The 57,671-nt window shown below is 65.0% G+C and carries 47 protein-coding genes, 2 tRNA genes and 3 rRNA genes (2 of these 52 cut by a window edge); 17 read left to right on the top strand and 35 right to left on the bottom strand.

The genetic code is table 11. The features are described from left to right. The 11 genes from cheZ to AzCIB_RS15775 all read right to left on the bottom strand — a co-directional run. A protein-coding gene (gene cheZ, locus AzCIB_RS15725) for a protein phosphatase CheZ (RefSeq protein WP_050416760.1) crosses the window boundary here: on the bottom strand, positions 1 to 426 show its beginning. It extends 447 nt beyond the left edge of the window; only the first 426 of its 873 coding nucleotides appear in the window; its start codon is at positions 424 to 426; the stop codon falls past the left edge of the window. Positions 427 to 460: 34 nt separating this feature from the next. Next, positions 461 to 862 (bottom strand): chemotaxis response regulator CheY, encoded by a 402-nt coding sequence (cheY, locus tag AzCIB_RS15730; protein WP_018991156.1) that lies wholly within the window; start codon positions 860 to 862, stop codon positions 461 to 463. A gap of 34 nt (positions 863 to 896) precedes the next feature. Then, on the bottom strand, positions 897 to 1,853 hold the full coding sequence (locus tag AzCIB_RS15735) for a chemotaxis protein (RefSeq protein WP_050416761.1): 957 nt from the start codon (positions 1,851 to 1,853) through the stop codon (positions 897 to 899). A 12-nt stretch (positions 1,854 to 1,865) separates the two neighbouring features. Continuing rightward, positions 1,866 to 2,834, bottom strand: coding sequence for a chemotaxis protein (locus AzCIB_RS15740; protein WP_050416762.1), 969 nt, complete (start codon positions 2,832 to 2,834; stop codon positions 1,866 to 1,868). 185 nt (positions 2,835 to 3,019) lie between these two features. Continuing rightward, entirely contained in the window at positions 3,020 to 3,652 is a 633-nt protein-coding gene (locus AzCIB_RS15745; protein WP_050416763.1) for a chemotaxis protein CheB, read from the bottom strand. Beyond that, entirely contained in the window at positions 3,636 to 4,499 is an 864-nt protein-coding gene (locus AzCIB_RS15750; protein WP_050416764.1) for a CheR family methyltransferase, read from the bottom strand. Before AzCIB_RS15750 ends, AzCIB_RS15745 begins: the two co-directional genes overlap by 17 nt. A 178-nt stretch (positions 4,500 to 4,677) precedes the next feature. Beyond that, complete coding sequence (gene motB, locus AzCIB_RS15755; RefSeq protein WP_050416765.1) at positions 4,678 to 5,718, bottom strand: flagellar motor protein MotB; 1,041 nt, start codon at positions 5,716 to 5,718, stop codon at positions 4,678 to 4,680. A 66-nt stretch (positions 5,719 to 5,784) separates the two neighbouring features. Continuing rightward, positions 5,785 to 6,639, bottom strand: a complete 855-nt coding sequence (motA, locus tag AzCIB_RS15760; protein WP_050416766.1) for a flagellar motor stator protein MotA — start codon at positions 6,637 to 6,639, stop codon at positions 5,785 to 5,787. 155 nt (positions 6,640 to 6,794) lie between these two features. Then, the gene (gene flhC / locus AzCIB_RS15765) at positions 6,795 to 7,397 is read right to left on the bottom strand and encodes a flagellar transcriptional regulator FlhC (protein ID WP_050416767.1); all 603 of its coding nucleotides are present in this window, start codon (positions 7,395 to 7,397) and stop codon (positions 6,795 to 6,797) included. Positions 7,398 to 7,506: 109 nt separating this feature from the next. Further along, on the bottom strand, positions 7,507 to 7,821 hold the full coding sequence (gene flhD / locus AzCIB_RS15770) for a flagellar transcriptional regulator FlhD (protein WP_050416768.1): 315 nt from the start codon (positions 7,819 to 7,821) through the stop codon (positions 7,507 to 7,509). A gap of 176 nt (positions 7,822 to 7,997) precedes the next feature. Continuing rightward, positions 7,998 to 10,010: a GGDEF domain-containing response regulator gene (locus AzCIB_RS15775; protein ID WP_353611519.1), complete on the bottom strand. Its 2,013-nt coding sequence runs from the start codon at positions 10,008 to 10,010 to the stop codon at positions 7,998 to 8,000. Positions 10,011 to 10,200: 190 nt separating this feature from the next. On the opposite strand from AzCIB_RS15775, the gene AzCIB_RS15780 reads away from it, so the two are divergent. Next, entirely contained in the window at positions 10,201 to 10,752 is a 552-nt protein-coding gene (locus tag AzCIB_RS15780) for an NUDIX hydrolase (RefSeq protein ID WP_050416770.1), read from the top strand. Positions 10,753 to 10,762: 10 nt separating this feature from the next. Then, positions 10,763 to 12,055 (top strand): guanine deaminase, encoded by a 1,293-nt coding sequence (gene guaD / locus AzCIB_RS15785; RefSeq protein ID WP_050416771.1) that lies wholly within the window; start codon positions 10,763 to 10,765, stop codon positions 12,053 to 12,055. A gap of 129 nt (positions 12,056 to 12,184) precedes the next feature. Here the strand turns inward: guaD and AzCIB_RS15790 are convergent, their stop codons facing one another. The 6 genes from AzCIB_RS15790 to AzCIB_RS15815 form a co-directional block, all read right to left on the bottom strand. Further along, the gene (locus AzCIB_RS15790) at positions 12,185 to 14,173 is read right to left on the bottom strand and encodes an acetoacetate--CoA ligase (protein WP_050416772.1); all 1,989 of its coding nucleotides are present in this window, start codon (positions 14,171 to 14,173) and stop codon (positions 12,185 to 12,187) included. Between the two features lie 19 nt (positions 14,174 to 14,192). Next, positions 14,193 to 14,867: a glutathione S-transferase family protein gene (locus AzCIB_RS15795; RefSeq protein WP_050416773.1), complete on the bottom strand. Its 675-nt coding sequence runs from the start codon at positions 14,865 to 14,867 to the stop codon at positions 14,193 to 14,195. Between the two features lie 17 nt (positions 14,868 to 14,884). Beyond that, the gene (locus AzCIB_RS15800) at positions 14,885 to 16,573 is read right to left on the bottom strand and encodes an AMP-binding protein (protein WP_050416774.1); all 1,689 of its coding nucleotides are present in this window, start codon (positions 16,571 to 16,573) and stop codon (positions 14,885 to 14,887) included. Between the two features lie 230 nt (positions 16,574 to 16,803). Further along, a complete protein-coding gene (locus tag AzCIB_RS15805) occupies positions 16,804 to 18,810 on the bottom strand; it encodes an acetyl/propionyl/methylcrotonyl-CoA carboxylase subunit alpha (RefSeq protein ID WP_050416775.1) in 2,007 nt (668 codons plus the stop codon). Between the two features lie 15 nt (positions 18,811 to 18,825). Then, positions 18,826 to 20,433, bottom strand: coding sequence for a carboxyl transferase domain-containing protein (locus AzCIB_RS15810; RefSeq protein WP_050416776.1), 1,608 nt, complete (start codon positions 20,431 to 20,433; stop codon positions 18,826 to 18,828). Beyond that, entirely contained in the window at positions 20,433 to 21,605 is a 1,173-nt protein-coding gene (locus AzCIB_RS15815) for an isovaleryl-CoA dehydrogenase (protein ID WP_050416777.1), read from the bottom strand. Before AzCIB_RS15815 ends, AzCIB_RS15810 begins: the two co-directional genes overlap by 1 nt. A 164-nt stretch (positions 21,606 to 21,769) precedes the next feature. Here AzCIB_RS15815 and AzCIB_RS15820 point away from each other — a divergent pair, with 164 nt between their 5' ends. Continuing rightward, positions 21,770 to 22,831: an AraC family transcriptional regulator gene (locus tag AzCIB_RS15820; protein WP_050416778.1), complete on the top strand. Its 1,062-nt coding sequence runs from the start codon at positions 21,770 to 21,772 to the stop codon at positions 22,829 to 22,831. On the opposite strand, the gene AzCIB_RS15825 is transcribed toward AzCIB_RS15820, so the two are convergent. Next, complete coding sequence (locus AzCIB_RS15825) at positions 22,799 to 24,154, bottom strand: DUF3422 family protein (RefSeq protein WP_050416779.1); 1,356 nt, start codon at positions 24,152 to 24,154, stop codon at positions 22,799 to 22,801. The two genes, AzCIB_RS15820 and AzCIB_RS15825, sit on opposite strands and share 33 nt — an antisense overlap. 74 nt (positions 24,155 to 24,228) lie before the next feature. Further along, entirely contained in the window at positions 24,229 to 24,417 is a 189-nt protein-coding gene (locus AzCIB_RS15830) for a hypothetical protein (RefSeq protein WP_050416780.1), read from the bottom strand. 199 nt (positions 24,418 to 24,616) lie between these two features. Between AzCIB_RS15830 and gcvA the strand changes: the two genes are divergently transcribed. Next, positions 24,617 to 25,543: a transcriptional regulator GcvA gene (gene gcvA, locus AzCIB_RS15835; RefSeq protein WP_050416781.1), complete on the top strand. Its 927-nt coding sequence runs from the start codon at positions 24,617 to 24,619 to the stop codon at positions 25,541 to 25,543. A gap of 44 nt (positions 25,544 to 25,587) precedes the next feature. On the opposite strand, the gene ocd is transcribed toward gcvA, so the two are convergent. Continuing rightward, positions 25,588 to 26,664 (bottom strand): ornithine cyclodeaminase, encoded by a 1,077-nt coding sequence (gene ocd, locus AzCIB_RS15840; protein WP_050418401.1) that lies wholly within the window; start codon positions 26,662 to 26,664, stop codon positions 25,588 to 25,590. A gap of 136 nt (positions 26,665 to 26,800) precedes the next feature. Between ocd and AzCIB_RS15845 the strand changes: the two genes are divergently transcribed. From AzCIB_RS15845 to hutC, 6 genes are all read left to right on the top strand, one after another. Next, positions 26,801 to 27,232, top strand: a complete 432-nt coding sequence (locus tag AzCIB_RS15845; RefSeq protein WP_050416782.1) for an Lrp/AsnC family transcriptional regulator — start codon at positions 26,801 to 26,803, stop codon at positions 27,230 to 27,232. A gap of 341 nt (positions 27,233 to 27,573) precedes the next feature. Further along, the gene (gene hutI, locus AzCIB_RS15850; protein ID WP_050416783.1) at positions 27,574 to 28,812 is read left to right on the top strand and encodes an imidazolonepropionase; all 1,239 of its coding nucleotides are present in this window, start codon (positions 27,574 to 27,576) and stop codon (positions 28,810 to 28,812) included. Further along, on the top strand, positions 28,802 to 29,755 hold the full coding sequence (hutG, locus tag AzCIB_RS15855) for a formimidoylglutamase (protein WP_050416784.1): 954 nt from the start codon (positions 28,802 to 28,804) through the stop codon (positions 29,753 to 29,755). Before hutI ends, hutG begins: the two co-directional genes overlap by 11 nt. A 10-nt stretch (positions 29,756 to 29,765) precedes the next feature. Further along, the gene (hutU, locus tag AzCIB_RS15860) at positions 29,766 to 31,457 is read left to right on the top strand and encodes a urocanate hydratase (protein WP_050416785.1); all 1,692 of its coding nucleotides are present in this window, start codon (positions 29,766 to 29,768) and stop codon (positions 31,455 to 31,457) included. 10 nt (positions 31,458 to 31,467) lie between these two features. Then, positions 31,468 to 33,054 (top strand): histidine ammonia-lyase, encoded by a 1,587-nt coding sequence (gene hutH, locus AzCIB_RS15865; RefSeq protein WP_198149717.1) that lies wholly within the window; start codon positions 31,468 to 31,470, stop codon positions 33,052 to 33,054. Between the two features lie 87 nt (positions 33,055 to 33,141). After that, positions 33,142 to 33,861, top strand: coding sequence for a histidine utilization transcriptional repressor HutC (gene hutC / locus AzCIB_RS15870; protein WP_157058507.1), 720 nt, complete (start codon positions 33,142 to 33,144; stop codon positions 33,859 to 33,861). Between the two features lie 43 nt (positions 33,862 to 33,904). Here hutC and AzCIB_RS15875 read toward each other — a convergent pair whose 3' ends face one another. Beyond that, positions 33,905 to 34,324 carry a VOC family protein gene (locus tag AzCIB_RS15875; protein ID WP_050416786.1) on the bottom strand — a complete coding sequence of 140 codons (420 nt, stop codon included), beginning with the start codon at positions 34,322 to 34,324 and terminating at the stop codon, positions 33,905 to 33,907. A gap of 406 nt (positions 34,325 to 34,730) precedes the next feature. On the opposite strand from AzCIB_RS15875, the gene AzCIB_RS15880 reads away from it, so the two are divergent. Continuing rightward, a complete protein-coding gene (locus tag AzCIB_RS15880; protein WP_083447038.1) occupies positions 34,731 to 35,681 on the top strand; it encodes a c-type cytochrome domain-containing protein in 951 nt (316 codons plus the stop codon). Positions 35,682 to 35,707: 26 nt separating this feature from the next. Here AzCIB_RS15880 and AzCIB_RS15885 read toward each other — a convergent pair whose 3' ends face one another. From AzCIB_RS15885 to AzCIB_RS15930, 10 genes are all read right to left on the bottom strand, one after another. Continuing rightward, positions 35,708 to 36,292 (bottom strand): plasmid pRiA4b ORF-3 family protein, encoded by a 585-nt coding sequence (locus AzCIB_RS15885; protein WP_050415270.1) that lies wholly within the window; start codon positions 36,290 to 36,292, stop codon positions 35,708 to 35,710. A gap of 2 nt (positions 36,293 to 36,294) precedes the next feature. Then, positions 36,295 to 37,824 (bottom strand): IS66 family transposase, encoded by a 1,530-nt coding sequence (gene tnpC, locus AzCIB_RS15890; protein ID WP_050415269.1) that lies wholly within the window; start codon positions 37,822 to 37,824, stop codon positions 36,295 to 36,297. 63 nt (positions 37,825 to 37,887) lie between these two features. Next, entirely contained in the window at positions 37,888 to 38,235 is a 348-nt protein-coding gene (tnpB, locus tag AzCIB_RS15895; protein WP_050415268.1) for an IS66 family insertion sequence element accessory protein TnpB, read from the bottom strand. Continuing rightward, positions 38,232 to 38,651, bottom strand: coding sequence for an IS66-like element accessory protein TnpA (tnpA, locus tag AzCIB_RS15900; protein WP_083446906.1), 420 nt, complete (start codon positions 38,649 to 38,651; stop codon positions 38,232 to 38,234). The genes tnpB and tnpA overlap by 4 nt, the downstream gene beginning before the upstream one ends. 202 nt (positions 38,652 to 38,853) lie before the next feature. Then, positions 38,854 to 38,967, bottom strand: a 5S ribosomal RNA gene (rrf, locus tag AzCIB_RS15905). A gap of 84 nt (positions 38,968 to 39,051) precedes the next feature. Then, a 23S ribosomal RNA gene (locus tag AzCIB_RS15910) occupies positions 39,052 to 41,935 on the bottom strand. Positions 41,936 to 42,204: 269 nt separating this feature from the next. Next, positions 42,205 to 42,280 (bottom strand) — tRNA-Ala (locus AzCIB_RS15915). 8 nt (positions 42,281 to 42,288) lie between these two features. Continuing rightward, positions 42,289 to 42,365: transfer RNA gene (locus AzCIB_RS15920), tRNA-Ile, on the bottom strand. 72 nt (positions 42,366 to 42,437) lie between these two features. Further along, a 16S ribosomal RNA gene (locus AzCIB_RS15925) occupies positions 42,438 to 43,973 on the bottom strand. The 16S, 23S and 5S rRNA genes sit together here with 2 tRNA genes alongside, the layout of an rRNA operon. Before the next feature lie 450 nt (positions 43,974 to 44,423). Further along, positions 44,424 to 45,890, bottom strand: a complete 1,467-nt coding sequence (locus tag AzCIB_RS15930; RefSeq protein WP_157058508.1) for a cyclic-di-GMP receptor FimW-related protein — start codon at positions 45,888 to 45,890, stop codon at positions 44,424 to 44,426. A 143-nt stretch (positions 45,891 to 46,033) separates the two neighbouring features. On the opposite strand from AzCIB_RS15930, the gene AzCIB_RS15935 reads away from it, so the two are divergent. Further along, positions 46,034 to 46,828, top strand: coding sequence for a thymidylate synthase (locus AzCIB_RS15935; RefSeq protein WP_050416788.1), 795 nt, complete (start codon positions 46,034 to 46,036; stop codon positions 46,826 to 46,828). Beyond that, complete coding sequence (locus AzCIB_RS15940; protein ID WP_050416789.1) at positions 46,825 to 47,325, top strand: dihydrofolate reductase; 501 nt, start codon at positions 46,825 to 46,827, stop codon at positions 47,323 to 47,325. The genes AzCIB_RS15935 and AzCIB_RS15940 overlap by 4 nt, the downstream gene beginning before the upstream one ends. Positions 47,326 to 47,376: 51 nt before the next feature. Here AzCIB_RS15940 and AzCIB_RS15945 read toward each other — a convergent pair whose 3' ends face one another. From AzCIB_RS15945 to apbC, 3 genes are all read right to left on the bottom strand, one after another. Continuing rightward, positions 47,377 to 49,629 (bottom strand): arginine/lysine/ornithine decarboxylase, encoded by a 2,253-nt coding sequence (locus tag AzCIB_RS15945; protein WP_050416790.1) that lies wholly within the window; start codon positions 49,627 to 49,629, stop codon positions 47,377 to 47,379. A gap of 143 nt (positions 49,630 to 49,772) precedes the next feature. Next, complete coding sequence (gene dcd / locus AzCIB_RS15950) at positions 49,773 to 50,339, bottom strand: dCTP deaminase (RefSeq protein WP_050416791.1); 567 nt, start codon at positions 50,337 to 50,339, stop codon at positions 49,773 to 49,775. Positions 50,340 to 50,448: 109 nt separating this feature from the next. Further along, positions 50,449 to 51,540: an iron-sulfur cluster carrier protein ApbC gene (gene apbC, locus AzCIB_RS15955; RefSeq protein WP_050416792.1), complete on the bottom strand. Its 1,092-nt coding sequence runs from the start codon at positions 51,538 to 51,540 to the stop codon at positions 50,449 to 50,451. A 165-nt stretch (positions 51,541 to 51,705) separates the two neighbouring features. Here apbC and AzCIB_RS15960 point away from each other — a divergent pair, with 165 nt between their 5' ends. From AzCIB_RS15960 to AzCIB_RS15975, 4 genes are all read left to right on the top strand, one after another. Then, entirely contained in the window at positions 51,706 to 52,278 is a 573-nt protein-coding gene (locus tag AzCIB_RS15960) for an OmpA family protein (protein ID WP_050416793.1), read from the top strand. A 78-nt stretch (positions 52,279 to 52,356) separates the two neighbouring features. After that, positions 52,357 to 54,507: a methionine--tRNA ligase gene (gene metG / locus AzCIB_RS15965; RefSeq protein WP_050416794.1), complete on the top strand. Its 2,151-nt coding sequence runs from the start codon at positions 52,357 to 52,359 to the stop codon at positions 54,505 to 54,507. Between the two features lie 131 nt (positions 54,508 to 54,638). Continuing rightward, positions 54,639 to 56,330 carry a SulP family inorganic anion transporter gene (locus AzCIB_RS15970; protein ID WP_050416795.1) on the top strand — a complete coding sequence of 564 codons (1,692 nt, stop codon included), beginning with the start codon at positions 54,639 to 54,641 and terminating at the stop codon, positions 56,328 to 56,330. Next, positions 56,323 to 56,613 (top strand): acylphosphatase, encoded by a 291-nt coding sequence (locus AzCIB_RS15975; protein WP_050416796.1) that lies wholly within the window; start codon positions 56,323 to 56,325, stop codon positions 56,611 to 56,613. Before AzCIB_RS15970 ends, AzCIB_RS15975 begins: the two co-directional genes overlap by 8 nt. A 71-nt stretch (positions 56,614 to 56,684) precedes the next feature. Here the strand turns inward: AzCIB_RS15975 and AzCIB_RS15980 are convergent, their stop codons facing one another. Beyond that, positions 56,685 to 57,671, bottom strand: partial view of an MtrB/PioB family decaheme-associated outer membrane protein gene (locus AzCIB_RS15980; RefSeq protein WP_050416797.1) — the 3' end only. The gene runs 1,002 nt beyond the window's last position; 987 of the gene's 1,989 nt are visible here — the last part of the coding sequence; its start codon lies beyond the right edge, outside the window; the stop codon is at positions 56,685 to 56,687.

Consider the following 57,671-nt stretch of genomic DNA (forward strand, 5'->3'; position numbering starts at 1 on the left):
CGCCTGCTCGGTCATCTGCGCGATGTAGGTCAGGCGCTGGCGCGCATCGGGAATCGCCTGCACCGCATCCTCCAAACCGTCGTCGGTGCCCAGCTCGCGCAAGGTGTTGTGCACTTGTCGTGTCATCTGTCCGATTCGCGTGAACACCGCATCGCAGCTATGCTCGGATTGCGCGGCGGTGGCAACGGATGCGCCCGGCGCGGCAGTCTCTTCGGCCACGGAGCCGGCCTCGAAGCCTGCGGCAACGGAATCGAACAGCGCCTGCAGTTCGGCGTCGTCGCCACCGGAATCTCCCGCTGCAGCGGGGGCAGGCGCAGCCCGCGCTGCCACCGGCGCCGGCTGCGCCTGAGTGCTCGCGATGCTGTCGAACAGGGCTTGGAGTTCGTCCGAATCCCCAACCTCGTCCTGTTTCAACTTCTTCGCCATTATCGGCCTCCCTGATCGTCTCTTATCCCGCCCGTCAGGCGGTGGCCTTCTTGCCCATTTTTTCGAAGATCTTTTCCAGCTTTTCGGACATCGTCGCCGCGGTGAAGGGCTTGACGATGTAGCCGCTGGCGCCGGCTTGTGCCGCAGCGATGATGTTTTCCTTCTTCGCCTCGGCGGTGACCATCAGCACCGGAAGGTGCCGCAGATGCGGGGTCTGGCGGATCGTCTGCAGCAGCGTCAGCCCGTCCATGTTGGGCATGTTCCAGTCCGTCACGACGAAGTCGAACGGGGCGCTGTTGAGCTTCTGCAGGGCGACGGCGCCATCCTCGGCCTCGTCGACGTTGGTGAAGCCCAGTTCCTTGAGCAGATTGCGCACGATGCGGCGCATGGTCGAGAAATCGTCGACGACGAGGAATTTCATCTTGGGGTCGGACATTCTTGTATCTCCGTAATCTTGCGCACGACCCGGGTCAGCCTTGATGACCCCGGGTCAGCAGCGGACGCAGGGTGTCTGCGAGCGCATCGGCGTCGAATTTTGCCACGTAGGCATCCACACCGACCCGCTTTCCCATCGCCCGGTTCGCTTCCGACGACAGCGAGGAATGCATCACGACCGGGATGCCGTCGAAGCGGCTGTCGGCCTTGATGTTGCGCGTCAACACATACCCGTCCATTTCGGGCATTTCGGCATCCACGAGGATCAGGTCGAGCTCGTCGCTCACCCGGTGGCCGATCTGCTGCGCGTGGCTGGCCATGCCCTGCAGGCGCGTCCAGGCTTCCAGCCCGTTAACCGCGTGCTTGTGCTTGACCCCCAGCTTGTCCAGCACTTCCGAAATCTTCCGCCGCGCGACGCCCGAGTCGTCGACGTAGAAAACCTCGTAGTCCTCACCGTCGGGGATCGGCGAGATGTTGCCGACCACCGCATCGCCGAAGGTCGTCGCCAGCACGGTCTCGACATCGACGATCGACACCAGCTTGCCGTCGGGCAGCTCGGTGATCGCGGTGATGTAGTTATGCACGTTGCTCGAAATGTTGTCCGGCGCACGCACCTTGTCCCAATCGACGCGGATGATGCGATCGACCCCGGACACCAGGAAGCCGAGCGTGCGCTTGCTGTATTCGGTGACCATCATCGACGCGCCGAGCGGATCGCCGGGCCGCGCAAGGCCGAGGATCTTCGCCAGCGACAGCACCGGGATGACGTTGCCGCGCAGCGAGATCAGGCCCTCGACACCCGCCGGCATGTTGGGCGCGCGCGTGATGAACGGCGCAGCCGACACCTCGCGGACCTTGAACACGTTGATGCCGAAGGTTTCCGTGGTCCCGAGCGAGAACAGCAGGATCTCCATGCGGTTCGAGCCGGCGAGGCTGGTACGGCCATCGACGACGTTGAGCACGCCGTTTTCTTCGGACTGGTAGCTGGACATGACAGGAATTCCTCAGGACGCGCGGGTTTGCTGCTCATCCCGATTGAGCAGGCGGCGCAGCGTCTCGGCGAGACGCTGAGGTTCGAACTTGGGAACATATTCATCGACGCCGACCGACTTGCCGAGCTGCTGGTTCGACATGCCGGACAGCGACGAGTGCATGATCACCGGGATGCCCGCAAAGCGCGGATCGGACTTGATCGACTTGGTGAGGATGTAGCCGTCCATCTCCGGCATCTCGACGTCGGTGAGCACCAGGCTCACCACGTCGCTGACCTTGCGCCCGGTGGTTTCGGCAAACCGTGCCGCCTTCTCCAGTTCTTCCCACGCCATGCGACCGTTGATCGACCCGACATAGGGCACGCCCAGCACGTCGAGCGTGCGTTCGATCTGGCGGCGCGCGACCGAGGAGTCGTCGGCGAAATACACCGTGTGCGCGCTTCCCTCGATCGGTTCGATCCCCTTGAAGAGGTACTGATCGTCCTGGGTCGTCGTTTCCGCCAGCACCTTCTCGACGTCCAGCATCATGACCAGCTTGTTGTCCTTGAGCTCGGTGACCGCGGTGACCAGCCCCCCCATCTTCGCCGTGAGCATGTCCGGGGGCACGCGCATCTGCGCCCAGTCGAGGCGCAGGATGGTATCGACCGCCTCGACGAGGAAACCCTGCGTGTGGCCGTTGTACTCGGTGACGATCATGATGTCGCGCCGGGCGTCGGCGCCGACACCGACATAACGGCCGAGATCGACCACCGGCACCAGCACGCCGCGCAGGCTGACCATGCCTTCCACCGAGGACGGCATCTCCGGTGCAGCGGTGATGGCCGGGGTGCGCATCACCTCGCGCACCTTGAACACGTTGATACCGAAGGTCTCGCGACGTCCGGTGCGCTGATCGACACCGAGCGTGAACAGCAGTATCTCCAGCTTGTTCGTGCCGGCCAAACGCGTGCGGGCCTCGATATTCTTGAACAGTTCGGACATTTCACTCTCCGCGATACGCGGCAATATGATCGGGGCGGCATCCCTGCGCCGTGATTACAATCAAGATAACGTCAGTGACTTGAAATACTTGAGGCGCCGCACCACGGAATTTGCACCGTTTTCCCGTCGGCCCGACATTTTCGCATTATGGTCGTGGTCCGGGTGAACCGCCGCCCGGTTCCCGGCTAGGCATCGCGCGCGCCGCCCGGCACCGCCTGGCGCAACACATGCGGTGCGATGTCATCCAGCGGCACGACCTCGCACGCTGCGCCGATCATCGCCGCCTCGCGCGGCATGCCGTACACGACGCACGAGCCGGCATCCTGGGCAATGGTCCACGCACCCGCACGCCGCATCGCGAGCAAGCCTCGCGCGCCGTCCTTGCCCATACCCGTCAGCAGGACACCCACCGCCGCCGCCCCCGCCAGCTCTGCGGCCGAGCCAAAAAGCACATCGACGGAAGGCCGGTGACGGTTGACGGGATCCGCGCGCGACAGCTCGCACTGGAAACCGCCCGCCGGCACACGCCGGATCAGGAGGTGCGAATGCCCCGGCGCAATGTAGGCCGTGCCCGGCAGCACCGCCTCGCCGTTCTCTGCCTCCTTGACCCGTATCGCGCACAACCCGTCGAGGCGGCGCGCGAACGCGCCGGTGAACATCTCGGGCATGTGCTGGGTGATCAGGATCGGCGGCGAATTCTGCGGCATCCCGAGCAGGACCTGCTTGATCGCCTCGGTGCCCCCCGTCGAGGCGCCGATGAAGATGATGCGGCCACCGGACACATGCCCGGAGGACAGGGGTCTAGTTGCCGTCGGCATCGGTGCGCTGATAGACGGTGCGTCCCGTCGAACGGAACAGGTCGCCCGCGTGCATGAAACTCTCGGAATGGCCGGCGAACAGCGCCCCGTCCTTGCGCAGCAGCGGCCCGAAACGCTTGAGGATGCCGTACTGGGTCGTTTTGTCGAAGTAGATCATGACGTTGCGACAGAAGATCGCATCCAGCGGCCCCTGCACCGGCCACACCGCATCGAGCAGGTTGATGCGCCTGAAGGTCAGCAGGCGCTTCAGCTCCGGCCGCACACGATGCTCGCCCGACGCCAGACCGGCCCCCTGCTCGAAATAGCGCCGCAGCATCTCCGGCGATATGCGCGCCACGCGGTCGTCGCGATACACGCCACGCTCGGCATGCGCGAGGACGCTGGTATCGATGTCGCTGGCGATGATCTGGACAGGCGGGCTGAGCGTATTGAACGCCTCGCACGCCGTGATCGCGAGCGAGTAAGGCTCCTCGCCGGTGGATGCCGCGTTGCACCAGATGCGTAGCGTGCGACGTTCGGCGACGCGCCGCATGCGCTCGGCGAGGATGTCGAAATGGTGCGCCTCGCGGAAGAACGAGGTGAGATTGGTCGTCAGCGAATTGACGAAGGTCTCCCACTCGGTGCGATCGCGCTCGAGGCGGCCGATGTATTGCGCGAAGCTGCGGTCCCCGCATGCGCGCAGCCGCCGCGCCAGCCTGCTGTAGACCATGTCCTGCTTCGCCGGCGACAGGACGATGCCCGCGTGGTCGTAGATGAGCTTACGGATGCGTTCGAAATCGGCCGAAGTCAGCTCGAACTCGCGCTCGCCGGACGCCGACAGCGCCGACGCAGCCGCTGCGGCGGCCATCGCCGCCAGCCCCGGCGCGGAATTCGCCGCGAAATTGAGGCGAGCGGGGACATCCGCCGTCGTGCGCGCAGCAGTTACCGGCGTTGCGGGCTTGCGACCGAAGGGGGAATCACCAGCAGGCATCTTCAGACCACCTTACAGGCCGTGTCCGCACGGCAGCTCATCAAACGAAATCGCATCAGGGTGACTTCACGGGGGGTAGCGGGAGCGGCAAGGGACTGCGGCCCCTCACCGGCGGTGCGGGCGGCTGGTTCCTGCTCTCGATGTTTTCGCGCAGCTCCGTGCCGTCGAGCGGCTCAGACGAGCCGATATCCAGCGCGCCAGCCTGGTTGCGCACGGCCTCCTCAGTCTTCTTGTTCATCACGATGATGCTGATGCGACGGTTCATCGGATGAAACAGGTCGTCCTTGCGCAACGGAACCATGTCCGCGAGCCCTACGACGCGGATCACCTTGCCGGCTTCCAGACCTCCGACGACCAGCTCGCGGCGTGAGGCGTTGGCGCGGTTGCTCGACAGCTCCCAGTTCGAGAAGCCGCGCTCGCCACCGGCGTATCGCGCCGAATCGGTGTGCCCAGAGAGGCTCAGCCGGTTGGAAACGTCGTTGAGCGCACGCCCGATCGCCCGCAGCAGCTCGCGCGTGTACGGCAGCAACTCGTCGCTCGCGGTGTTGAACATGGGGCGGTTCTGCGCATCGACGATCTGGATGCGCAAGCCTTCCGACGTGATGTCGAGCAGGATCTGATTGCGGAAGGGGCGCAGCTTGGGGTCGGCCTCGACGAGGGCCTCGATGCGCCCCTTCAGGTCCTCGAGCCGTGCGCGTTCGCGCGTCGCTTCCACGCCTTCGTCGTCGCCCTCGACGCGGTATACCTCGCGTCCCTTGGCTGCATCGAGGTTGATCGAACGGCGCCCTTCGACTTCGCCGCGCTTGCGTTGGCCGAGGGAACGGGTGAGATCCTCGCCACCGCCCTGGATGATGCTCGAGCTGTCGCCCGCCCCGCTGCCACCCTGCATCGAGACCTTGAGCGGATTCATGAAGTGGTCGGCGATGCCTTCGAGGTCGCCTTGGGCCGTGGAGCCGAGCAGCCACATCAGCAGGAAGAAGGCCATCATCGCCGTGACGAAGTCGGCGTAGGCGATCTTCCAGGCGCCCCCGTGTGCCGCGGCTGCGACCTTGTTGACGCGCTTGACGACGATGGGCTGCTGGCTATCGTCGCTCATGGGCGTCTCGTGGCGCAGCGGCGGTCAGCGTCGAGCATTGGCAAGGCGACGGCGGTCATTGCGGCCTCACCCCTTGCGGGCCTTGATGTCCTGCTCGAGCTCGGCGAAGGTCGGACGCTCGCTCGAGTACAGCGCCTTGCGCCCGAACTCCACGGCGACCTGCGGGGCGTAGCCGTTCATGCTGGCGAGAAGGACCAGCTTGATGCATTCGAACATCTTGCCGCTCTCCTCCACCTGCTGTTCGAGCTGGCTCGCGATCGGCTGCACGAAGCCGTACGAGATCAGGATGCCGAGGAAGGTACCGACCAGCGCACCGCCGATCATCTTGCCGAGCACGGCCGGCGGCTGGCCGACCGAGCCCATCACGTTCACGACGCCCATCACCGCGACGACGATACCGAAGGCCGGCAGCGCGTCGCCTAGCTTGGCCATGACGTGCGGGGCGATATGGGTTTCCTGGTGGTGCGTCTCGATTTCCTTGTCCATCAGGCCTTCGATCTCGAAGGCATTCAGATTGCCGCCGACCATCATGCGCAGATAGTCGGTCAGGAACTCGACCGCATGATGGTGCGCCATGATGGTGGGGTACTTGGTGAAGATCGCGCTCGACTCGGGATTGTCGACATCGTTCTCGATCGACATCAGGCCTTCCTTGCGCACCTTCGCAAGCACCTCGTACAGCAGGCCGAGCAGGTCCAGGTACATGGCCTTGGTGTAGGGCGAACCCTTGAACAGACTCGGAAGGGCCTTCAACGTCGACCTGAACGCCTTGGGGCCGTTGCTGCCGACAAAGCCGCCGATCATCAGGCCGACGATGGCAAGATATTCCATAGGCATCCACAGCGCCATGAGACTGCCATGGACGGCGTACGTGCCGACCGATGCTGCGAGGATGATCAGATAACCAATAATGAGGAACACCGGGAAGCCCCCGTCGATTCGACACGCGCGGCAACGCCACCGCACGCCGGAAGATTTATAGCGATTCTAACGTCACTCGGCGTGCAAACTTGAACCCGGAAATGAAAAGGCCGCCGGCATGTGCGGCGGCCCCTGGCGCGGACGGACGCCGCAGATCAGTCGGCGGTGGCGAGCGCCTTGGTCTTGGCGACGCGCCGCGTGGCCGTGGCGCGCTTGGTGCCCGCCGCCCGCGCGGCCTCGGCGGCGCGCTTGGTCTTGCCGGCGCGCGAGGGCATGTTGCACAGGCCGCACACGAACTCGTGCGTCGGATCGTAGGCGTGCGCGACGAAATGTCCGCCGCAACTCGTGCACGAGGCCATCTGCAGCAGGTCGGCGTCGAAGAAGCGCACCAGCGTCCATGCGCGGGTGAGGCTCAGCGCCGGCTCGATCACTTCGGCCTCGATGTGGTCGAGGTACAGGTGATAGGCCTTCAGGATCGCGTCCAGCCCCTTGAGGCCGGTATGCGCCTGGAAGAAACCGAAGAAGTTCATGAACAGCGACGCATGCACGTTCGGCTGCCAGGTCATGAACCAGTCGGTGGAAAACGGCAGCATTCCCTTGGGGGGCGACATGCCGCGGATTTCCTTGTAGATCTTGAGCAGACGCTCGCGGCTGAGCTTGGTTTCGGCTTCCAGCATCTGCATGCGGGCACCGAGGCGGACCATTTCGGCCGCGCGCTGGATGTCCTCAGCCTCTTCGATGATGCTCTTGTTCTTCATCGTATTCTCCTTGCCGCCCCACCCGGGGGCGCTCCACCGCGATCCTGCAGTGGCCGGCGGCATCCTCTGCCCCTTGCGCCCTGCATCTCCCGCAGCGCCGTGTCGGCGACTATCCCGCCAACCGCTTCACCGGCTTGCCCGCGGCGAGGATCGCCGCATGCAGGCTGGAACTCGTCTCGTCGCGCCCCTTGCCCGCGAGCAGCCCGGCAAGCAGCGCATCGTCGAAGCGGAATACCAGCATCTGGCTGCTGGCCATCTTGACCAGCTTGGCGCTCGAGAGTCCCTCGACCAGATCGGCAACGTCCTTGTCGATACCCAGGCGGAACATCGCGGTTTCCCGGTCGCTGCGCAGCATCTGCTGCGCCAGCATCAGGTACGCGAGGTTCAGTTCCTTGATTTCCGCCTGAAAATCAGGACGTTTCATTTCCGCTCCCTTTCAGGGACAAGCGCCATAAAGTTAAAGTGAATTGTGAGCAATTGCAAGGAAATACGCCGAATGGCATGTTGCACATAAGCCACAGGTAATAACCACAACACAGCCAAAGCTTTGTATCGAAAGAGAAATACCGAAAGCCCGCGGCTCTCCGAGAAAGCCGAACCTCAGTCGGCGGCAGTGACGACGCCATCCGATTCGCCGGTCTTCTGGACCGTCGCGACACGGTTGCGCCCCTTCTGTTTGGCGAGATAGGCGCCCAGGTCGGCCTGTTTCATCAACGCGTCGACGTCGGGCATCCAGTGTTCGCGCATCGCGACGCCGATGCTGGCGCTGATCGCGACGCGCGCGTCGCCGGCCTGCAGCGAAAGACTGTCGAGCGCCTTGCGCAGGCGTTCGGCGCAGCTCAGGGCGTGGGCCAGATCGGTTTCCGGGCAGATCGCAAGGAACTCGTCGCCACCCGTGCGGCACACGACGTCCTGGCCGCGCAGCGCGCCGCGCAGGGCGTCGGCCGCGCTGCGCAGGACTTCGTCGCCGACGTCGTGGCCGTAGGTGTCGTTGATCTGCTTGAAGTTGTCGAGGTCGATGATCATGCACGACAGCGGGCGCCCCCAGCGCTGCGCGGCGGACCATTCCTGCTGGATGCGGTCGATGGCATAGCGGCGGTTGGGGAAGCCGGTCAGTGCGTCGGTGAGGGCGGCTTCGTGCAGGCGGCGGTTCGTGACCGCCAGCTGCGACGCGAAATGGCGGATTTCCTCGTGCTCGCGCTCGACCTCCTGCTGCAGGCGCACCACGCGCTGGCCGGCCTTGAGGCGCGCGGCGAGCACGCGTGGGCGCAAGGGCTTGGCGATGAAGTCGTCGGCCCCGGCCTCGAAGGCCGCGACGAGGTGTTCGTCGTCGCCGCTGTGCGTGAGCAGGATCATGTAGATCGCCTGGCCGATGCGCGTCTGCCGCAACGAACGGACAAGGTCCGGGCCGTCGAGTTCGGGCAGGTTCCAGTCAAGGATCATGATCTGCGGTTGCAGTTCGAGGGCGAACTCCATGCCCGCGCGTCCGTCGCCCGCCTCATGCACTTCGTAATGTGCCTGCTCCAGCACGGCGCGCAGGCCGGCGCGCGTGCGCGGTTCGTCATCGACGATCAGGGCACGCTGGGGGTGAGCGGCCGGCTCGCCCGACGCCGTGTCGGCGGGCCCGGGCGTCGCGGGCATGTGGACCGGATTTCGGTTGCGGGCCTGCGCCGCGGCGGGAGCCCTTGCGGCCGCCACGACCACCGGGCCGGCCTCGGCGAGGTTGGCGAAGTTCGGGGCGCGGGGCTGTTCGAGCTGGAGCATGCCGCCCCATTCCACCCACAGGGCGGCAATGCGCTCGCAATCCGCGACGATGCATTCGCGTTCGATGCCCAGGCGCGCGCCTTCCGCGAACAGCGTCGCGGCAAGGGCGTTCCGCGCTGCGTCGTCGGAAACGCAGATTTCGGCAACGCAGCGCGCGGCGACGAGGACCTGAAGCATCCGGCGCGCCCGCGATCCGTCGGCAAGGTGAGTTTCGTCCGGGTCGTGGGACTGCGCGACGGCATCGATGAAGATTCGCGGCAGCCCCCAGTCTTCCAGCATCGCACCGGTCAGCTCGCGGTGGTTCATCGCGAACTCGGCCTGCTCCAGCTCGAGCAGCGGTGCAGCGCCGGGCCGGCTTGCCGCCTCGAGCACGGCTGCGTATTCGGCCGGATAGAGCGTCGCGAGGGAAAGCTCGCCGACGCTGCCGAGCAGGCCGACGGCGAAGAGTTCGTCCGCCGGCGCGGCGCGGGTGCGCTCGGCGAAGACCTGGGCCGCAAGCGCGCGGGCGAGGGAGACACTCCAGAAACGGTTGTAGTCGAACGCCTGGCAGGCGCCGCGCCGGTAATGCGACAGCAGCGAGAAGCCGAGCACCATGGTCCGCACGGCGGGCAGGCCGAGGACCATGAGCGCCTCGTGCACCGAGGCGACCGGGCGGCGGCTGAAGGCGACGAGACCGTTGGCCGCCTTGATGAGCCGGCCGACGAAGGCCGGGTCGGCGCCGATCACCCGCGCGAGTTCGGCTGTCGACACGTCCTGCTGGCGCGTCAGGCGGATCACCGCGAGCGCGATTCCTTTCGGCGACGGGAGATCGCCGGAAGCGCGGATCTGTTCGAAGCGGGTCGAATCCAACGGGGGAGGCATCGGCGGCGGAAAACGGGGGCTGGATTGTCGCCGCGCTGCAGGCTCGCTGCGGACGGCGTTCGGGTCGGGCGAACTGTACCGTGCCGGGCAGTCGGCTGTCACGAAGGACGATCGGCGAAGCGTCGCGGGGATGTGTTACGGGCTAGAATTTGTCCGAACCAACTGGTCGGCGAACACAATGAAATACTGCTCAGACTGCGGCGCGAACGTCACGCTGCGCATTCCGCCCGGCGACACCTTGCCGCGCCATGTGTGCGCGAGCTGCGGGACGATCCATTACCAGAATCCGAAGATCGTCGTCGGCGCGATTCCCGAATGGGGCGAACGCATTCTGCTGTGCCGACGCGCGATCGAGCCACGCCACGGGTACTGGACGCTGCCGGCGGGGTTCATGGAGAACGCCGAAAGCACGGCCGAGGCGGCCGCACGGGAGACGCTGGAGGAGGCGTGCGCGCGCATCGAGGTGGGCGATCTGTTCACGCTGATCAGCGTGCCGCACATCAACCAGGTACATATCGTGTATCGCGCACGCCTGCTGGACCTGGATTTCGGGCCTGGCGAAGAGTCGCTGGAGGTGGCGCTGTTCGAGGAGAAGGACATCCCCTGGGACGACATCGCCTTCCGCACGATCGCGCTGTCCTTACGGCACTATTTCGAGGACCGGCGCCGCGGCAGCTTCGGCACACACAACGCGAGCATTGCGCTGCCGCCGATGGCAACGATTCCCTGAGGACGGGGCGATGCGCGCGATCCGCGGCGAGATCCTGTACTTCACCGGCGATCCTGCCGGCGGGAGTGCGGACGCGCTGCGGCATTTCGCGGACGGATTGCTGATCGTGCGCGACGGGCGGGTCGCGGAAGCCGGCCCGGCGGATACCCTGCTCGCGAAACTGCCCGCAGATATCCGGATCGATGATCGGCGCGGAAGGCTGATCGTGCCCGGATTCGTCGACACGCACATCCACTTCGCACAGACGGACATCATCGCGAGCTCGGGCGGTCATCTGCTCGAATGGCTCGAACGCCACACTTGGCCGGCCGAACGGCGCTTTGCCGATCCGGACCACGCGGCGGCAGTCGCCGGCTTCTTCTGCGACGAACTGCTGCGGAACGGGACGACGACCGCGGCGGTGTTCCCGACCGTGCATCGCGTCTCGGTCGAGGCGCTGTTCGGGGCGGCGCAGCGGCGACGCATGCGCGTGATCGCCGGCAAGGTGCTGATGGACCGCAACTGCCCGGATTTCCTGCGCGAGACGGCCGAGGACGGCGACGCCGGATCACGGGAACTGATCGCGCAATGGCATGGCCGGGATCGCCTGCTGTATGCGGTGACGCCGCGCTTCGCGGCGACCTCGACGCCGCAGCAGATGCGGCTTGCGGGGCGGCTATTCGCCGAGCATCCAGATCTCTATCTGCAATCCCATCTTGCGGAGAACCGCGCCGAGGTCGCGTGGATCCGCGAGCTGTATCCGGAGGCGCGCAGTTATCTGGACGTCTATGAGCGCTTCGGGCAGCTCGGTCCGCGCAGCGTGTTCGCGCACTGCGTGTGGCTGGACGACACCGATCGCGGACGCATGGCGGCCAACGGCGCGGCGATGAGCTTCTGCCCGACTTCGAACCTGTTCCTCGGCTCGGGCCTGTTCGACCTCGCGCAGGCCGACGCCGCGGGAGTACGCGTCGGTATCGGCACCGACGTGGGCGCGGGGACGAGCTTCTCGATGCTGCAGACGCTCGGCGACGCGTACAAGGTGCTGCAGTTGAACGGGCAGTCGCTGTCGGCCGAGCGGGCCTTCTATCTCGCGACACTCGGGGGGGCGCGCAGCCTGTATCTGGACGAGCAGATCGGCAGTTTCGCGGCGGGGCGCGAGGCGGATTTCGTCGTGCTCGATCCGGCCGCGACGCCGCTGCTGGCACGGCGCAGCGCGGCGTGCGAGACGCTTGCGGAGCGGCTGTTCGTGCTGATGATGCTGGGCGACGACCGGGCCGTCGCCGAGACGTGGGTGATGGGCGAGCGGGCGTGGCGCCGGGCGTAAGCGTTTCGTAGGGCGGATGAGCCGCGCAGCGGCGTTATCCGCCGCATGCGGGGCATCCATCGCATGGAGTGCATCCGTCGCCAGATGCATACGGCGGAAGGCGCTGCGCTTTTCCGCCCTACGACGACATCACGAAGCGAGCTCTCCACGGTCCTTGAAAAGATCGAGGGCCTCCGGATTCGCGAGCGCCTCGATGTTCTTGACCGGCCGGTGATGCACGACGTTGCGTACCGCGAGCTCCACCAGCTTTCCGCTCTTGGTGCGCGGGACGTCGGTGACCTGCACGATCTTCGCCGGCACGTGTCGCGGGGTGGCGTTGTCGCGGATGGCCTGCTTGATGCGCGCGACGAGGACGTCGTCGAGCGCGAGGCCATCGCGCAGGCGCACGAAGAGCACTACGCGCACGTCGGTCGGGTCCTGCGGCGGCCAGTCCTGGCCGATCACGATGGACTCGATGACTTCGGGCAGCTTTTCGACTTGGCGGTAGATCTCGGCGGTGCCGATGCGCACGCCGCCGGGGTTGAGCGTCGCGTCCGAGCGGCCGTGGATGACGAGGCCGCCGTGCGCGGTGATCTCGCAGAAGTCGCCGTGGCACCACACGTTGTCGAAGCGCTCGAAGTAGGCCGCGCGGTATTTCGTGCCGTCCGGGTCGTTCCAGAAGCCGATCGGCATGGACGGGAAGGGCTTGGTGCACACGAGTTCGCCCTTCTCGCCGGCGACCGGGCGGCCTTCGTCGTCCCACACCTCGACGGCCATGCCGAGACCGCGGCACTGGATTTCGCCGCGCCACACCGGCAAGGTGGGGCTGCCGAGGACGAAGCAGGAGACGATGTCGGTGCCGCCGGAGATCGACGCGAGCTGCACATCGGGCTTGATCGACTCGTAGACGAAATCGAAGCCCTGCGGCGCGAGCGGGCTACCGGTCGAGAGCACGGCGCGCAGCGCGGAGAGGTCGTAGGATTCGGCGGGGCGCAGCGCGCTCTTGCCCAGCGTCTCGATATACTTCGCGGAGGTGCCGAAATGGGTGATGCGCTCTGCTTGCGCGTAGTCCCACAGCAGCTTGCCGTCGTCCACGAAGGGGTTGCCGTCGTAGAGCATGAGCGTGGCGCCCGCGGCGAGGCCCGAGACCAGCCAGTTCCACATCATCCAGCCGCAAGTCGTGAAGTAGAACAGGCGGTCGCCTTCGCGGACGTCGGCGTGCAGCGTGTGCTCCTTGAGGTGCTGCAGCAGCGTGCCGCCCGCGCCATGGACGATGCACTTGGGCACGCCGGTGGTGCCGGACGAGTACATCACGTACAGCGGGTGGTTGAACGGCAGGCGCTCGTAGCGCGGCGCAGTCTCGGCCGCATGCGGTGCGAGAAATTCGGCGTAGGCGACGGCGTCGCGGATTCCCGCGAGATCGGGCGCTGCGTCGCCCGCGAGATAGGGAACGACGACGAAGCGCTCGACGCTGGGCAGCTGCGGCGCGAGTTCGGCGAGCTTGCCGCGGATGTCGATTGCCTTGCCGCTGTACCAGTAGCCGTCGCAGGCGATCAGCACCTTGGGCTCGGTCTGGCCGAAGCGATCGAGCACGCCCTGCACGCCGAAATCCGGCGAGGCGGACGTGAAAGTCGCGCCGAGGCTCGCCGCGGCCAGCATCGCAACTAGGGTCTCGGGCAGGTTGGGCATCCAGGCGGCGACGCGGTCGTGCGGGCGCACGCCGGCGGCGCGCAGTGCGGCGGCGAAGCGGGCGACTTCGGCGCGCAGCTCGCTACGCGTCATCGCACGCTTGACCTTGTCCTCGCCCCAGAACACCAGCGCCTGCTCGTTCGCGCTGTCGCGCAGCAGGTTCTCGGCGAAGTTCAGGCGCGCGTCGGGGAACCACGCGGCACCGGGCATGCGCTCGCCGTCGATGAGCGTGCGCGCGCCGCGCTCGCCGATCACGCCGCCGAAGTCCCAGATTTCGCGCCAGAAATCGGTCGAATGGCGCACCGACCAGTCATGCAGCGCGTCGTAGTCGGCGAGCTGCAGGCCCGAGGCGCGGCGGATGCGTTCGGTGAAGGCGGCCATGCCGGTCGCGGCGATCTGTTCGGGACGCGGAGTCCACAGGGGTCGATCGTCGAATTCCTTGTTGGTCATGTTTCGTGTGTCTCCTCGTTCAGAACGGGCCGGTCGCCTGAGCGACCGAGTGCGGCGGCACGCCCTGCGCCATCGCGGCGCGTTGCTGCGCGGCGAGCGCCCGCTGATAGGCTTCGCGTGCCTGCAGGCGCTGCCAATAGGCGAGCACCGCCGGCTTGAAGCGCTCCTTGAGTCCGATATCGTCGGCGAGCATCAGCGCGTAGCCGACCGACACGTCGGCGGCCGTGAAGCGTCCGGCGCACATGAATTCCTGCTGCGCGAGCAGCGGTTCGAGCGTGCGCAGGCGGGACAGGAACCAGCGCGCGTAGTCCTCGGCGACCTGGGGCTGACGCCGCTCGGCCGGCTCGAAGCGGGCGTAGCGCAAGATCAGCGTCTGCGGGAAGGTGAGCGTTGCCTCGCCGAAGTGCAGCCAGTTCAGGTAGGCGCCGAAGTCGGGCTCGTTGGTTTCGACATTCAGCGCGCCCGGCGAGTGTCGCGCGGCGAGGTAGTGGCAGATTGCCGCCGACTCGGTCATGCGCGTGGCGCCGTCGAAGAACGCCGGGATGGTGCCGAGCGCGTTGAGCTCGAGGTAGGGCTGCGCCTCGAGCCGCGGCGGGAATGGCAGCATCTTGAGCTCGTACGGCAGGCCGAGTTCCTCGAGCATCCACAGCGGCCGGAACGAGCGCGCGCTGACGCAGTGGTACAGCGTGATCATGAGCCCCTCCCCGCCGCTCAAGCGGTCCTGGCTTCGGCCAGACCCAGTTCGCGCTTCATCTGCTCGCGGATCTGGAATTTCTGGATCTTGCCGGTGACGGTCATCGGGAAGGTCTCCACGAACTTGATGTAGCGCGGCACCTTGTAGTGCGCGATCTGGCCCTGGCAGAAGTCGCGCACATCGGCTTCGGTGAGCGTCTGGCCTTCGCGCACGATGACCCACGCGCACAGCTCCTCGCCATATTTCTGGTCGGGCACGCCGACGACCTGCACGTCGAGGATCTTGGGATGACGGTAGAGGAATTCCTCGATCTCGCGCGGGTACAGGTTCTCGCCGCCGCGGATGACCATGTCCTTGATGCGACCGACGATGTTGCAGAAGCCTTCGTCGTCGATCGTCGCGAGGTCGCCTGTGTGCATCCAGCCGCCGGCGTCGATCGCTTCGCGGGTCTTGGCCTCGTCTTCCCAATAGCCGAGCATCACCGAGTAGCCGCGCGTGCACAGCTCGCCCGGCGTTCCGCGCGGGACGATGCGGCCTTCGTTGTCGACGATCTTCACTTCGAGATGGGGCTGGACGCGGCCGACGGTCGACACGCGGCGATCGAGCGGATCGTCGGTGCCGCTTTGGAAGCTCACTGGCGAGGTCTCGGTCATGCCGTAGGCGATGGTCACTTCGCGCATGTTCATCTTGTCGATGACGCGCTTCATGACCTCGATCGGGCACGGGCTGCCGGCCATGATGCCGGTCCTGAGGCGCGAGAGGTCGAAGTCGTTGAAGCGCGGGTGGTCGAGCATCGCGATGAACATCGTCGGCACGCCGTAGCTCGCGGTGCAGCGTTCTTCGGCGAGGGTTTCGAGGGTTGCCAGCGGGTCGAAGGCTTCGGCCGGATAGACCATCGTCGCGCCGTGCGTGAGGCAGCCGAGGTTGCCCATGACCATGCCGAAGCAGTGATACAGCGGCACCGGGATGCACAGGCGGTCGCCTTCGACGAGGCGGATCGCTTCGCCGACGAAGAAGCCGTTGTTGAGGATGTTGTGGTGCGACAGCGTCGCGCCCTTGGGCTGACCGGTGGTGCCGGACGTGAACTGGATGTTGATCGCGTCGTCAAACTGCAGTTCGTCACCGAGGGCTTCGAGCGCGTCGAGTTCGTCGCCGGTGGGCGCATGCAGCAGGTCGTCGAAGCTCAGCATCCCGTGGGTCCTGTCGGCGCCCATGCGGATGACGATGTCGAGCGTCGGCAGCTTCGCGGCCTGCAGCTTGCCGGCTTCGGACTGCGCGAGCTCGGGTGCGAGGTCGGCGATCATCTCGAGGTAGTTGCTGCTCTTGAACGCGGGCGACATCACCAGCGCGCGGCAACCGACCTTGTTGAGCGCGTATTCGAGTTCGGCGCGGCGGTAGGCGGGGTTGATGTTGACGAGCACGAGGCCGGCCTTGGCGGTCGCGAACTGGGTCAACGCCCATTCGACGTTGTTCTGCGACCAGATGCCGATGCGCTCGCCGCGCTTGAGGCCCAGGCGCATCAGGCTGCAGGCAAGGGCGTCGACGCGCTGCTTAAGTGCGGCGTAGGTGAGGCGCACGTTCTGGTGGCGCACGACGAGGGCTTCGCGCGCGGCGTGGCGGGTGCAGGCTTCGTCGAAGAAGTGGCCGATGGTCTGGCCGATAAGACGCTTTTCGGAGGCGCCGTGGACGTAGCTCAACTGGGTCATGTGTCTCTCTCCACTCTCTTATTTGAATTCGTGGCGCGGCGACGGGATTTCATCCCGCCCTACGATGGCGGCACGGTCGCTCCCTCCCCTTCAAGGGGAGGGTTGGGGTGGGGATGGGTTAATCAGGCGCCGCAGAAACCCATCCCCCTCCTAACCTCCCCCCTTGAAGGGGGAGGAACAAGGTGCCCGAACGGACCTCGTATAAATGATCGCCGGATTGATACTGCCGATCAGCCCTTCGCCGGCTCGAACTCGACGAGTTCCGCGCCGTCGCCGACCTGGTCGCCGACCGCGAAGCAGAAGGCCTTGAGGGTGCCGGCGGCGGGCGCCGTGATGGTGTGCTCCATCTTCATCGCCTCGAGGATCAGCAGCGGCGCGCCCTTCTCGATCTTGCTGCCGACTTCGGCGAGCAGCGCGATGACCTTGCCGGGCATCGGCGCGAGCAGCCCGCCTTCGGCGCCGCCCCCCTCGCCCGCGTGGTGCAGCGGGTCGACATTGGCGAGCTGCCAGGTACGGCCGTCGAGGAAGACGTGGCGCTTCTCGCCCGCGACGATCACGGTGGCGCCCAGGCGCCGGCCGTCGAACTCGACGCGCAGGCCGCCGCGGTCGTCGAGCTTGCCGCGCGCCTGGGTCGCATGACCATCGACGGCCAGCGTGTAGCGGTCACGTCCGCAGTAGGCGACGGTCACGGCCTTCTGCGTCTCGCCGAAGCGGAAGAGCAGTTCGCGGCTGGCCGTGGCATTGAGCCGCCAGCCATCGCGCGCATGCCACGGCGAACCGGGGTCGTTGCCGCGCTCGGCTTCGTCCTCGGCCCACGCCGCCTCGCGCAGCAGTTCGCCGAGTGCGACGACAAGATAGACTTCGGCCGGCGGCTGCTCGCCCTCGGGGAAGAGGTAGGTCTTTTCACGCTCGATCAAGCCTGTATCGAGGTCGGCATTGGCGAAGGCCGGGCAGTTGGTCAGGCGCGACAGGAACTCGATGTTGTTGGCGACGCCGACGACGCGGTAGTCGGCGAGCGCCTGCAGCATGCGCGCGAGCGCCTGGTCGCGGTTCTCGTCCCACACGATCAGCTTGGCGATCATCGGGTCGTAGAAGGGGCTGATCTCGTCGCCCTCCTCGACACCGGTATCGACGCGCACGTGCAGGCCTTCGGCCGGCGGCGCGAGGTGCACGAGCTTGCCGGTCGAGGGCAGGAAGCCCTTGGCCGGATCTTCGGCGTAGATGCGCGCTTCGAGCGCGTGACCGCGGATCTGCAGCTGCTCCTGCGCGAGCGGCAGCGGTTCGCCCGAAGCGACGCGCAATTGCCATTCGACGAGGTCGAGGCCGGTGATCATCTCCGTGACCGGGTGCTCGACCTGAAGACGGGTGTTCATCTCCATGAAGTAGAACGAGCCGTCCTGGTTGGCGATGAACTCGACGGTGCCGGCGCCGACATAGCCGACCGCCTTTGCGGCTTCGACCGCGGCCTTGCCCATCGCCGCGCGGCGCTCCGGCGTCATGCCGGGCGCGGGCGCTTCTTCCAGCACCTTCTGGTGACGGCGCTGCACCGAGCAGTCGCGCTCGAAGAGGTACACGCAGTTGCCGTGCGTATCGCCGAAGACCTGGATCTCGATGTGGCGCGGGCGGGTGATGTACTTCTCGACCAGCACGTGCTCGTTGCCGAACGACGATGCGGCTTCGCGCTTGCACGAGGCGAGCGCGGCGATGAAGTCCTCGGACTTTTCGACGAGGCGCATGCCCTTGCCGCCGCCACCGGCCGCGGCCTTGATCAGCACCGGATAGCCGATCTGGTCGGCCTGCTCGTGCAGATAGGCCGGCTCCTGGTTGTCGCCGTGATAGCCGGGTGTGAGCGGCACGCGCGCCGCTTCCATCAGCTTCTTCGCCTCAGACTTCGAGCCCATCGCGCGGATCGCCGACACCGGCGGTCCGATGAAGACGATGCCTGCGCGCTCGCAGGCGTCGCAGAAGTCCTCGTTCTCGGACAGGAAGCCGTAGCCGGGGTGGATCGCCTGCGCGCCGGTCTGCTTGGCGGCGGCGATGATGCGGTCGATGACGAGGTAGCTTTCCTTGACGGCCGCGGGGCCGATCAGCACGGCCTCGTCGGCGAGGCGTACGTGGCGGGCATTCGCGTCGGCCTCGGAATACACCGCGACGGTCTTGATGCCCATGCGGCGCGCGGTCTTGATGACCCGACACGCGATCTCGCCTCTATTGGCGATCAGGATCTTTTCGAACATTGTTGTCTCCTCCCCTTACATCCGGAACAGGCCGAACTTCGTCTGCGGGATCGGCGCGTTGAGCGTCGCCGACAGCGACAGGCCGAGCACGCGGCGGCTCTGCGCCGGGTCGATCACGCCGTCGTCCCACATGCGCGCGGTCGCGTAGTAGGGGTGGCCCTGCACTTCATACTGTTCGCGGATCGGCGCCTTGAACGCCTCCTCGTCTTCCTTGCTCCAGGTACCGCCCTTGGCTTCGATGCCGTCCCGACGCACCGTCGAGAGCACGCTCGCGGCCTGCTCGCCGCCCATCACGGAGACGCGTGCGTTCGGCCACATCCACAGGAAGCGCGGGCTGTAGGCACGGCCGCACATGCCATAGTTGCCGGCACCGAAGGAGCCACCGATGATCATCGTGAGCTTGGGCACCTGGGCGGTCGCGACCGCCGTCACCATCTTCGCGCCGTCCTTCGCGATGCCGCCGTTCTCGTACTTGCGGCCGACCATGAAGCCGGTGATGTTCTGCACGAAGAGCAGCGGGATGCCGCGCTGCGCGCACAGTTCGACGAAGTGCGCGCCCTTCTGCGCCGATTCCCCGAACAGGATGCCGTTGTTCGCCACGATGCCGACCGGGTAGCCGTAGAGCTGCGCGAAACCGGTCACGAGCGTCGTGCCGTAGCGCGGCTTGAATTCGTCGAAGCGCGAACCGTCGACGACGCGGGCGATGACTTCGCGCACGTCGTAGGGCTTGCGCGGGTCGGCGGGGATGATGCCGTAGAGCTCTTCGGGGTCGTAGATGGGCTCTTCGCCGGCGCCGACCTTCAGCGACACGGGCTTCTGGCGATTGAGGTTCGACACGATGCGGCGCGCGATGTAGAGCGCGTGGGCGTCGTTCTCGGCGAGGTGGTCGGCGACGCCCGAGATGCGCGTATGCACGTCGCCGCCGCCGAGGTCCTCGGCGCTGACGACTTCGCCGGTCGCGGCCTTCACCAGCGGAGGCCCACCGAGGAAGATCGTGCCCTGGTTCTTGACGATCACCGCCTCGTCGCTCATCGCCGGCACGTAGGCACCGCCCGCCGTGCACGAGCCCATCACGACCGCGATCTGCGGGATGCCCTGCGCGCTCATGTTGGCCTGGTTGAAGAAGATGCGGCCGAAGTGATCGCGATCGGGGAAGACTTCATCTTGCGTCGGCAGGTTCGCGCCGCCGGAGTCGACCAGATATACGCACGGCAGGTTGTTCATCTGCGCGATTTCCTGCGCGCGCAGGTGCTTCTTCACCGTCATCGGGAAGTAGCTGCCGCCCTTCACCGTCGCGTCGTTGGCGACGATCATGCACTCGACGCCCTTCACACGGCCGATGCCGGCGATCACGCCCGCCGAGGGGGCATCGCCGTCATACATGCCGTACGCCGCCATCTGGCCGACTTCGAGGAAGGGTGTGCCGGGATCGAGCAGGTGATTGACGCGATCACGCGGCAGCAGCTTGCCGCGCGCGGTGTGCTTGGCGCGCGCCGACTCGCCGCCGCCGAGGGCGACTTCCGCAGCCTTGTCGCGCAGGTCGCCGACGAGCTTGCGCATCGCCTCGGCGTTGCCGGCGAAGTCCGGGCTGCGCGTGTTGATCGAAGATTTGATGACGCTCATCACAGCGTCTCCGCGAAGAGTTCGCGACCGATCAGCATGCGGCGGATCTCGCTCGTGCCGGCACCGATCTCGTACAGCTTCGCGTCGCGCCACAGGCGGCCGACCGCATATTCGTTGGTGTAGCCGACGCCGCCCAGGGTCTGGATCGACTCCCCGGCCATCCAGGTCGCCTTCTCGGCCGAATACAGGATCGCGCCGGCGGCGTCCTTGCGCAGCGTGCGGGCGTGATCCGCGCGGTCGCACGCCTGGCCGACTGCATAGACATAGGCGCGGGTGGCGCTCCACACCGAGTACATGTCGGCGATCTTGCCCTGCATCAGCTGGAACTCGCCGATCGCCTGGCCGAACTGCTTGCGCTCGTGCAGGTAGGGCACGACCACGTCCATGCACGCCGCCATGATCCCCAGCGGGCCGCCGCACAGCACCGTGCGCTCGTAGTCGAGGCCGCTCATCAGCACCTTCACGCCGTTGCCGACGCCACCGAGCACGTTCTCTTCCGGCACTTCGACGTCGTCGAAGAACAGCGGGAAGGTGTTCGAACCGCGCATGCCCAGCTTGTCGAGGTGGGTGCCGTGGCTGAAGCCCTTCATGCCCTTCTCGACGATGAAGGCGGTGATGCCCTTCGGGCCGGCGTTGGTGTCGGTCTTCGCGTAGACGACCAGCGTGTCGGCATCGCCGCCGTTGGTGATCCACATCTTGGCGCCGTTGAGCACGTAGCGGTCGCCCTTCTTGTCGGCACGCAGCTTCATCGACACGACGTCGGAACCGGCATTCGGCTCGCTCATTGCCAGCGCGCCGACGTGGTCGCCCGAGATCAGCTTGGGCAGGTACTTGTCCTTCTGCGCGGCGTTGCCGTTGCGGCGGATCTGGTTCACGCACAGGTTCGAGTGCGCGCCGTACGACAGCCCCACCGAGGCCGACGCGCGGGAAATCTCTTCCATCGCGATGATGTGCGCGAGGTAACCCATGCCGGTACCGCCGTATTCCTCCTCGACGGTCATCCCGAGCAGGCCCATGTCGCCGAACTTTTTCCACAGGTCGGCGGGGAATTCGTTCTCGCGGTCGATCGCGGCAGCGCGCGGGGCGATCTCGGCCTCGGCGAACTGGCGCACCGCGTCGCGCAGCGCATCGATGGTTTCACCGTGGTGGAAGGTCAGGCTGGGAACGTTCATCCGGGTCTCCTCGTTTCTTCGGTCGTGTTCATATTCGGGGCGTCGACAGATGCAGCTTAGACGTGCATCGGCAAAACGTCGTGGCCGCGTAAGAGTAGGCCTGGAAGAGACGCATCGGGCGCCAACGTGGTTGCAAATCCTGCCAAGCCACCTATGATTGGCCGATGACAACCGTGATCCCTTCCGTCGGCGACCCCACCCACGGCTCCGCCGCGACGCCTATCGCCTTCATCCGCACGATCGTTGCAGCCTACCGCCGTTATGGAATCAATCCTGCCAACGCACTGCGCGAGGCACAGATTCCGCCGGGCTCGCTCGAGAACCCGGATGCGCGCGTCACGGCGGCACAGATGGAAATCATGTCCGCAGTCGCCATGCAGGAGCTCGACGACGAGGCGCTGGGCTGGTTCTCGCGGCGGCTGCCGTGGGGCAGCTACGGCATGTTGTGCCGCGCGTCGATCACCGCGCCCGACCTCGGCGTCGCGCTCAAGCGGTGGTGCCGGCACCACCGCCTGCTCACCGACGACATCCTGCTGCACCCGAGCGAGGGCGGCGGCGTCGCGCACATACGCGTCGAGGTGCGCCGCTACCTCGGCGAGATGCATGAATTCTGCCTCGTCACCCTCCTGCGCTACCTGCTGGGCTACGCGTGCTGGGCGATCGACTCGCGCATCACGCTGCTCGCGGCGCGCTTCCCCTTCCCGCCCCCACCCCATCGCAGCGTGTATCCGCTGCTGTTCCCGGGGCCGATCCACTTCGACGCGGAACAGGCGGCGATCAGCTTCGACGCGCAATATCTGAAGCTGCCGTTGCGGCGTGACGAAGCGGCCCTGAACCAGATGCTGCGGCGCGCGTTGCCGCTGACCGTGCTGCAGTACCGCAGGGACCGCCTGCTGGTGCAACGCGTGCGCCACCTGCTGCGCGAACGGCTCGACGAAGGCGCAACCGCCGATACGCTCGCCGAGCGGTTGCACCTGTCGCCGCGCACGCTGCACCGCCAGCTCGACGAAGAGGGTGCATCGCTGCAGCAACTCAAGGACGAAGCGCGGCGCGAGCGCGCGATCGAGCTGCTGCGACGGACGAGCCGCACGGTCAAGCAGGTCGCGCTGTCGGTCGGCTTCCGTAACGAGAAGAGTTTTGCGCGCGCTTTCCGGCAGTGGACGGGGGAATCGCCGAGCGCCTTCCGCGAACGCTCAGTGGCGCTCGGCGACGGCCAGGCTGCATGAGGGAGCAGACCTCTCACCGACCCGGTGCAGGCGCGCGTGCGTGCGCCGCAGGCCGAACCAGGTCGCGCCGGCGACGAGTGGCAGCGCCAGCCCGATCGCCTGGTCAACAGGCACGTCCACGCCCCAGCCCTTCAGCGCCTTCAACGCATACGCAGCGAGCCCGATGCCGTAGTACGAGATCGCGACCACCGACAGCCCCTCGACCGCCTGCTGCAACCTCAGTTGCAGCCGCGCGCTGCGACTCAGGCTTTCGAGCACGCTCTGGTTCTGCCGCTCCTGCGCGAGATTGACGCGCGTGCGCAGCATGTCGTTGGCGCGGCTCACCTTGTGGGCGAGCGCGTCCTGCCGCGCGGCCACCGACACGCAGCTGTCCATCGCTGGCGCGAGACGCCGCTCCATGAACTCGCCTATCGTCGGCACGCCCTCGACGCGCTGCTCGCGCAGCTCGCCGATGCGCGCCTGCACGATGCGGTAGTAGGCCTGCGCGGCGCTGAAGCGATAACCGGTCGCGTGCGACATCGCACGCATGCGCGCATCCAGCCGCGAGATCTCATGCAGCAGCTGCTCGGCATCGCCGTCGATCTCGAGTTCGCATAGCCGGGTGCCGAAATCGCTGAGATCCTCTTCGATGCCGTCGAGGCGCAGGATGCCCTCGCGCGCGAGCGGCAGCGCGAGCAGCGCCATCATCAGGTAGGTCTCGATTTCGCAGATGCGCTGCACGAGCCGCCCCATCTGCGCCTCGCGCAGCCCGGTGTCGCGCACCAGGTAGCGTGAGAAGCCGTCCGGGCCGACCTGGAAGTCGGTCCAGATCTCGCCCCCGGAGAGCACGCGGCTGCCAACCAGTGGCGGCATCGGAAACAGGCCGTGCAGTCGTTCGTCGGCGAGGTCGAGCGGCTCGCCCTGCTCCGCATGGATATGCGAAGCGACGACGACCGACGCGCCGAGCGATTCGAGCCAGTCCATCGGCACGTGACGCATCGCCGTCTGCGCAAAATCCGCGCCGCCGCGCCCAGGCTCGACAAAGGTGAAGGTGGCGAATTCCGTGTGCCGCTCCCACTTGATGCGGAAGTGGCCGAAGTCGTGGAAAAAGTGCTGCGCGCCGTCCTTGGGGCCGGATACGCCGAAGCGTGCGCACAGGGCCTGCAGCGTCCGCTCATGCCAGTCGCCCCCCCGGCCGCCCCAGCCACCCACGCTCCCCTCCTCGCAATGGATCGCGAGGTGAGAGACGCGCGCCGGCGCGCCGATGACCATGAAGGGCCGGGAGTGGATCTCGCTCGCGAGCGCGAGCCGCTGCGGGTGATTCAGACTGCGGGGAAGATTCATCGCGGGATGCCGCGGCGGGCGCGCTACGCGCCGTCCAGTGCGAAGCCGACGGGCTCCGCGCGCCCGCCAACCGGTCAGTTATAGCCGAGCACGACCACCGCAGCGAGGTCGCGGCGCTCCGCCTCGACCTGGGTGTCGTAGTCCTCGCAGCGCGGATCGACGCGGCGCTTCAACCGGCTCGCGAGCTCGCTACGGATCGTCGCGCCGGCCTCGCCGGTGATGAATCCGAATTCCTTGATGGATGCCTGTTGCTGGGGAATCATTTTGCTGTCTCCGATTCGGGGGTCTTGAAAAGAAGGAAAACAATCGGCTTTCCCGGAGCGGTGCTCCGCCTTCCCTGTGCGCACCTTGGCGTCGTTTATCGTTATTGGGGTGCCGACTGGCCGATGCGAATTCTTGTGCAAGCGCCGGATATGCTCAAACGAAATAAACTACGAAGATCGTGACTCGGAGGAAGTATCCATGCGCCGGCGCATTCCCAGCATCGAGGCGCTCGTTGCGTTCGAAGCGGCCGCACGCCACCTGAGTTTCACGCGCGCGGCCGACGCGCTGTCGCTCACGCAGAGCGCGGTATGCAAGCAGATCGCCTCGCTGGAGGACCATCTCGGCGTGCCGCTGTTCAACCGCATCAAGAAGCGCATCTCGCTGACCGAGGCCGGCGCGATCTACGCGAAGCGCGTCGCCGAGGATCTCGACCGTCTCGAGCGCCATACGATTTCGCTGATGTCGCACCGCGGCGAGCGCAACGTGCTGGAACTGGCGGTGATTCCGACTTTCGGTTCGCGCTGGCTGATTCCGCGGCTCACGCAGTTCCACGCGGCCAATCCCGGGATCACCGTGAATCTGACGACGCGTTCGGATCCCTTCGTCTTCACCGAGACGCCGTTCGATGCCGCCATCCATTTCGGGTCGTCGACGTGGCCCGGCGCCATCTCGCACCCGCTGTTCGGCGAGGAGATGGTGCCGGTGTGCAGCCCCGCGCTGCTACGCGAACACCCCTGCAGCGAACCGCGTGAGCTCGCGCGACTGCCGCTGCTGCATCAGGTGAATCGCCACGCCGCGTGGCAACGCTGGTTCGAGACGGCCGGCGTGAGGGACGTGGATGCGATGAGCGGCCCGCGCTTCGACCTGTTCTCGATGCTCGTGGAAGCCGCCAGTGCGCGTCTGGGCGTGGCGCTCGTGCCGCGCTTCCTCGCGCTCAGCGAACTGGAATCGGGGCAACTGGTCATCCCGTTCGATCTGCCGCTGCGCTCCGCGATGGGCTACCACCTCGTCTATCCCGACCCACCGAGCACGAACCCGGCCCTGCGGCGCTTTACCGACTGGCTGCTGGCCGAGGCGGCGGCCTATCGCGACGACCCGCATCCCACCGCGGAACGGGTGGCGTAGCGGCAGGATACCGGGCCCGCCACGGACGGCGGGCCCGGAGTGACTCAAGCGGCCCGCAGTTCGCGGGCCGCGGCGCGCGGGACCGAGCTGACCGGCACGCTGCCGAACAGGTTCTTCGGATCGGCGAGATCGGGGATCAGCGAGATCTCTTCCTCGACACCCAGCTCGATCGCGAGATCGCGCATGAAGCGCAGCGCTGAGAAGTCCTCCAGCGCGAAGCCGACCGAATCGAACACCGTCACTTCGTCCGCGGCCACACGACCCGGAAGCTTGCCGGCGAGCACGCTCCACAGCTCCGTCACTTCGAAGTCCGCCGGCATCTGCTGCATGTCGCCCTCGACGCGCGATTGCGGCTCGAATTCGCAGAACACGCGCCCCATGCGCAGCACGTCGGCGTGCAGCTCGGTCTTGCCCGGGCAGTCGCCGCCGACGCCGTTGATATGCATGCCCGGCTCGATCATGTCGGGCGTCAGGATCGTCGCATTGGTCTTGTCGGCGGTCACGGTGGTGACGATGTCGCAGCCTTTCACGGCTTCCTTGGTACTGGCGAAGCGCTTCGCGGACAGGCCCATGCGCTCGAGGTTGCGCATCAACTTGTCGGTCGCCGCGGCATCGACGTCGAACAGGTGGAATTCGGTGATGCCCAGCAGGTGATGGAAGGCCAGCGCCTGGAACTCGCTCTGCGCGCCGTTGCCGATCAGTGCCATGCACTTGCTGTCCTGACGGGCCAGCGCGCGGGCGGCGAGCGCGGAAGTTGCGGCGGTGCGCAGCGCGGTGGTCAGGGTCAGCTCGCTGACCAGGGTCGGCGCGCCGGTATCGACATCGGCGAGCACGCCGAAGGCCATCACGGTGCTCAGGCCGAAACGATGGTTCTTCGGATGGCCATTCACGTACTTGAAGGAGTACAGCGAGTCGTCGGAGATCGGCATCAGCTCGATCACGCCGTCGTCGGAATGGTTGGCGACGCGGGCGGTCTTCTCGAAATCATTCCAGCGCAGGAAGTCCGCGCGGATGTAGTCGGCCATGCCTCGCAGGCAGGTCGCGAACCCCTTCTCCGCGACGAGCTCGGCGGCACGCTCGGCGCTCAGGAATCGGGTGGCGATGCGGTTGCTGGTTTTCATGGTGTCGTCCTCGTTGGTGTCCTGCGATTCTGTGAGGACATGATCGACCAGTTCCGTGTCAATCAAAATATCAAGAACTGTGCTATTTTGATAAAACACTGGTTATTTCGATAGACATCGCTGACGAATCGACAAAATGGACACCCTGGACCAGCAACTGATCAGCCTGCTGCGCAACGATGCGCGCATGAGCGTCGCGAACCTCGCGCACAAGTTGAAGGTGTCGCGCGGCACCGTCACCAACCGCATCACCAAGCTCGAGAACGACGGCATTATCGTCGGCTACACGGTCAAGCTCAGGCCCGATTCGCAGCCCAACGAGATCCGCGCGTGGATGAGCATCGTCGTCGCCGGCAACGAGACGCGCTCGGTGATCGCGAGCCTGCTCGGCGAACCGGGCGTCGCCGCCCTGCACGACACCAACGGGCGCTGGGACCTGCTCGCGGAATTGCGCGCGGAGAACCTCACGGAGCTGTCGAACGTACTCGAACGCATCCGGCTGATCCGCAGCATCCAGCACACCGAGACGAGCATCCATCTCGCGAGCTACCGCGGCGAGAGTTCCTGAGCATTGAAACCGGCCCCTGCTCGGGGCCCTCCTTGCGATCCGCGGTCAGTGTCGGGAATTCCCTGCCGCACCGACATTTGTCTATACATGCCACCTTCAACTCTTCAGCCCGCAAGCAACCGCACCGACGGGCGCAAGAACAGCAGCCCCCTCACTTCTCCGCCGAACCGCAAAGTCAGGCCGATCATCGCAGAATGCCGGGAAATGCAGGGATTCCTGACCGACACCAAGAGACTCCCGGACGCCTCGAGAACGCTGTCGGGGGTGGCACAAAAACTCCTTGACGCCTCCGTGTCGCGCCTCTATTGTATAGACAATTACACAAGCACGGAGACGTCGGAGTGCCCACCCCCTACCCCCGCCTGCTCTGGCGGGACGTCACGATCTTCGACGGACAACACGAATTGCCCGCCCCGATGGCGGTACTGGTCGAGAGCGGCCGCATCGCGAAGCTGTGCCGGACCGACGCCCTGACCGCCGCCGACACCGACGGCGCACGCGACATGGGGTATGGCGGCGTGATCACACCGGGCCTCGTCGACTGCCACACCCACCTCGTATTCGGCGGCAACCGTGCCGACGAATTCGCGCTGCGCCTCGAAGGCGCGAGCTACGCCGAGATCGCACAGGCCGGCGGCGGCATCCTCAGCACCGTGCGCGCCACCCGCGCAGCCTCCGAGGACGAACTCATCGCAACGACCCTGCCCCGGCTCGCCGCCTTGATGGCCGACGGCGTCACCACGGTAGAGATCAAATCCGGCTACGGGCTCACGGTCGCAGACGAGCTGAAGATGCTGCGCGTCGCGCGCCGTCTCGGTGAGCGCCTGCCCGTGCGCGTCGTCGCGACACTGCTCGGCGCCCACGCACTCCCCCCCGAATACAGCGACGACAAGGACGGCTACATCCGCCTCGTGTGCGACGAGATGATCCCGGCCGCCGCAGCCGAGGGCCTCGCCGACGCCGTGGACGTGTTCTGCGAAAGCATCGCCTTCAGCCCCGCGCAATGCGAGCGCGTCTTCGACGCCGCCGCGCGCCACGGCCTGCGCGTGAAGGCACATGCCGAGCAACTCTCGAACCTCGGCGGCGCCGCGCTCGCTGCACATCACAGGGCGCTGTCGGCCGATCACATCGAGCACCTGGATGACGGCGGCGTACATGCGATGGCCGAGGCCGGCACCGTCGCAACGCTACTGCCCGGCGCCTACCTGACGTTGCGCGAGACGCAATTGCCGCCGGTCGCAGCCCTGCGCCGCCACGGCGTGCCGATCGCGATCGCGACCGACGCCAACCCCGGCAGCTCACCGCTCTTCATGCCGACGCTGATGCTGAACCTCGCCTGCACGCTGTTCCGCCTGACGCCGCGCGAGGCGCTGGCCGGCATGACGGCAAACGGCGCCCGCGCGCTCGGCCTTGCCGACATCGGGCGCATTGCCGAAGGGTTGCGCGCCGACCTGTGCGTGTGGGACATCGCCCGCCCCACCGAGCTCGCCTATGCAGTACAGCCCGGTCGCTTGCGACAGCGCGTATTCAACGGCGAGATCACGCACGACCGCACACAGGAGGGGCACGATGAACGCTGACCGCAGCACGATGGCAAGCTGGGCCGGCCGCATCGACCCGGAACCCGACAGCCTGCGCTGGCATCAGCTCGTCCGCCCGCTCGACGCCGCCGATACGCCCGGCGTCGCCCTCATCGGCTTCGCCTGCGACGAAGGGGTGCGGCGCAACAAGGGCCGTCCCGGCGCTATCGCCGCGCCGGCGGCAATCCGCAAGGCCTTGGCAAGCCTCGCCTGGCACCGCGCAAGCCCTGCGTACGACGCCGGCAATGTCGCCTGCGACGACGGCGATCTCGACGCCGCTCAGGCACGCCTTGCCGCTAACGTCACCACACTGCTCGCCGCAGGCCACTTCCCGGTCGTCCTCGGCGGCGGCCACGAAGTCGCCTACGGCAGCTGGCAGGGCCTCGCCGCACATCTTGCCGGCACCGCCGAAGACACGCCACGCATCGGCATCATCAATTTCGACGCCCACTTCGACCTGCGCGACCCAGCGCACGCGCACTCGTCCGGCACCCCCTTCGCGCAGATCGCCGACGCCTGCGCCACGCGCGGCTGGCCATTCCGCTACGCCTGTCTCGGCGTGAGCCGCGCCGCCAACACCCGCGCACTATTCCGCCGCGCAGTCGACCTCGACGTGCTGGTGCGCGAAGACCGCGAGATCACGCCCCTGAGCCTCGACCGCATCGGTGAGCACCTCGACGCTTTCGTCGCCGCCTGCGACCACGTCTACCTCACCATCGACCTCGACGTCCTGCCCGCCTGCGAGGCCCCCGGCGTCAGCGCCCCGGCCGCGCGCGGCGTGCCGCTCCTGCTGCTCGAACCGCTCGTCGAGCGCGTGCGTGACAGCGGCAAGCTCAGGCTCGCCGACCTCGCCGAGCTCAACCCCGAATTCGACATCGACCACCGCACCGCCCGCGTCGCCGCGCGCCTGATCCACACCCTGACCCTACCCCCCCACCCGTGAGGAGACCGCGATGACCACCCCCGATCCACGCCACGACCCCAGACGCCACATCGCGGCGCCGACCGGCACGCAACGCACGTGCAAGAGCTGGCTCACCGAAGCCCCGCTGCGCATGCTGATGAACAATCTCGACGCGACCGTCGCCGAGAACCCCGCCGACCTCGTGGTTTATGGCGGCATCGGCCGTGCCGCACGCGACTGGCCGTGCTTCGACAAGATCGTCGAAGTCCTGCGCCGCCTCGAGGACAACCAGACCCTGCTGATCCAGTCCGGCAAGCCCGTCGGCGTGTTCGAGACCCACCGCGACGCCCCGCGCGTGCTGCTCGCGAACTCCAATCTCGTGCCCGCGTGGGCGAACTGGGAGCACTTCAACGAACTCGACCGCAAGGGCCTGATGATGTACGGCCAGATGACCGCGGGCTCGTGGATCTACATCGGCTCGCAGGGCATTGTGCAGGGTACCTACGAAACCTTCGTCGAGGCCGGCCGCCAGCACTACGGCGGCAGCCTCAAGGGCCGCTGGGTGCTCACCGCCGGCCTGGGCGGCATGGGCGGCGCGCAGCCCCTCGCCGCGACGCTGGCCGGCGCGTGCTCGCTGAACATCGAATGCCAGCAGTCGCGCATCGACTTCCGCCTGCGCACCCGCTACCTCGACGAACAGGCCACCGACCTCGACGACGCCCTCGCACGCATCGCGCGCCACACCCAGCGCGGTGCGGCCGTGTCGATCGGCCTGTATGCCAACGCCGCCGACATCCTGCCCGAGCTCGTGCGCCGCGGCGTGCGCCCGGACATGGTCACGGATCAGACCAGCGCGCACGACCCCCTGCACGGCTACCTGCCGATTGGATGGAGCTGGGACGAATACGTCGCGCGCGGCAAGACCGAGCCGGAAGCCGTCGTCGTCGCCGCGAAGCATTCGATGGCGGTGCACGTCCGAGCAATGCTCGCCTTCCAGCAGATGGGCGTCCCAACCTTCGACTATGGCAACAACATCCGCCAGATGGCCCTCGAGGAAGGCGTGGAAAACGCCTTCGACTTCCCCGGCTTCGTCCCCGCCTACATCCGCCCACTGTTCTGCCAGGGCATCGGCCCCTTCCGCTGGGTCGCACTGTCCGGCGATCCGGAGGACATCTACAAAACCGACGCGAAGGTCAAGGAGCTGATCCCGGACAACCCGCACCTGCACCACTGGCTGGACATGGCGCGCGAGCGCATCAGCTTCCAAGGCCTGCCCGCGCGCATCTGCTGGGTCGGCCTGAAAGACCGCGCGCGCCTCGGCCAAGCCTTCAACGAGATGGTCGCCAAGGGCGAGCTCAAGGCCCCCATCGTGATCGGCCGCGACCACCTCGACTCCGGTTCGGTCGCGAGCCCCAATCGCGAGACCGAGAGCATGCTGGACGGCTCGGACGCCGTCTCCGACTGGCCGCTCCTCAACGCCCTGCTCAACACCGCCGGCGGCGCGACCTGGGTGTCGCTGCATCATGGCGGGGGCGTCGGCATGGGCTACTCTCAACATGCGGGCGTCGTGATCGTCGCCGACGGCACGCCTGAAGCGCACGCTCGCCTCGGGCGTGTGCTGCGCAACGACCCAGCCACCGGCGTCATGCGCCATACCGACGCCGGCTACGACATCGCCCGCGACTGCGCCCGCAACAACGGCCTGGATCTGCCGATGCTCGACGCCGTGAAAGGAGCCTGAGGTGACCGAAATGACCTTCGACCCGAGCATCGAACTCACCCTCGTCCCCGGTGAGCTGACCCTCGCCCAGTTGCGCCAGGCGTACGAGCAGCCGATCCGCGTGACATTGCCCGAAGCCGCCTCCGCGGCGATCGAGCGCAGCGTCGCCTGCGTGCGCCGCGTCATCGACGAGGACCGCACCGCCTACGGCATCAACACCGGCTTCGGCCTCCTCGCGCAGACCCGCATCGCGCACGCGGACCTCGAAATCCTGCAGCGCTCGCTGGTGCTGTCGCACGCCTGCGGCGTCGGCGAGGCGCTCGACGACGCGACCGTGCGCCTGATCCTGCTGCTCAAGGTGAACAGCCTCGCGCGCGGCTTCTCCGGCATCCGGCGCAGCGTGATCGACGCCCTGATCGCACTGCTCAATGCCGGCGTGTATCCCGAGATCCCGGCGAAGGGATCGGTCGGCGCCTCCGGCGATCTCGCCCCGCTCGCTCACATGTCGCTGGTGCTCCTCGGCGAAAGCCGCGCGCGCCATCGCGGCCAATGGCTACCGGCGGTCGAGGCACTCGCGGTCGCCGGCCTCGACCCGCTCACGCTCGCCGCCAAGGAAGGCCTCGCGCTCCTCAACGGCACCCAGGTCTCCACCGCCTACGCGCTACGCGGCCTCTTCGACGCCGAAGACCTGTTTGCCGCCTCCACCGTCTGCGGCAGCCTCACCGTCGAGGCCGCGCTCGGCTCGCGCGTGCCCTTCGACACCCGCATCCATGCCGCGCGCGGGCAGCGCGGCCAGATCGACGCAGCCGCGGCCTACCGCCACCTGCTCGAGACCACCAGCGAGATCGCCCAATCGCACGTCGCCTGCGGCAAGGTTCAGGATCCCTACTCGCTGCGCTGCCAGCCACAGGTCATGGGCGCCTGCCTCACGCAGATCCGCCAGGCCGCCGAGGTGCTCGCGGTCGAAGCCAACGCGGTGTCCGACAACCCGCTGGTGTTCGCCGACCAGGACGACATCCTCTCCGGCGGCAACTTCCACGCCGAGCCGGTCGCGATGGCCGCCGACAACCTCGCGCTCGCCATCGCCGAAATCGGCGCGCTCGCCGAGCGGCGCATCTCATTGATGATGGACAAAAACATGTCCCAGCTGCCAGCCTTCCTCGTCGCCAACGGTGGCGTCAATTCCGGCTTCATGATCGCGCAGGTCACCGCCGCTGCGCTCGCCAGCGACAACAAGGCGCTCGCGCATCCGGCCAGCGTCGACAGCTTGCCGACCTCGGCGAACCAGGAAGACCACGTCTCGATGGCGCCCAACGCCGGCCGCCGCCTGTGGGCGATGGCCGACAACGTACGCGGCATCCTCGCCGTCGAATGGCTCGCGGCCTGCCAGGGTCTCGACTTCCGCGACGGACACAAAAGCTCACCGAGGCTCGAGGAAGCCCGCGCCGCTCTGCGCACGCAAGTGTCCTTCTACGACGTCGACCGCTTCTTCGCCCCGGACATCGCCGCGGCGATCGAACTGCTCGCCGCACGCGCCCTGTCCCCCCTGATGCCAACCGGACTCCTGCCGTCGCAGGCCTCAAACTCCATACCGCGGATACCAGGCACCGCCGGGTGAACGGTGCCCCGCCCTCTCATCCATATCGCATGCCAGCTGCACCTTGCCGGTTGTATCATGGCGACATCGCATCAGCCGCAAAAAGGAATGGCCGTGGCCAGCCCCACCCCCCGCTACCGCCAGATCGAAGAATTCCTGCTCGAAAAAATTCGCAGCGGCGCATATCCGATCCATCATCAGATTCCGCCAGAGGAACAGCTCGCCCGCGACTTCCGCGTCAGCCGCATGACCGCCAACAAGGCGATCCGCGATCTCGTGCAAGGCGGCTACCTCGTGCGCCAGCCGGGCCTCGGCACCTTCGTCACCGACCGCAAGGCCGAATCCTCGCTGCACGAAGTCCTCAACATCGCCGCCGAAGTCCGCGGCCGCAACAACACCTACAGCAATACGGTGCTGCGCTGCGAAGCCATCGAGGCCGACGACGAAGTCGCCCTGCGTCTCGGCGTGCGCCTCGGCACGCGCGTCTTCCACACGACGATGGTGCATCGCGAGAACGACATCCCGATCCAGTTCGAGGAGCGCTTCGTCAATCCGAAGTGGGTCCCCGACTACCTCGACACCGATTTCTCGCGCCACACGCCGAACGAAGTCCTCGTTGCCGCCTGCCCGATCTCCGACGTCGAGCACGTGGTCGAAGCCGTCCTCGTAGACGCACAGACGGCTGCCGCGCTCGACACCACGACCACCACCCCCTGCCTGCTGATGATCCGCCGCACCTGGTCCGACGAACACCTCATCAGCTACGCGCGACTCACCCACCCGGGCGACCGCTACAAGCTGCGTTCCACGATGCGCAACCGGCCCTGACGCCGGCTCGCCGGACATCGGCACGCGCGCTGGCGGCGCGTACTCACTCCTCGGGCGTCGCCATCACCATCCACGAAACCCCAAAGCGGTCGGCGAGCATCCCGAAGCGCGGCGACCAGAAGGTCTTCTCGAGCGGCATCTGCACCCTCCCGCCGTCGGCCAGCGCCTCAAACACCCGCTCGACCTCTGCGACGTCGGGCAGACTCACCGTCAGTGCAAACCCCTGGAAACCCGGCTGCCCGGAGCACTGACCATCCGACACCATCACCTGAGTGTCGCCGAAACTCAAGTTCGCGTGCATCACCTTGTCGTCGGATCCCGGCGGCAGGGTACCCGGCGGCGGTGGATCCGGACTTTCTCGAAAGCGCATCAGCATCGTCACCTCAGCGCCGAGCACCGTGCGATAAAACGCAATCGCCTCCTCGCAACGGCCATCGAAGAACAGATACGGCTGAACCTGCATCTCACACCTCCTCGCGGAACGCGACAACGACCGCGCGCCGGCAGCTGCCGCGACAGGCTCCCCACGGCGGCCCTGCGCTCATCGAAGCTGACGCTACGTTGCGTTATATGCACCAGACCCGCTCACTGCAACCTCCAATCTGTGACAGTTCTCACGTCATCGCCTGCGCAAGGTTCCGACACACGGAATCGACCCAGCGAACGATGTGTCAGAGTACGAGAGCCAGGAGAAGACCTGCCGAAAACGAATTCCGAACTCAACCCGCTCACCGGAATCGCCCTCCGTGCGGCATTCATGCCTACGACCGGCGCGAAGCAGGCAGCAAACCAAACCGTTGCGCCCACACGTGCAGCTGAACGCTCGACCCGATATACAGAAAATACCCACCGAACGCACCGAACCCGGCATGACACGATCACAACCCTCGCTTGCGACACGCACAGTGAAGCGCCGCGACAGCATCGGACTCGAACCGCCCCCCTGCCTCGGGCCGCTCGCACGATACCTCCTCGCGCTTGCAGCATCGAATCCCGTCGCGGTCGCAGCGGTCGCCTACGACGACGTGTCCCCCATCCTCCAAGCACACTGCATCATGTGCCATGCCGGCGCTGCCGCCCCACTCGGCCTCCGCCTCGACAGTTACGACGCGCTGATCAAGGGGAGCAGCCGCGGCCCCGTCGTCAAATCCGGAGCCCCTTCCGATAGCGAACTCGTCCGTCGGATACGCGGCACGAGCACGCCACGCATGCCGATGACCGGCCCTCCGTTCCTCACCGACGCCGAGATCGCGACCTTCGAACGATGGATCGCCGACGGTGTTCCCAAAGGCGAAACCCGTTCGAGCGACGGCGGCACGGAAAGCCCCCGCGAACGTCCCGCAGCTGGTGCGCCCGTCACCTACCGGCATGTTGCCCCGATTTTCGCAACCCGCTGCGCGAAGTGCCACGCCGACAAGGGCCAGATGGGCCCGGCGCCGGAAGGCTACGTCCTGACCTCCTATGAATCGACGCTCTCCGCCTCGGACCGCGCTCGCATCATTCCGGGCCAGCCCGGCGCCAGCGAACTCATGCGCCGCATCCGCGGTCACGCCCGCCCGCGTATGCCGTACGACGGCCCGCCCTACCTCGGCGACGACGAGACTCGACTCATCGAAGACTGGATCGCCCAAGGTGCCCGCGACAGCAAAGGCACGGCGGCAAGCCTGCCTGCAGGCGCCCAGTTGCGCCTGCACGGAACACTCCGGCCAGCCTGGCAACTCGACGGGCTTCCGCTTATCGTCCGTTCTGAGACTCGAATCGACAAATCGCCGCGGGCCGGCGACTACATCGAAGTGCGCGGCTACGTGGGTTATGAGTAAGCGTCCGCCCGAGACCGTCTTGACGCTCAGACCTTGATTTTGTGGAGGCGCAGATCGACCGCCGCGATGTCGAAGGCGGCCGGATCGAACGGTGCGCCGTACCATTCGAGCATGTCGTGGTGTTCAGGATGGTCCGGATCGGCCATTGCCGCGACGAAGTCGGCGTAGCCGGGTGCGCCGCCGACATCCTCAGGCGGGGTGGCGTTGGCGCCGCCAAGGCAGAGCGCCGTATCGAAGAGCGAGTCGGGTGGTAGGCGGCGTTCGACCTTGATGCGATGCTCCCAGTCGTCACCGAAGTCGTAGACGTAGCGGAAGGATTTGGCGCCGCCGAGCGCGGTCGCGAGCCGCACGCGTTGTTCGTTGCGAACGGGCTCGAAGTCGTAATCGGGATCGGGGACGCCATAGCGCTCGCCGGTGATCTCGAACTCGTGCAGATGGCAGTCGTGCCAGCCCATCACGGCCTGGATGACCTGATGCAGCTTCGGCAGCGTGATGGTTTCCGGGACCGCCACCCGACGCCAGATGGCCGGCTTGATCCTGGCTAGCTCGATCCGCAGTTGCAGCAGATGCGGCGCGGGTCGCGCCTTGGGAAGTCGTACAACAGTGCCCATGGTCAGGCGGCCTTGCGCAGGGGGTCGGATTGGTCGCGGCCCAGATTCCAGGGCAGCAAGTCTTCGATCCGGTTGATCGGATGCTCGGCGATGCGTGCCAGCACGTCGCGTAGATACGCTTCCGGGTCGAGATCGTTGAGTTTGGCGGTGCCGATCAGGCTGTAGAGGGTCGCCGCGCGATTGCCTCCGGCATCCGAACCGCCGAAGAGGAAATTCTTTCTTCCCAAGGCCACCGCGCGCAGGGCGCGTTCGGCGGCATTGTTGTCGATTTCGATGCGACCGTCGTCTGCGTAGCGGACGAGCGCCTGCCAGTGGTTCAGGCCGTACTGGATCGCCTCGCTGATGCCGGACTTGCGCGACACGCGCCGGCTCTGCGCTTCCAACCAAGCCCGCAAATCCTCCAGTAATGGACGCGCCTGGGCCTGCCGCACCACGCGGCGGATCGGCGGGAGTTCGCCGCGGACGCTCGCTTCGATCGCGTAGAGTTGACCGATCCGCGCGAGCGCCTCGGCAGCGATCGGCGAAGCCTGTGCCCGGTGCACATCGAAGAACTTGCGTCTCAGATGGGCCCAGCAAGCGGCTTCCTGCACCTGCCCAGTCGCATAAATCGCATTGAAACCCGCATAGGCGTCGGCCTGCAGGATGCCGCAGAAGGCGCGAAGATGGCGCTGCGGGTGCTCGCCCTTGCGATTGGGCGAGTACGCGAACCACACCGCCGGAGGGTCATTGCTACCCGCCGGGCGATCGTCGCGTACGTAAGTCCATAACCGGGCAGTCTTGGTCCGTCCTTCGCCGGGCGCGAGCACCGGCAGCGGGGTGTCGTCGGCATGGACCTTGTCGGCGGCGAGCACGTAGCGGCGCAGCGCCTCGACCAAGGGCGCGAGCAGTTGTGCCGATTGCCCGACCCAGTCGGCGAGCGTCGAGCGGTCGAGCTCGATGCCCGAGCGAGCATAGATGGCGCTCTGCCGATACAACGGCAGGTGGTCACAGAACTTGCCCACCAGCACATGCGCGAGCAAGGCCGGCCCGGGCAGTCCGCGTTCGATCGGCCGCGCGGGTGCAGTCGCCTGCACGATGCACTCGCAACGCGAGCAGGCGAGCTTCGGGCGCACGTGCCGGATGACCTTGAAGTGGGCCGGCACGTACTCGAGCATCTCCGAGACGTCCTCGCCGAGCTTCACGAAGGTGCTGCCGCAGTCGGGGCAGTCGCCTTCGGCGGGCGCATGCTCGACCGTCTCACGCGGCAGGTGATCGGGCAAGGGTTTGCGGGCGGGGCGTTTCGGTGACGACGCTGTGCCGGCGGTCGTGTCCGGCGAGACGTCTGCAGCGGCTTCGCGCCGGGCAGTCTCGATGCCCTCAAGGGCGAGTTCGAGCTGGGCGAGCGTGCCGTCTAATTGTTCCGAGCGGCGACCGAACTGCATCCGGCGCAGCTTGGCAATGATGAAGTTCAGGCGCGCGATCTCGGCCTGCTGGGCCGTCACCAGGGCCTTGAGCACAGCCTGGTCATCGGGAAGGGGCGTCGTCGCGTGCATGACGTGAGTCTACGCGATGCCGTGGCGTGTGAACAGCCTCCGGGGGGCGGCATGCTCCGATCTTCAGGCCGCGCAGTCGGGCTGCCAGGTCCGCTCGGGCCGACGCCAGTCGATGCCTTCGAGCAGCATCGACAGCTGCGCTGCGGTCAGATGCACCGCCCCCGCGGTCGCCTGCGGCCAGATGAAGCGCCCCCGTTCGAGGCGCTTCGCGAACAGGCACAGCCCGTCGCCGCTCCACCACAGCAGTTTCACGAGATCGCCCCGCCGCCCGCGGAAGATGAAGACGTGCCCGGAGAACGGGTTCTCAGTGAGCGCCCCTTGCACGATCGCCGCCAGACCGTCCATGCCGCGACGCATGTCGGTCACGCCGGCCACAAGCCAGATGCGCGTGCCTGCCGGCAAGCCAATCATGCCCGCTCGGCCAGACAGTCGAGGACCGTACGCAGTGCGTCGCGACTGACCTCGCCGAGCACCCGCACGGTCGCGCCGCCGATAACGATCTCGAGCGCGGCTGCCGGCTTGACGCTCTTCGACGCCAACTGCAGGCCGACTGTCGGCGACACGGTCATCACCGGCAGCAGTTTCGGCGCTTCACCCACACGCGGCCGAGGGGCCGCGTGATGCGCCGGGCCCGGCTCGCCGAACCACCCGGCACGGTAGTGACGACGCCATTTGAACAGCAGGTTCGCGTTGATGCCGTGTTCGAGGGCGAGCTTAGCCACCGAGACCCCCGGCTCGCAGGCGAGCGCGGCAAGGTGGCGTTTGAAGTCGATCGGGTAGTTCGGCCGCCCCTTGCGGGTCACCCGGGTGATGCTATTCGTGGCCAAAGTGGTCCCCACCAGAAATTTGGTGGGCACCACTCTGGGCGATCCCTGTCACCAACGAAAGACGGTGATGGGCGGACGCTTACGGTTATGACAGCGCAATCGTGATCGAACGAATCCGGTCGCGCTGAACGGAGGGTGAATCTGGTAGACGTAAAAAAGCCGCTGCCCTGGAGTAGGGAAGCGGCTTTTTTGGAGTGGGGTAGTCTGACGATGACCTACTTTCGCACTCACGAAGAGCACTATCATCGGCGCGGTCCTGTTTCACTGTCCTGTTCGGGATGGGAAGGAGTGGTTCCGGGACGCTATGGTCGTCAGACTGTAAGGGGTCACAAAGTGGAGAAGTAGAGTGTGTGGGAGTGTGATTGTTTAGCGTGTTGAGTTCGCTGTGATCCAGGGTTATAGGATCAAGCCTCACGGGCAATTAGTATCGGTTAGCTTAACGCATTACTGCGCTTCCACACCCGACCTATCAACGTTGTAGTCTTCAACGACCCTTCAGGGGGCTCGAGGCCCCGGGGAAGTCTCATCTTGAGGCGAGTTTCCCGCTTAGATGCTTTCAGCGGTTATCTCTTCCGTACTTAGCTACCCGGCGATGCGACTGGCGTCACAACCGGTACACCAGGGGTACGTCCACTCCGGTCCTCTCGTACTAGGAGCAGGTCCTCTCAAACTTCCAGCGCCCACGGCAGATAGGGACCAAACTGTCTCACGACGTTTTAAACCCAGCTCACGTACCACTTTAAATGGCGAACAGCCATACCCTTGGGACCGGCTACAGCCCCAGGATGTGATGAGCCGACATCGAGGTGCCAAACTCCGCCGTCGATGTGAACTCTTGGGCGGAATCAGCCTGTTATCCCCAGAGTACCTTTTATCCGTTGAGCGATGGCCCTTCCATACAGAACCACCGGATCACTATGACCTGCTTTCGCACCTGCTCGACTTGTCGGTCTCGCAGTCAAGCCGCCTTTTGCCATTGCACTATCAGTACGATGTCCGACCGTACCTAGGCGACCTTCGTACTCCTCCGTTACCTTTTGGGAGGAGACCGCCCCAGTCAAACTGCCTGCCATGCACGGTCCCCGACCCGGATTCACGGGCCAAGGTTAGAACCTCAACGACACCAGGGTGGTATTTCAAGGTTGGCTCCACGAGAACTAGCGTCCCCGCTTCAAAGCCTCCCACCTATCCTACACAAGTCCCGTCAAAGTCCAATGCAAAGCTACAGTAAAGGTTCATGGGGTCTTTCCGTCTAGCCGCGGGTAGATTGCATCTTCACAAACATTTCAACTTCGCTGAGTCTCAGGAGGAGACAGTGTGGCCATCGTTACGCCATTCGTGCAGGTCGGAACTTACCCGACAAGGAATTTCGCTACCTTAGGACCGTTATAGTTACGGCCGCCGTTTACCGGGGCTTCGATCAAGAGCTTGCACCCCATCACTTAACCTTCCGGCACCGGGCAGGCGTCACACCCTATACGTCCACTTTCGTGTTTGCAGAGTGCTGTGTTTTTAATAAACAGTCGCAGCCACCGATTCTCTGCGGCCCCTTCGCCCTTCGGATGTACTCCTACAAGCTAGTGGGGCATACCTTCTCCCGAAGTTACGGTATCAATTTGCCGAGTTCCTTCTCCTGAGTTCTCTCAAGCGCCTTAGAATTTTCTTCCTGCCCACCTGTGTCGGTTTGCGGTACGGTCGATTTTAGACTGAAGCTTAGAGGCTTTTCCTGGAAGCATGGTATTAGTCACTTCGGTCTCAAAGAGACCTCGTCATCACGCCTCAGCTTAGCTCCGCGGATTTGCCTACGGTGCACGCCTACACGCTTAAACCGGGACGTCCAACACCCGGCTGACCTAACCTTCTCCGTCCCCCCATCGCATCTAAAATCGGTACAGGAATATTGACCTGTTTCCCATCGACTACGCATTTCTGCCTCGCCTTAGGGGCCGACTCACCCTGCGTCGATGAACGTTGCGCAGGAAACCTTGGGCTTTCGGCGAGGGTGCTTTTCACACCCTTTATCGCTACTCATGTCAGCATTCGCACTTCCGATACCTCCAGCATCCCTCTCGAGACACCTTCGCAGGCTTACGGAACGCTCCCCTACCATCTCTTTCGAGATCCGCAGCTTCGGTTCATGGCTTGAGCCCCGTTACATCTTCCGCGCAGGACGACTCGACTAGTGAGCTATTACGCTTTCTTTAAAGGGTGGCTGCTTCTAAGCCAACCTCCTAGCTGTCTATGCCTTCCCACTTCGTTTCCCACTTAGCCATGTATTTGGGACCTTAGCTGGCGGTCTGGGTTGTTTCCCTCTTGTCCCAGGACGTTAGCACCCCAGGACTGTCTGCCGTATATCACTTTGCGGTATTCGGAGTTTGCTATCGCGGGGTAGATCGCAGTGACCCCCCCAACGATTACAGTGCTCTACCCCCGCAAGTGTCCGTACGACGCACTACCTAAATAGTTTTCGGGGAGAACCAGCTATTTCCGGATTTGTTTAGCCTTTCACCCCTATCCACAGCTCATCCCCTAATTTTTCAACATTAGTGGGTTCGGACCTCCAGTACCTGTTACGGCACCTTCATCCTGGCCATGGATAGATCATCCGGTTTCGGGTCTACGCCCAGCAACTATGTCGCCCTTATCAGACTCGGTTTCCCTACGCCTCCCCTATTCGGTTAAGCTCGCTACTGAACGTAAGTCGCTGACCCATTATACAAAAGGTACGCAGTCACCCCACAAGGAGGCTCCCACTGTTTGTATGCATGCGGTTTCAGGATCTATTTCACTCCCCTCCCGGGGTTCTTTTCGCCTTTCCCTCACGGTACTGGTTCACTATCGGTCGATCACGAGTATTTAGCCTTGGAGGATGGTCCCCCCATCTTCAGACAGGATTTCTCGTGTCCCGCCCTACTTGTCGCACGCTCAGACCCGCCACCTACTTTTCGCATACGGGACTATCACCCTGTATTGTCGGACTTTCCAGACCGTTCTGCTAAATAGATGGTTTAGTCGTGCAGGCTACTCCCCGTTCGCTCGCCACTACTTGGGGAATCTCGGTTGATTTCTGTTCCTGCGGCTACTTAGATGTTTCAGTTCGCCGCGTTCGCCTCCTCTGGCCTATGTATTCAGCCAGGGATACTCCCGAAGGAGTGGGTTTCCCCATTCGGACATCGGGGGATCAAAGCTCCATTGCCAGCTCCCCCCCGCTTTTCGCAGGCTTGCACGTCCTTCATCGCCTGTGATCGCCAAGGCATCCACCACATGCACTTAGTCGCTTGATCCTATAACCCTGGACCCTGTCGCCAGGGACCCAGTCATAGGCGAACTCACGCTTGTGCGCAACCGCCTGCTGCTGGTTCAAAGCGCAGACGATTGCAATGCAATCACACAACCCATGTTCAACCCCTGTCTTCACGCGCCGCTGACACAGCGCAACAGAGATTGCACACTTTACTTCTTCCACTTTGTTAAAGAACACTGGCACCAAGGCCTAAGCACTGCACACGACCGTGCACACTGCTTAGCCCTACAGTCGAGCCCACCGAAGCGTTGGTGGAGGATGACGGGATCGAACCGACGACCCCCTGCTTGCAAAGCAGGTGCTCTCCCAGCTGAGCTAATCCCCCTCGTTCGGTGGTGGGTCTGGTTGGGTTCGAACCAACGACCCCCGCCTTATCAAGACGGTGCTCTAACCAGCTGAGCTACAGACCCTCGTCATCTCGAGGCTCGTGCCTGAACAACCGATAAGTTGTGGATACTTGGTCAGATGCGACCTGTCTCTTGAAAGGAGGTGATCCAGCCGCACCTTCCGATACGGCTACCTTGTTACGACTTCACCCCAGTCATGAATCTCACCGTGGTAAGCGCCCCCCCGAAGGTTAAGCTACCTACTTCTGGTGAAACCCACTCCCATGGTGTGACGGGCGGTGTGTACAAGACCCGGGAACGTATTCACCGCAGCATGCTGATCTGCGATTACTAGCGATTCCGACTTCACGTAGTCGAGTTGCAGACTACGATCCGGACTACGATCGGCTTTAAGGGATTGGCTCCAGCTCGCGCTTTGGCAGCCCTCTGTACCGACCATTGTATGACGTGTGAAGCCCTACCCATAAGGGCCATGAGGACTTGACGTCATCCCCACCTTCCTCCGGTTTGTCACCGGCAGTCTCGCTAAAGTGCCCAACTAAATGATGGCAATTAACGACAAGGGTTGCGCTCGTTGCGGGACTTAACCCAACATCTCACGACACGAGCTGACGACAGCCATGCAGCACCTGTGTCCTGGTTCCCGAAGGCACTCCCTGATCTCTCAAGGATTCCAGGCATGTCAAGGGTAGGTAAGGTTTTTCGCGTTGCATCGAATTAATCCACATCATCCACCGCTTGTGCGGGTCCCCGTCAATTCCTTTGAGTTTTAACCTTGCGGCCGTACTCCCCAGGCGGTCGACTTCACGCGTTAGCTGCGTCACTCAGTGAGTTACCTCTCCGAACGACTAGTCGACATCGTTTAGGGCGTGGACTACCAGGGTATCTAATCCTGTTTGCTCCCCACGCTTTCGTGCATGAGCGTCAGTATCGGCCCAGGGGGCTGCCTTCGCCATCGGTGTTCCTCCACATATCTACGCATTTCACTGCTACACGTGGAATTCCACCCCCCTCTGCCGTACTCTAGCCGTGCAGTCACAAGCGCAGTTCCCAGGTTAAGCCCGGGGATTTCACACCTGTCTTACACAACCGCCTGCGCACGCTTTACGCCCAGTAATTCCGATTAACGCTCGCACCCTACGTATTACCGCGGCTGCTGGCACGTAGTTAGCCGGTGCTTCTTCTGACAGTACCGTCATCCACCCCCCGTATTAGGAGGGGCGTTTTCTTTCCGTCTGAAAGAGCTTTACAACCCGAAGGCCTTCTTCACTCACGCGGCATGGCTGGATCAGGGTTGCCCCCATTGTCCAAAATTCCCCACTGCTGCCTCCCGTAGGAGTCTGGGCCGTGTCTCAGTCCCAGTGTGGCGGATCATCCTCTCAGACCCGCTACGGATCGTCGCCTTGGTAGGCCTTTACCCCACCAACTAGCTAATCCGACATCGGCCGCTCCAATCACGCGAGGTCTTGCGATCCCCCGCTTTCCCCCTCAGGGCGTATGCGGTATTAGCTACGCTTTCGCGTAGTTATCCCCCATGACTGGGCACGTTCCGATGCATTACTCACCCGTTCGCCACTCGCCGGCAGGCCGAAGCCCCCGCTGCCGTTCGACTTGCATGTGTAAAGCATGCCGCCAGCGTTCAATCTGAGCCAGGATCAAACTCTTAAGTTCAATCCAACAAAGTACTCAAAGAATCATTACTGACATCTGTGAGCACTCAATCTTTGCAACATTAAAACTGCCGAAGCAGTTCGGTCGCGCCAACCAAGCACCCACACTTATCGGTTGTCCAATTTTTTAAAGAACCGCTGCCGAAGCAGCGAGAAAGAGATTCTGACAAACTTCACTACTTTCGTCAAGCACCGCAGCAAACTTTTTTAAATCCGCTGCCGCACCACCCTCTCTTTCCTACCCTCCACCGCCGCCGCACTTTCCGCCGCAGCGCTGAAGAGGCGCGAATTATATAGACCTCAAACACGCCGTCAAGCTGTTTGCGGAAAAGTTTTCTTTCCGGCGAGATTTCCCGGAGCAGGTGCTGCACGAAGGAAGATGGGGAGGCGCCCCGCGCACGTCGACGCAGGTATATCGCTGGCGCCCTCGTATGGGCTCGGGAGCGGTCTCTTAGAGAACCTGGTAAACGCGAAGCTCGAAGCCATCGCCCGTGTAGGACGCATCGAGCGGTTTGAGTTTTTGCACGGTGCCGTTGCCGGTAACAAAGAGGGGAACGGTGGGTGCGCCGAGCGCGCGCAAGGGCGCGATGATCCGCACGGCCTCGCCGCGCAGCAGCGGGTCGCACAGCAGCACTTCGGCGGGCCGGCGCCCGTCATCGACATGGGCAAGTACCGGCTTGCGCGACAGCACCTCCAGACCAAGGTGCGTCTCACCTTCATCGTGGTCCCAGGCTCGCCTCACCAATGCCAGTTGCCACCCCTGCCCATCGACGGGATGGATCCCAACGAGTTGGCCGACGCAGACCGCTTCGTTCGCAGCGACCGCACCGAGCCCGCCACGGCTGAGATCGCGGAGTTGCCATTCAGCGCGGCGCACCCCTTGCTCTCCCCGGAATATCTTCCGAAGCTCATCGATGCCGGCAACCGCTGCGAGCGTTCCCGTAATCAGGTGGCGTCTGTGACGCCTGACGGGCGGGGTGACCGACCAGTGCTGCAGAAGATGATCCAGCGCTCGGAGGCGAAGGGATGAAGCTTCGGCGTCAGCCGCGGAGGCCGGGGACTGCGTGTCCGCAATAGCACGGGCCCTCGCCTCGCGGAACATTTCGGACGCGAACCCGGGTGAGAAGAACCAGGCTCCCTCGGCCGTCTCTGAAATGCCGACGAGTCTGCGCGGCACGCCGCCTTGCGGATCGACAAAATGGGTGGCCCCCGCGAAAGCTCCGGGCTCGAATCGCAGAGCGGGCACGGACAGGCGCAACAGCCGATCCACCGCAGCCAACAGCTGCGGCGCAAGCAGGTCGAGCGATACCGTGCACGCCGCGAGCGCTCTGATGTAATGAAAGTCGACGGATTCTTCGGAAGGAATTACCACCGGCACCGGACGTGCAGTCGAGGAGCAGGGGTCGCCTGCTGCATGCATGAAGGCCATTCCCAGCCATTGCCACAGATGCGGATGCGGCGGCCCCCCGCTGCACCGCTCCCATATCACCCGTTCGGCACCCACACGGACAAGGCGCAGACGGAGGTCGGCGATGGCGTTGCGCTCGAGGACGCCTTCCCGCCCCGCGCCGTATGCATTCAGGCAGCGTTCGAGCTGATCGAGCAGAGCCCCGGAAATGTCGCGCGCCGCATGTAGCAGGGGGCGGCAGTCCCGCCGGTCTTCGAGCGTTGCGAGCGTTTCGCGAACACGCGCAACGCAGCCTTGAATGACTTCTTCCAGACCTGAAATGATTCGGTGGTGATTTGCGAGATCGGTCGCGTCCTGCCGCGAAAATTTCGCCAGCTCGCGTTGGAGCGTCGTGATTTCGCGCAGCAGCTCGGATAGTTTCGCGTAATCCGCTCCGGCGCGTGCTGAGGCACGACCTGCCTGCGTCCGGGCGATGATCGGTTCCTGTGGCACGCTGGCTCCCCGGATCACCACGCAATCTCCATAAGCTGACCGACCGCCGCGACCCGGCGGTTTTGTAACAAGGCTAACACAGGCCCGCGACGGTAATTCGTGACGACTTGTACGCTCCGCCTACGATGTAGAATCGCGCTCTCTCGGCCACGGACTCATACATGAAACAGTATCTGGACCTGATGCGGCACGTTCTCGAACACGGCCACCCGAAGGCTGACCGCACCGGTACCGGCACGCGGTCGGTGTTCGGTTGGCAGATGCGCTTCAATCTCGACGAGGGCTTTCCCTTGCTGACGACGAAGAAGCTGCACATGCGATCGATCATCCACGAGCTGCTCTGGTTTCTGCAGGGCGACACGAATATCCGCTACCTCAAGGAAAACGGCGTGTCGATCTGGGACGAATGGGCTGACGCGGATGGCGACCTCGGGCCGGTGTATGGGAAGCAGTGGCGGCGCTGGGAGACACCAGACGGGCGAACGGTGGACCAGATTGGGCAACTGATCGACGGCCTGCGGCGCAACCCGGATTCGCGGCGCCATATCGTCTCGGCGTGGAATCCGGGCGAGGTGGAAGGCATGGCGCTCCCCCCGTGTCACGCACTGTTCCAGTTCTATGTCGCTGGCGGACGCCTGTCCTGCCAGTTGTATCAGCGCAGCGCGGACATCTTCCTCGGCGTGCCGTTCAATATCGCCTCGTATGCCCTGCTGCTGATGATGGTGGCGCAGGTCTGCGATCTTGAGCCGGGGGACTTCGTGTGGACCGGGGGCGACTGCCATATTTACCTGAACCACATCGAGCAGGCCAAACTTCAGCTGTCGCGCGAAACGCGCTCGCTGCCGAAGATGACGATGAACCCGCACGCGAAGGATATTTTCGCCTTTCGATTCGAGGATTTCGCGCTGGAAGGGTACGACCCGCACCCCCACATCAAGGCGGAAGTGGCGGTATGAACACGACGCGGCCCGAAGTGGTGCTGATCGCTGCGGTCGCCCGCAACTGGGTGATCGGTCGGAACAATGCCCTGCCGTGGCGCCTGAAGGCGGATCTCGCGCACTTCAAGGCGACGACCGTCGGGCACCCGGTGCTGATGGGACGCAAGACATGGGAATCGCTGGGCCGGCCGCTTCCCGGACGGCGCAACCTGGTCGTGACCCGTGACAGTGCTTATGCCGCCAGCGGGGCGGAAGTTTTTGCGAGCCTCGACGCCGCACTTGCGGCCGCCGGTGACGGGAAGGTCTTCGTGATCGGGGGCGCGGAGATCTACCGGCAACTACTGGAGCGCGCGGACGGACTGGTGCTGACCGAGGTCGGCGCGGAGGTCGACGGCGATGCCTTTTTCCCCGACTTCGACCGTTCGCGCTTCACCGAGACCCGCCGCGAATCCCACGCCGAGGACGCGAACAACGAATTTGCGTTCGACTTCGTCGAATACCGGCGCAAGTCCTGACCCGGACCGGGCGCGGCGGCTTTACGCCGCCACGACCCGCCCCCGAACTGCTCAGTCCTGGTTGACGCAGTCGACGAAGTAGTCGACTTGGCCGTTCGACTGCTCGCGCACGAATCCGTGGATGTCGGTCTCGAAGCCCGGGAAGGCGGCATTGAAGTCGCGTGCGAACTTCAGGTAGCGCACGATCGTCGCGTTGAAGCGCTCGCCCGGAATCAGGAGCGGAATGCCCGGCGGATACGGCGTAACGAGCATCGCAGTGACGCGCCCTTCGAGTTCGTCGATCGCGACTCGCTCGATCTCGCGGTGGGCCATCTTGGCAAAGGCGTCGGCGGGTTTCATTGCGGGCACCATGTCCGAGAGGTACATCTCGGTGGTCAGGCGTGCGACGTCGTGGGCCTTGTAGAAGGAGTGGATCTGCGCGCAGAGATCCTTCAGGCCGACCTTTTCGTAGCGCGGGTGCTTGGCGATGAAGTCCGGCATGACGCGCCACAGGGGCTGGTTGCGGTCGTAATCGTCCTTGAACTGCTGCAGTTCCGTCACCAGCGTGTTCCAGCGGCCCTTGGTGATGCCGATGGTGAACATGATGAAGAAGGAGTACAGGCCGGTCTTTTCGACAATGATGCCGTGCTCGGCGAGGTAGCGAGTGAGGATGCCGGCGGGGATGCCGGAGCCGTCGAAGTCGCCGTCGACGTCGAGGCCCGGGGTGATGATCGTGGCCTTGATCGGGTCCAGCATGTTGAAACCGGGGGCGAGGTTGCCGAAACCGTGCCAGCGGTCGCCCGCGTTGAGCATCCAGTCCTCGCGCTCGCCGATGCCTTCCTCGGGAAGGTACTCCGGCCCCCACACCTCGAACCACCAGTCGTCGTCACCAAACTCGGCGCCGACCTTGCGCATCGCGCGGCGGAATTCGACCGCTTCGGACAGCGATTCCTCGACGAGCGCCGGGCCGCCCGGAGGCTCCATCATCGCCGCGGCGACATCGCACGAGGCGATGATCGCGTACTGCGGCGAAGTGGAAGTGTGCATCAGGTAGGCTTCGTTGAAGATGTCGCGGTCCAGTTTGCACGTCTGGGAATCCTGAACGAGGATCTGCGAGGCCTGCGACAGGCCGGCCAGCAGCTTGTGCGTGGACTGTGTGGAAAAAATCATCGACGTCTCGCAGCGCGGACGGTCGGCGCCGATTGCGTGGTAGTCGCCGTAGAAATCGTGGAACGCCGCATGCGGCAGCCAGGCTTCGTCGAAGTGCAGCGTGTCGATCTGCCCGTCGAGCATCTCCTTGATGGTCTCGACGTTGTAGACCACGCCGTCGTACGTCGACTGGGTGATCGTGAGGATGCGCGGCTTCTGGCTCGCGGCCTCGCGGGCGAACGGGTTGGCCTCGATCTTGCGCTGGATGGTTTCCATCCGGAACTCGTCGATCGGAATGGGGCCGATGATGCCGTAGTGGTTGCGCGTCGGCGTGAGGAACACCGGCACCGCTCCGGTCATGATGATGGAGTGGAGGATGGACTTGTGGCAGTTGCGGTCCACGACGACGATGTCGCCGGGCGCGACCGTCGTATGCCACACCATTTTGTTCGACGTCGAGGTGCCGTTGGTGACGAAGTAGAGGTGGTCGCAGTTGAAGATGCGTGCTGCGTTGCGCTCGGACGCGGCGACGGGACCGGTGTGGTCGAGCAACTGGCCGAGTTCCTCGACCGCATTGCAGACGTCGGCGCGCAGCATGTTCTCGCCGAAGAACTGGTGGAACATGTGGCCGACCGGGCTTTTGAGGAAGGCCACGCCGCCGGAGTGGCCGGGGCAGTGCCAGGAGTAGGAGCCGTCGGCAGCATAGTGAGTGAGCGCGCGGAAAAACGGCGGCGGCAGGCTCTCAAGGTAGTTCTTGGCTTCGCGCACGACGTATCGTGCGATGAATTCCGGCGTGTCCTCGAACATGTGGATGAAGCCGTGCATCTCGCGCAGCACGTCGTTCGGGATGTGCCGACTGGTGCGGGTTTCGCCGTACAGAAAGATGGGGATATCGGCGTTGCGGAAACGGATCTCCTCGACGAAGGCACGCAGGTCGGCGATCGCCTTGTCGGACGCTTCCGGCGAGGAAAATTCTTCATCGTCGATCGACAGGATGAAGCCCGATCCCTTGCTCTGCTGTTGCGCAAACGAGGTCAGGTCGCCGTAGCTGGTGACGCCCAGCACTTCCATGCCTTCGTCCTGGATCGCCTCCGCAAGGGCACGAATGCCGAGCCCGCTCGCATTCTCGGAGCGGAAGTCCTCGTCGATGATGATGATCGGAAAGTGAAAGCGCATTCCAGTTTCTCCAGCTTACTGCCCTGCGGCATACGGGAATCATACCCGTGTGTGGTTTGCTCCCGTATTACCGGAAAGTACAAAGGGCCGTCAGACGGCCCCTGTCGATGGTCGCTCCGTGCGAGACGGATCGGGCGGTTGGATCAGATCTTCGGCAGCGTCACGCCGGTCTGGCCGAGGTACTTGCCACCGCGGTCCTTATAGGACGTGTCGCACACTTCATCCGATTCGAAGAACAACATCTGCGCGATGCCTTCGTTCGCGTAGATCTTCGCGGGCAGCGGAGTCGTGTTCGAGAATTCGAGCGTCACATGACCTTCCCATTCGGGTTCGAGCGGCGTGACGTTCACGATGATGCCGCAGCGTGCATAGGTCGACTTGCCGAGGCACACGGTCAGGACGCTGCGCGGGATGCGGAAGTACTCGACGGTGCGGGCGAGCGCGAAGGAATTCGGCGGGATGATGCAGACGTCGCCAACGAAGTCGACGAAGTTCCGGGCGTCGAAATCCTTGGGGTCGACGATCGTCGAGTTGATGTTGGTGAAGATCTTGAATTCGGTCGCACAACGGACGTCGTAGCCGTAGCTCGACGTACCGTATGAGACGATCTTGCCGCCGTCGTTGTGGCGCACCAACTCGGGTGCGAACGGCTCGATCATCCCGTGCTGTTCCGCCATGCGGCGGATCCACTTGTCGGACTTGATGGACATGGGGCGCGTTTTCCTCGGCGACCTGTCCGGCACGAGCCGGACGCGAAAAATCCGCTAGTTTAGGGCAAGCGCCGCCGGATCAAAAGACAAATCCGACGGCGCCCGCACGTCAGGTGTTCTTGACGACAATATTGGGGAATTTGTGGGTCATGTCCTTGGCCTTCTCGGCCACGCGCACGGCCACTTTCCGCGCGATTTCGCGGTAGATGCCGGCAATGCGTCCGTCCGGGTCTGCGACGACGGTGGGCGTGCCGCAGTCGGCCTCCTGACGGATCTGCAGGTCGAGCGGCAGGGCCCCGAGGAAGGCTATGTTGTAGTCCGCACAAAGCCTCTCGCCGCCGCCGGTGCCGAAGATCGATTCTTCGTGGCCGCACTTCGAGCAGATGTGGATACTCATGTTCTCGACGACGCCGATGATCGGAACGCCGACCTTCTCGAACATCTTGAGTCCCTTGCGTGCGTCGAGCAGGGCGATGTCCTGCGGCGTGGTGACAATGACGGCACCTGTAAGCGGCACGCTTTGCGACAGCGTGAGCTGGATGTCGCCGGTGCCCGGCGGCATGTCGATGATCAGGTAGTCGAGATCTGTCCAGTTCGTTTCCTTGAGCAGCTGGTTGAGTGCCTGGGTGGCCATCGGGCCGCGCCACACCATCGGCGTCTCGACGTCGACGAGGAAACCGATGGACATCGCCTGCAGGCCGTGCGCTTCTAGCGGCTCCATGGTCTTGCCGTCGAGCGAGTGCGGCTTGTGCTCGCCGATACCCAGCATCTGGGGCTGCGACGGGCCGTAGATGTCGGCATCCAGGATGCCGACGCGCGCGCCTTCGGCCACCAGCGCGAGCGCGAGGTTGGCGGCGGTGGTGCTTTTGCCGACGCCGCCCTTGCCCGAGGCTACCGCAATGATGTTCTTGACGCCCGGCAGGAGCTTCACGCCCTGCTGTACGGCATGGGCGACGATCTTGCTGCCGATCTTGACGTCGACCTGCTCGACGCCAGGCTGTGCGCGCACCGCACCGACGGCCAGGTCGCGGATCATCGCGAACTGTGTCCTGGCGGGATAGCCCAGTTCGATCTCGAAACTCACGCTTCCGCCAGCGACCTGGAGGTTACGGATGCACCGGGACGACACGAGGTCCTTGCCGGTATTCGGATCGACAACGGATTTGAGCAGTTCGGTAACGGACTCGGCGGTGACACTCATGACTGGCTTCCTCGGGATCACGGGCCCGCAAGCGGGGCGATAAGAACTGCATCATACCGAAGGCGGCGCCGACGCTCACCCTCGGGCGCAAAAGGGTCATTTCGCCGCGCGCGACGCGGTAAAATCCGCGCCTCGCACGACTGCCATCATTCAGGACTCCCGAGCATGACCCGTTTCCCGGCATTGGCGCTTTCCGCATTGATCGCGCTGCTTTCCGCTTGTGCCACGCCCTCCGGTCCGCAACACGAAGCCACATCCCCGACCCACCCCACCCGCGCACCGAGCGGCAATCTGCCGAAGGTCGACTGGAGCGCGGAGCGGGCGCGGATTACGCATACCTTGAGCGGTGCCAACGATCTCTCCGTGATCACGCGCAACGACGGAAACCTGCAGCTGTTGATCCCGGGCGCCGAGGCCTTCGCCCGCGACGGCGTCGAACCCCGCCCGAGCCTCAAGGCGACGCTCGACCGCATCTCGGCTGCACTGAACGAGACGCCAGGAACCGAGATCCTGGTCATCGGCCACACCGACGCCGCCGGCAGCGAACTGCACAACATGCAGCTGTCGATCCGCCGCGCCGAGGCGGTCGTCGAATACCTGCGCGGGCGCGGCATCGCCCTGACACGCCTGCAGGCCGACGGCCGCGGCGAGACCGAGCCGTTCGCCGACAATGGCATCGAAGTGGGACGCGCCAAGAACCGCCGCGTGGAAATGATCGTCCGTCCCTTTGCCCGATAGACCCCCGGTCGCACCCCGACCGAGCAATATGGCGGGGCGCGTTTGTTACACTTCCGTTTTCGATTCCTGACTCCGCACATGTCCCGCAATATCCTCGTCACGAACGCCCTGCCCTACGCCAACGGCGACATCCACCTCGGCCATCTGGTCGGATACATCCAGGGCGACATCTGGGTGCGCTATCAGCGCATGCGGGGGAACACGGTGCATTACGTGTGCGCGGACGACACACACGGCACGCCGATCATGTTGCGCGCGGAGAAGGAGGGGATCACCCCCGAAACGCTGATCGGACGCGTGCATGGCGAACACCTGCGCGACTTCACCGACTTCGGGGTCGCGTTCGACAACTACCACAGCACGCACAGCCCCGAGAACCGCGCGTACGCCGAGGAGGTGTACAAGCGCCTCATGGCAGCGAAGCTGATCGAGACGCGCTCGATCGAGCAGTTCTACGACCCGGTGAAGGAGATGTTCCTGCCGGACCGCTTCATCAAGGGCGAGTGCCCGAAGTGCGGTGCGGCGGACCAGTATGGCGACAACTGCGAAGTGTGCGGCGCGGCGTATGCGCCGACCGAACTGAAGAATCCGTACTCGGCCGTGTCCGGCGCGAAGCCGGTACTAAAGACGTCCGAGCACTACTTCTTCCGCCTGTCGGACCCGCGCGCGGTCGCCTTCCTGCGCGAATGGACGCGCGGAACAAACACCGCCGGCACCCGCCGCCTGCAGGCGGAAGCCGCGAACAAGATGAAGGAATGGCTCGGCGAGGAGGGTCAGGAAGGCGAGAACACCCTGTCCGACTGGGATATCTCGCGCGACGCCCCCTACTTCGGCTTCGAGATCCCCGGCGCGCCGGGCAAGTATTTCTACGTCTGGCTGGACGCGCCGATCGGCTATCTGGCGAGCTTCCGCAACCTCGCGGACAAGCGCGGCGACATCGTCGTCGATGACTTCGTCGATGCCGCGCGCGCGGAAGCGGCCGGAACGGAGATGGTGCACTTCATCGGCAAGGATATCCTCTACTTCCACGCGCTATTCTGGCCGGCGATGCTGCAGTTCGCGGGCCTGCGCACGCCTTCGCAGCTGTGCGTGAACGGTTTCCTGACCGTCGACGGCGCGAAGATGAGCAAGAGCCGCGGCACCTTCATCACCGCGCGCTCCTACGTGACCCAGGGCCTGAACCCGGAATGGCTGCGCTATTACTTCGCGACGAAATCAAACGGGACGATGGAGGACGTCGACCTGAACCTCGACGACCTGATCGCGAAGGTCAATTCGGACCTCGTCGGCAAGTACGTGAACATCGCCAGCCGTTGCGCGGGTTTCATCACGAAACGCTTCGAGGGTAAGCTCGCGGAGACGGACGCTGCGGCGACGGCTGCGTTCAAGGAGGCCCACGCGGCCGGCACGATCGCACAGGCCTACGAGGAACGCGACTACGGCCGTGCGCTGCGCGAGATCATGCATCTCGCGGACCTCGCGAACCAGTACGTGAATGACCGGAAGCCGTGGGAGCTTGCGAAGCAGGACGGCCGCGAAGGTGAGCTGCATGTGGTGTGCAGCACCGCGCTGACGCTGTTCCGCGACCTCACCCTGTACCTGAAGCCGGTATTGCCGGCACTCGCCGCCAAGGTCGAGACCTTCCTGGCGATTGCCCCGCTGGGGTGGCAGGGCGAGTGGCGGGCCCTGCCGGCCGGCCACGTGGTGAACGTGTACGCCCACCTGATGACCCGCGTCGAGCGCAAGCAGATCGACGCCCTGCTCGAAGCCAACCGCGACTCGCTCGCCCCGGCAGCCCCCGCTGCGACGCCCGATGCGAAGGCCGCGTCGTCGCAGCAGCGCCACGCGGAAAAGCAGCAGCATACGGCCCAGACGGCTGAAACGGCCTCTCCGCACATCTCGATCGACGACTTCACCAAGGTCGACCTGCGCATCGCGAAGATCGTCGCCGCGGAGCATGTCGACGGTGCCGACAAGCTCATCCGCCTGCAACTCGACATCGGCGAGGACAAGCCGCGACAGGTGTTCGCCGGCATCAAGTCGGCCTACGATCCGGCATCGCTGGTCGGACGTATGACGGTGATGGTCGCCAACCTCGCGCCGCGCAAGATGAAGTTCGGCATGAGCGAGGGCATGGTGCTCGCCGCGTCCGATCCGGACGGCAAGATCGGCGGGCTCTACATTCTTTCGCCGGATGCCGGCGCCACTGCAGGGATGCGCGTCAAGTAAACAACAGGGTCGCGGCCCGATGCCCCTCACGCCCTCGAAACGCTGGATCGTGCGGCAACGCACGGCGCCCGGATGCCGGTATTGGACCAGCATCGCGGATACGCAACGGCACACCGAGGAATCGAGGAGGCATCGTGATCAGTTTTCGCCCCAAACTGTTTGACACCCTGTCCGGCTACGGGCGGGGTCATTTCACCCAGGATCTTTCCGCGGGCATCACCGTCGGAGTGCTCGCCCTCCCGCTGGCGATGGCCTTCGCGATCGCCAGCGGGATGAGTCCCACCGCCGGCATCTGGACGGCCATCGTGGCCGGCTTGCTGATTTCGGTGCTCGGCGGCTCCAAGGTCCAGATCGGCGGTCCGACCGGGGCCTTCATCCCGATCATCTACGCCATCGTCGTCGATTACGGCGTGCAGAACCTGCTGATCGCCACGATGATGTCGGGCGTCATGCTGTTCGCCATGGGCGCGTTCCGCCTCGGCAACATGATCCGCTTCATCCCGGTGTCAGTCGTGATCGGCTTCACCAACGGCATCGCGGTCGTGATCTTCATCTCGCAGATCAAGGACTTCCTCGGGCTGTCGATCGAGAAGATGCCGGGCGAATTCTTCGGCAAGATGGAGGCGCTGCTCGGTGCCGCCCACACCACCCACCTGCCGACGCTCGCCGTGTCGGTGGTCTCGCTCGCGGTGCTGTTGACCTGGAACCGCGCGGCGACTCGTGTGGCGTGGATGCGGCGGCTACCGGGACCGCTCGCGGTGTTGCTGATCGCCACGGCGATCAACGCGCTCGTCCAGCTTCCCGTCGACACCATCGGCAGCCGCTTCGGCGGCATCCCGCAGCAGGTGCCCGATTTCGGCCTGCCGGCGCTGTCGCTAGGCACGCTCGGCAAGCTCATCGCGCCGGCGTTGACGATCGCACTACTCGGCGCGATCGAGTCGCTGCTGTCGGCCCGCGTCGCGGACAACCAGATCGACGACCGGCACGACCCCAACCAGGAACTGATGGCGCAGGGCATCGCGAACGTGGCCGCCCCGCTCTTCGGCGGTTTCGCCGCCACCGGCGCGATCGCGCGCACGGCGACGAATATCCGCTCCGGCGGCCACACTCCGGTCGCCGGCATGATCCACGCGCTCGTGCTGCTGGCCGTAGTGCTGGCGCTCGCCCCGCTCGCGAGCCATATTCCGCTGGCGACGCTGTCGGCCATCGTGGTCATCGTGTCGGTAAACATGGGCGAATGGCACGCGTTCGCGTGGAAGGAACTCACGCGCTACTCGCGGCAGTACCGCATCATCCTGCTCGGCACCTTCTTCGTGACGGTCGTTTTCGACCTGACGCTGGCAGTCGAGCTCGGCATGGTGCTGGCAAGCCTCTTCTTCATCTACCGCATGTCGGACCTCACGCGCGTCGAGCGCATTGCACTCGAGGAGTACTACGGCGTCGAGGCCCTGTCGCGCCCCGACGGTACGCCGCGCATCCTCGCCTACCGCGTTTTCGGCAGCCTGTTCTTCGGTGCAGCGAACAAGCTCGAGAACCTGATGCTGATGCAGGACGGGCATCCCGATGCGTTGATCCTCGACATGGAGAAGGTCATCAACATCGACACTACCGGCCTCGACATGCTGCAGGCGCTGCATCGTGCGCTGGAAAAGCGTGGCGCGCAGCTGATCCTGTGCGACCTGAACGCGCAGCCCGCCTCGATCGTCCAACGATCGGGATTCGGCGAAACGATAGGAAGCGGGAATCTCGCCGGCAACATCACCGACGCCCTGCTGCGCGCGCAGCGCTGCGGGAGCCGGAACGCGGAGGTGTCCTATGCATGAAACCGATCACGTCATGCGTCACCTGATGATCCAGGGGCGCGTGCAGGGTGTTGCCTTCCGCGCAAGCGCCCGCGTGGAGGCCCAACGTCTTGGCCTGTGCGGCTGGGTGCGAAATCGCGCAGACGGCAGCGTCGAGGCTGTGGTGGCGGGGTCGGCCGGTGCCGTCGAGCACTTTGTACGATGGGCTCATCGCGGCCCGTCGCAGGCCAGGGTGGAAAGCGTCGCCGTGGGTCCGGCGGAGCGGCCGGAGCAGACCGGATTCCTGATGCTGCCGACCCTGTAAAGGGACCGTTGAAAAGGGAAAAGCCCACCCGATCTTACGACCGGATGGGCTCCGCACTCAGTCAGGTGCGCTTAACGCCACTTGTAACGCATCGACGCGCCGACGAAGGTGGTTTCCTGGGTTTCGTCCTGCGAAACGACCGTTCCATCAACGTAGAAGGCCCGCGCCCATGCCCAGTCGTTCGTGCTCCACTGGTTATGCACCGCGTCGAAGCGCAGCGTCACGTCCTTCTTGAGGGCGTATTCGGCAAAGAGCTCCAGCGCCGTGACCGTGTATTTCACGTCAGCGATCCCGACCGTCACGGGGCTGCCGCTCAACCCGTAACCGCTGAGGTTGTGCGAATAGGAAAGATCGCCCCCCAGCTTCCACTTCTCGCCGACAGCTCCGCGCAAGCCGACGCCGAACGCCTCGGTCAGTGACTTGAGGTTGGCCTGCCAATCGGCGCTCGACCGCGCAGCATTGACCTGGCGGGCGTATTCGCGCGAAGCCCAGGCGTGAGTGCTCCAGCCTGCGGAGAATACGTACGCCCCATCCAGCGACCAGAACGTGCCGCGCCCCTTGTCGACGCCGTATCCGCCGTCCTTGAAATCGTCGTCGAACGCGTCGGCCGTCAGCTGGAACGTCAAGGTTTCGGTGGGCGCCCAATCGAGACGTGCGCGGACCTTCTCGCGATCGCGGTCGGCCAGATGGTAGGGCACCGCAAAATACGTTGCCGCGGCACCGGTTGCCGTCTCCTTGACGAGATGCGAGCCGCTGCGTTCACTCTGAATAAACGCCAGGGATCCGTTGAGCGTTGCCGACAGCGAGCGCGACAACTCGACACGGTAGGCGGTTTCCTCCGTGCGCTTGCGGGTCGTGACGAGACGCGCTGCGTAAACGTCCCGCTTCTTCTCGTCGTAATCCAGCCCGGCGGTCACCTTGAAACCCGCGGGTAGCATGTAGCGCGCCTCGAGCTTGCCGGTATTGACCTCGAAATCGCGCGTTTCGTTTACGCCGCTAAAGGTTCTCGATGCCGTGGTCGAGAAGTAGCGCCGCGCCGTGGTCTGATCGTCACGATT

This window comes from Azoarcus sp. CIB (assembly GCF_001190925.1).
Taxonomy (GTDB): domain Bacteria; phylum Pseudomonadota; class Gammaproteobacteria; order Burkholderiales; family Rhodocyclaceae; genus Aromatoleum.

Coding starts and splice junctions, on each gene's coding strand:
- AzCIB_RS15815 (WP_050416777.1), bottom strand. CDS start 21,605: ATGAACGTTCCCAGCCTGACCTTCCACCACGGTGAAACCATCGATGCG.
- AzCIB_RS15790 (WP_050416772.1), bottom strand. CDS start 14,173: ATGACCAACAAGGAATTCGACGATCGACCCCTGTGGACTCCGCGTCCC.
- apbC (WP_050416792.1), bottom strand. CDS start 51,540: ATGAGTGTCACCGCCGAGTCCGTTACCGAACTGCTCAAATCCGTTGTC.
- AzCIB_RS15940 (WP_050416789.1), top strand. CDS start 46,825: ATGAACACGACGCGGCCCGAAGTGGTGCTGATCGCTGCGGTCGCCCGC.
- AzCIB_RS15975 (WP_050416796.1), top strand. CDS start 56,323: ATGCATGAAACCGATCACGTCATGCGTCACCTGATGATCCAGGGGCGC.
- AzCIB_RS15885 (WP_050415270.1), bottom strand. CDS start 36,292: ATGGGCACTGTTGTACGACTTCCCAAGGCGCGACCCGCGCCGCATCTG.
- AzCIB_RS15780 (WP_050416770.1), top strand. CDS start 10,201: ATGAAATACTGCTCAGACTGCGGCGCGAACGTCACGCTGCGCATTCCG.
- gcvA (WP_050416781.1), top strand. CDS start 24,617: ATGCGCCGGCGCATTCCCAGCATCGAGGCGCTCGTTGCGTTCGAAGCG.
- AzCIB_RS15740 (WP_050416762.1), bottom strand. CDS start 2,834: ATGTCCGAACTGTTCAAGAATATCGAGGCCCGCACGCGTTTGGCCGGC.
- cheY (WP_018991156.1), bottom strand. CDS start 862: ATGTCCGACCCCAAGATGAAATTCCTCGTCGTCGACGATTTCTCGACC.
- AzCIB_RS15945 (WP_050416790.1), bottom strand. CDS start 49,629: ATGCGCTTTCACTTTCCGATCATCATCATCGACGAGGACTTCCGCTCC.
- AzCIB_RS15745 (WP_050416763.1), bottom strand. CDS start 3,652: ATGCCGACGGCAACTAGACCCCTGTCCTCCGGGCATGTGTCCGGTGGC.
- metG (WP_050416794.1), top strand. CDS start 52,357: ATGTCCCGCAATATCCTCGTCACGAACGCCCTGCCCTACGCCAACGGC.
- hutU (WP_050416785.1), top strand. CDS start 29,766: ATGACCACCCCCGATCCACGCCACGACCCCAGACGCCACATCGCGGCG.
- ocd (WP_050418401.1), bottom strand. CDS start 26,664: ATGAAAACCAGCAACCGCATCGCCACCCGATTCCTGAGCGCCGAGCGT.
- AzCIB_RS15825 (WP_050416779.1), bottom strand. CDS start 24,154: ATGAATCTTCCCCGCAGTCTGAATCACCCGCAGCGGCTCGCGCTCGCG.
- AzCIB_RS15935 (WP_050416788.1), top strand. CDS start 46,034: ATGAAACAGTATCTGGACCTGATGCGGCACGTTCTCGAACACGGCCAC.
- AzCIB_RS15880 (WP_083447038.1), top strand. CDS start 34,731: ATGACACGATCACAACCCTCGCTTGCGACACGCACAGTGAAGCGCCGC.
- hutG (WP_050416784.1), top strand. CDS start 28,802: ATGAACGCTGACCGCAGCACGATGGCAAGCTGGGCCGGCCGCATCGAC.
- AzCIB_RS15875 (WP_050416786.1), bottom strand. CDS start 34,324: ATGCAGGTTCAGCCGTATCTGTTCTTCGATGGCCGTTGCGAGGAGGCG.
- tnpC (WP_050415269.1), bottom strand. CDS start 37,824: ATGCACGCGACGACGCCCCTTCCCGATGACCAGGCTGTGCTCAAGGCC.
- AzCIB_RS15795 (WP_050416773.1), bottom strand. CDS start 14,867: ATGATCACGCTGTACCACTGCGTCAGCGCGCGCTCGTTCCGGCCGCTG.
- tnpB (WP_050415268.1), bottom strand. CDS start 38,235: ATGATTGGCTTGCCGGCAGGCACGCGCATCTGGCTTGTGGCCGGCGTG.
- AzCIB_RS15845 (WP_050416782.1), top strand. CDS start 26,801: ATGGACACCCTGGACCAGCAACTGATCAGCCTGCTGCGCAACGATGCG.
- AzCIB_RS15960 (WP_050416793.1), top strand. CDS start 51,706: ATGACCCGTTTCCCGGCATTGGCGCTTTCCGCATTGATCGCGCTGCTT.
- guaD (WP_050416771.1), top strand. CDS start 10,763: ATGCGCGCGATCCGCGGCGAGATCCTGTACTTCACCGGCGATCCTGCC.
- AzCIB_RS15750 (WP_050416764.1), bottom strand. CDS start 4,499: ATGGCCGCCGCAGCGGCTGCGTCGGCGCTGTCGGCGTCCGGCGAGCGC.
- hutH (WP_198149717.1), top strand. CDS start 31,468: ATGACCTTCGACCCGAGCATCGAACTCACCCTCGTCCCCGGTGAGCTG.
- dcd (WP_050416791.1), bottom strand. CDS start 50,339: ATGTCCATCAAGTCCGACAAGTGGATCCGCCGCATGGCGGAACAGCAC.
- hutC (WP_157058507.1), top strand. CDS start 33,142: ATGGCCGTGGCCAGCCCCACCCCCCGCTACCGCCAGATCGAAGAATTC.
- motB (WP_050416765.1), bottom strand. CDS start 5,718: ATGAGCGACGATAGCCAGCAGCCCATCGTCGTCAAGCGCGTCAACAAG.
- AzCIB_RS15735 (WP_050416761.1), bottom strand. CDS start 1,853: ATGTCCAGCTACCAGTCCGAAGAAAACGGCGTGCTCAACGTCGTCGAT.
- AzCIB_RS15810 (WP_050416776.1), bottom strand. CDS start 20,433: ATGAGCGTCATCAAATCTTCGATCAACACGCGCAGCCCGGACTTCGCC.
- AzCIB_RS15830 (WP_050416780.1), bottom strand. CDS start 24,417: ATGATTCCCCAGCAACAGGCATCCATCAAGGAATTCGGATTCATCACC.
- AzCIB_RS15805 (WP_050416775.1), bottom strand. CDS start 18,810: ATGTTCGAAAAGATCCTGATCGCCAATAGAGGCGAGATCGCGTGTCGG.
- AzCIB_RS15820 (WP_050416778.1), top strand. CDS start 21,770: ATGACAACCGTGATCCCTTCCGTCGGCGACCCCACCCACGGCTCCGCC.
- flhD (WP_050416768.1), bottom strand. CDS start 7,821: ATGAAACGTCCTGATTTTCAGGCGGAAATCAAGGAACTGAACCTCGCG.
- AzCIB_RS15800 (WP_050416774.1), bottom strand. CDS start 16,573: ATGACCCAGTTGAGCTACGTCCACGGCGCCTCCGAAAAGCGTCTTATC.
- flhC (WP_050416767.1), bottom strand. CDS start 7,397: ATGAAGAACAAGAGCATCATCGAAGAGGCTGAGGACATCCAGCGCGCG.